The following is a 55,584-nucleotide window of genomic DNA, read 5'->3' on the forward strand; positions in this document are numbered from 1 at the left end:
CATTGTGCTCACGGGAAATGCCATGAAAACAACGGTCATATACAAAATCAGGAAGGTCAAGTGAAGCAGGAAGCCAAACTTCTTTTTCCCCATCAAAGCGCTCGCCCTTGATTTTCTTCGAATCAACGTCCATATTTTCCGGTACGAACTTACAAACATTCATGCCAAGGGTTTTAGCCGTCTTGGCTAGCTCGGTGAAATAATGATTTTCTTGTGTATCTTTCGTGGACATTAGCCCTATTAACACGTGCCAGCAACTCCTTTTATGGATGGTCTTCACTCATTTATCGCATACATAAACTCAATAATCGACTTTACAGATGGCCGGAATGTTTCATAGGTACCTTGGAATTTTTTTGAGGGCTTCGAATTCACTTCTATGATCCAAGGATGCTTGTTACTATCAAGGGCTAAATCGATACCCAGCTCCCCGAATAATTCCGGATGGTTGTCATCAAGCGCAACTGCCGTCTTCTTGGCTAAACGGATGAGGCTTTGATATAAACGTTTGGCTTCTTGGTGATCCACGATCTCTTTTAAAAAGTCGAAACCGTTCTTCATGACACCACCTTGTGCGAGGTTGGAAACGATATTTCCCGAATCCCCGATTCGTGCAACCATGGAGGTGACCTTCCATTGATGCTGTCCGTTTTTATGAAGCAGGATGCGGAAATCCACTAATTTCTGATCGATCTCGAATAAGGAAATCCCCTTTTGAAGGATGTAAGCTTGATTCCGGCAAAACTTTTTCAAGGCTGAGAATAATTTCTCCTTCGTTTCGATAGTATGGATATTGTTTTCTGTTCCGGCATGCTCGATTACCCATCTGCCCGATGATTCGGTCAGCTTGCAGATATTCCGCCCCTGACTGCCTGTCGAGGGCTTTAGATAGCTTACTGGATGCTTATCTAAAAATGTCATGAAGGGTTCCTGTTCATTAAACATCACCGTCTCGGGTAAATGTGGAAGCAGGATATAATCTGAGAGCAGAAGCTCATGCACATCATGCTTGGAAAGGAACCGCCCGTTGAACATGGGAATGGCAAGGGATTTCAATTCCGTTGAAAAGTTTTCGAATAGTGGTGTTCCTTCCACCTTCCGGGAGTGGATCCGATTGTAAAACACATCAGGAATGGGGAGCTCAAGGGTCTCCCACCCATTCGCCCCTGGCCAATATCCTGTAAGGATCCCGTCCGCAAGTGGCTGTGGTTTTGCCAAAAAGAAAGGAAAGCCTTTTTGATTACAATAGGCTATCATCTCCTGATAAAATGGTTCCATTTCACCGAATGTGCCGCTCTGCAAGGGCCCCTGGTTAATGAGGACGGCAAGGAAAGGCGCTATTTGCAACGTTCTCTCCTCTGCATGAAAGGAAACGGAGACCGGCCCCGAGAAGGGAGGCAGAGATAAGAATTGGTTCGTATCATGTGAGATCTTTATGGTGGATTCCGGTGAGGCGAATGTTTGGACAAGTACCGGGACAGAACGCCGTCCGGCAATGAGAGTAAGAGGTTCTCCATATTGAAGGTCCCATTCCTGAAATAGTTTTTCTTCGACAAACAACAGTGCCTTCTTTCTTGTAGCAGCTGAATTTACCGTAATAAAAACTTTTTGGTATTTCAAGGTCATAATAATTCCCCGTTTGCACTAAGTTTGATATCCTTTTATAATTAAATGATGGGCAAAAGTGGATATCACATTCTATGTTTTTCAAAGTAGAACGTGTCATATAGCCCCTATTTCAAGCAATAAAAGGAGAAAAACATCATGGATGAGTTGTGGGTAAAAATACTGTTTATGGTCGTTGTCGGTGCAGTCATAGGAGGGTTCACCAATTTATTGGCAATCCGCATGCTGTTCAGACCCTATAAGCCCATATTTATTTTTGGAAAGCAGGTGCCGTTGACACCGGGTTTAATTCCGAAGCGGCAGGATGAGTTAGCCAAGCAGTTAGGGAAATTGGTCGTCGAACATTTAATCACACCCGAGAGCATTCAAAGTAAGGTTATCAATGATGCCTCTATAAAGAATATGAAGATTTTCGTACAGTCAGAAGTGAAGAAGGCGTTGTCCACGGAAAAAAGTACGGCACAACTGTTGGACCAATTGGGGATGAAGAATTCTTCCCTGACAATGGAACAGCGTTTACAGACATTCGTCCTTGGTAAATACGAAACATGGGCAGCGGAAAACCGAGGAAAGAGTCTACAAGACATCATTCCTTTGAATATCCAGCAAAAAGCGGTGAAATCAATCCCGGACATTTCGAAATATATCGTAACGAAGGGGAAAGAATACTTCAACAGTGCCGATGGCAAGGGACGACTCGAAGAAATGCTTGATGATTTTTTCAAAGAGCGAGGAAAAATGATTAACTTGATTCAAATGTTTATCGGAAATGAAAAGTTAATCGATAAGATTCAGCCTGAGATCATTAAATTCTTTGATCAATCCCGGACGGTCGACTTATTATCGGTCATGATGGAAAAAGAGTTGAGAAACCTTGAAAAGTGGGATATGGAGAAAGTGGAAGGATTAATTGGAAAAGACACGATCCGCACGCTGATTACAGAAAAAACGGGAGAATGGATTCCGGTCGCTTCCATCATGGAAAAACCGGTTCGTGAACTGACGGCTAGTTTTGCGGATACCATCGTCAACAAAGGCGTTCCGATTTTTGTTGAAAAAGCCGCGGACTATTTAATTGTCCATTTCCAGCCACTCTTCCAACGACTGCATTTGGATGATATCGTGGAGGAACAGGTATCTTCCTTTTCCGTTTCACGATTGGAGCAAATGGTTGTCTCCATCACTAAGAAGGAATTATCGATGATCACATATCTAGGTGCCCTGCTTGGTGGGATCATCGGTCTATTCCAAGGATTTGTGACCGTTTTATTAGGATGACGTGTAATTAGTAAAGGGATTTGTTATAGTGGGAAAGGTGTAGGAATACAATGATTACCGGGAGGGGAAAATTTTATGAGTAACGTGTATGATGCAGCATATGAAATGGAAAAAGCGATTCGATCAAGCAATGAATATGCAGACTTGCAACGGTTATATGATTTAGTCAATTCAGACCCAGCTACGAAAGGGATGTTCGAAAACTTCCGTAACTTGCAGATGACATTGCAACAAAAGCAAATGATGGGGCAGGAAATTGATCCCGAAGAAGTGGCACAAGCTCAAAAAACTGTGCAACTTGTTCAACAGAACCCAACGATTTCTCAATTGATGGAAGCGGAACAACGGATGAGCATGGTCATTGCCGACCTTAACAAAATCATCATGAAGCCACTAGAAGATTTATACGGACCAGCTGAACAGCAATAATACCAAAAAAACTCCTTTGCCTTATGGCGAAGGAGTTTTTTTGAAAAAGAAAGACAAACTAATCCTGTTCTACTCTACAAATTTTAGTCATAAATTTGAAAGAGGATATTACAGATGGGGGAGATCTACATGGTATATCGTCTATTAGCGGTTAACATTGATGGAACATTGCTTCAGTCCAATGGCCGTTTAAATAAATCGACCAAAGAGGCCATTGAGTATGTTCACGATAAGGGTGTCCATGTTGCACTTGTAACGTCAAGAAACTACCATTCTGCCAAAAAAGTGGCCAAAGCCCTAAAAATAAATCCAATGATTGTTGCCCAACACGGAGCTTTTGTCGGTGCATCCATCGAGAAACCCATCATGGTAAAAAGAATGTCAGAAGAATTGACCGTGGAACTCGTGCAAATGCTGGAGAAGACCAATTCCCAAATAATGCTCCATCATGAAAAGTACTCCCTTGGCAATCGAGTTAATCTCCCGGAAAACTTACTCGGTAAAACGGTCATGTATACGAATGACCAAAACATTTATGCCCAAAACTATGTGGATGACATAAGCGAAGAGCTTATGGATCATCCTATGTCCCCGACAAAAGTTGATATCATATTTACTGAGCAGAAAGATCAAGTGGAAATGCACAAACTGGTAAAAGACATGTTTCCGGAAGTTGAAGTGACTACAAATCCTGGGCACAGGCTGACAATCGTTCCGAGAGGTGTTTCAAAATGGAGTGGCGTTTTGTATTTAGCGGATCATTTAGGCGTGAAGCGGACCGAAATCGTATCGATTGGGGACGGACTGGATGATATAGAGATGATCGCGGGATCAGGTTTGGGTGTTGCCATGGGAAATGCGGACCCTGAAGTCAAAAAAGCTGCCAAATGGGTCACCCGCTCGAACGATGATGACGGGATTGCCTATATGTTGAAAGAGTTCTTCCGCAAGCAGCACCCGATTGGATTCTTACAGAAGATGAATATGCTCAAGTGAAAGATGCTGCTCCCTTCCATCATGGAGGGTTCTTTTTTTGTATGATCAGGTTTATCTTTCCAATAAATAATTTCGTTCATTATCCATAAACTAAGTAAATCCCTAAGGAAAGGAAGAATGTAATGGACGTTATTAATGCAAAAGAAGTACAAGTTGGCGATGAGGTGTTTGTCATTTATAATAATCCGCACGTTCCCTCAGTTTCAAACGTAAGGGCTGCAGAAATTGTGCAGCATCCGAAAGATCCTAATGCAGTCGCTTTATTCCTGAACGATACCTTTCATACGATTGAAGATGATGATGCATTATTTTCATCAGAAGCGGCTGCGGAACAAGCCTATAGTAATTTCATTAATGATCAATTGACATGAGAAAAGTAAGAAGCCCCCGCTTAGGATAGCGGGGGCTTCTGTTTATGTCATTTTGCAGCGTGAATCACACGTAGCATCGCATGAATTTGGCCCATATGGTAAGTTTCATGGAAGAGGGCAAGGTTCACCATTTCCCCATATGTTTCGAACCCTTTGAATGGTTCTTCGAGTTTTTCGGCCAAACGCTCTTCAGGAATGGCAAGAAGACGATCAAGCTGTTCTTTAAATTGCTCAATTAATACTTCAACAGAAGGGACTTCATCCGTCCAATCAGCAGGACTGGTTCCTTGAGCAAAGAATTCAGCGTAATTGGCGGGCAAGTTACCTGCTGCCGGATGGTCAAGCAAGAACTTTTCCGTTACAAATAATGTATGGCCAAGATGCCAGTGAATATTATTATTAAATCCTTCGGGTTGAATATCTGTCAGTTCAGGGGTAATCCGGTCGATGACCCTCTCGAAGAACTTACCTCTAATTAGGGAAAAACGTTTTTGTAATGGGTTCATGTTAGTAGCTCCTTCTAGTTGTCGCAATAAAAACGTCCACCGCCAACGACAATGGTACGCTTGTCAGCTTGTAATGAGATTTCAGTCTTTCTAATGATAATCTATTTATGAATTAAATCAAGTGATGCATTAGCGTGCTTTTCTTATTTCTGATAAAAGGTGGGGCGTATCGTGCATCAATATAAATGAAAATATCCCTATCAAGGCTCGGACGAAGCCTTGATAGGGATAGGTTGAATAGCTATGAATGAACGATTAAGTAAGTACAACTTGTTTTTTGTTTTCTTGTTTCTCACCTAAATCGTTAAAATCATAAGCATATTCTATATAAATTTGATGCCAAATCATAAATACAATGATGGTCCATAACTTCCTGCTATTATCCTTTTTGCCAGCGACATGTTCCTGCATCAAGTCAAAAATCGCTTTTTTATTTAAAAGATAATCTGTGGGGCTAGTACGAATCAAATTGTTGGCCCAATCATACATTTCATCCTTTAACCAATGGCGGATAGGCACAGGGAATCCTAATTTCTTCCGATTTAATACATGGTCAGGGACGATCCCCTCGGCTGCTTTACGAAGTATATATTTAGTCGTATTGTTTTTGATCTTTTGCTCTGAATGAATCTTTGTCGCGACATTAAACACTTCTTTATCCAAGAAAGGAACGCGTAGTTCAAGAGAGTGAGCCATCGTCATTTTGTCGGCCTTCAACAGAATGTCTCCTTGCAGCCAAGTAAGAATATCTAAATGCTGCATTTTCGTAACGGCATCATATGATCTGGATTGATTGTAAATGGGATCAGTCACGGTCGTATAGCCCAAGTTTGGTTTATATTCCGAAAGCAATGATTTCTTTTCACGTTCTTCAAATATTTTTGCATTACCGATGTACCTCTCTTGCAAAGGGGTGACACCACGTTCAATGAAGTTTTTCCCCTTCACTCCATCCGGTAAAATCCTACTCATCACTTTTAACAGGTGTTTGATCGGATTCGGGATATGGTTGAACATTTTCAATGATTGAGGTTCCCTATAGATATTATAACCACCGAAAAGCTCGTCCGCCCCTTCACCGGATAATACCACTTTTACATGTTTTCTGGCTTCACGAGCCACGAAATATAAAGGGACGGCCGCTGGGTCTGCCAGTGGGTCATCCATGTGCCAAATGATTTTAGGGAGTTCAGCAAGATATTCCTCAGGCGAAATGATATAGCTGATATTCTCTAGATTAAGGGCGTGGGCTGTTTCTTTCGCCACGTCGACTTCACTGAATCCATCCCGTTCAAAACCGACAGAGAACGTTTTTAGTTTGGGGTTGACCTCCTTGGCAAGGGAAACGATGATCGAAGAATCAATGCCTCCGGATAGGAACGATCCCACCGGTACATCACTTCGCATATGCACATTCACCGAATCTATTAAAACATCACGAATTTCCTTGGAAAGTTGTGTTTCGGATAGGTCCATCGGTTTGAAAGTCGGTGCCCAATATCGGCTTATATTCATCTTGCCACCTTGCTTTTTCGTGAAGCAATGGCCTGGCGCTAGTTTTTTAATTTGGCTTGTCATCGTATCGGGTTCAGGTACATATTGAAAGCTAAGATAGTGCTGTAAGGAGTCGGAATCTATCTTTCCTTCCATCGCTAGAAGAATACTCTTCTTTTCTGAAGCAAAATAAGTTAGTTCCTCTTGTTCTGAGTAAAAGAAGGGCTTGATGCCAAACTGATCTCTGGCCCCGAATATCGATTGCTCCACTTTATCCCAGATGACAAAAGCAAACATGCCTCTTAATTTGCTCACCATACGTTCCTTTTGGTCACTGAACAGGGCAATGATGACTTCTGTGTCCGATTCGGTAGTAAATTCATAACCTTTTTGGATTAGTTCTTCGCGTAATTCTATATAGTTATAGATTTCACCATTGAAGATGATCCAATACCGATCATTTTCATAAGAAAGGGGCTGGTGTCCACTTTCGATTCCTATGATACTGAGTCGTCTGAAACCAAAATTGACATACGCATCATTATAATAACCTTCATCATCCGGACCTCTATGTGTAATAAGCGTATTCATTTTATTTATTTGATCTTTCATGTCTATATTCATTTGATTGGGTTTTTGATGCATACAACCAACAAATCCACACATTTTGGGGGTCACCTACCTACTTAATAGTATTAATCTCTGATTCTCGTTTTTTTTTAGGAATGATCCATGACTGACAGTAGTTCATCTACATTACATTCGAGGGAAGAGGAGATTGAAGAAAATTGAAAATCCATACATTTTTATCCTGATATTAAATATTATTACAAACAATCTCATCATTATAATGGAAGAAATTACATTTTTCAACCGTTTCACCATTTTTTATACATCACGTGCTGGATAAATTTCGTTTTGGTGTATACTTTTGGCTCTTTATGTCTGGAATATGAAGGAAACGTAACGAGGAGTAAGTGGATGGTCGGAGGGAGTGGATCCATCGATTTGCTTTGATGACCATAACATAAAAAAGCCAGGCACCCGGATTTTCTGGAAAATCGGTGTGCCTGGCTTTTGAGTTATCAGTTAGAAGCTTGAACGAGAAGCTTCATCGCATGAATTTGTCCGATATGATTCGTTTCGTGTAAGACGATAAAGCTAATGAAGTCCTCCACTGTTTCCATCCCCTTGAATGGATTTTCCACTTTATCAGCATATTTTTCTTCTGGAATCGCAAGAAGGCGATCGAGTTGCTCCTCTAACTGTAGCTTCAGTGTATCAGTGGATGGGACATCCTCTGGCCAGTCAGCTGGCTTTGAACCATATCCGAATAGTTGTCCATAGTTGTCAGGTAGGTTACTGCCATTTGGAGAGTCCAATAAGAATTTTTCCGCTGCACTCAATACATGACCAAGGTGCCAATGGATCGTATTGTTGAATCCTGAAGGCTGGACATCCATAAACTCTGGCGATAATCCCTTGATTTCACTTAGTAAACTGCTCCGGGTGACTTTTAACTGGTTTTTTATGTAATTCAATTTATATTCCTCCACATCTTGTTAGAAAATTTCTTCTAAATAAAAGTATAACAAGGTTATGGATATTCACCAAGTTTGAGTGAAAGGGTTTTTACGTTTTTGATTTTTCTTCTTGAAATTGTCAGAAAATTATTTATAATGAGAATATGTTATAAAATCTTACATTTCTGTGTTATATATGTGGGTTGACTCGTTTGTAAATCAGTTCTTTTAGAATGATAGAAGGAGAGAAGTCATGCGTTTAACGGCAAGGGAACAGGAGAAATTAATGGTCGTGGTTGCAGCGGATTTAGCTAGAAGAAGAAAAGAGAGAGGAGTGAAATTGAATTATCCGGAGTCCATTGCCTTGATCACGTATGAAATCATGGAAGGGGCACGGGATGGACGCTCTGTTGCGGAGCTTATGCAATTTGGCCGGATGATTCTATCCAGTGAGGATGTAATGGAGGGGATCCCGGAGATGATCCACGATATTCAAGTGGAAGCGACGTTTCCGGATGGAACAAAGCTTGTGACGGTCCATAATCCAATTCAGTAAGGAGGCTGGGGCATGATACCAGGTGAATATATCTTGAAAAGAGATTCGATTGTGTGCAATGAAGGGAAGCTTGCGACAGGCATTTCTGTCATCAATCGGGGAGATCGACCGATTCAGATTGGCTCCCATTTTCATTTTTATGAAGTGAACAGCGGGTTGGAATTTACTCGTGAAGAAGCCTATGGGAAACGGTTGAACATTCCTGCGGGAACGGCGGTCCGCTTTGAACCAGGCGATGAAAAGGAAGTGGAGCTGATTCCTTTTGGCGGCAAAAGGGAAGTGTACGGATTAAGCAATCGAACGAACGGACCGCTTGATGTGGAGGGTGAAGGATGAGTCATGAAATGTCACGGAGGCAATATGCCGACATGTTCGGTCCGACGACCGGGGATTTAGTCAGACTGGCAGATACAGAGCTTTTCATAGAAATAGAAAAAGATTTCACTAGATATGGAGATGAAGTGAAGTTCGGCGGGGGAAAGGTCATACGTGATGGGATGGGACAGCATCCAACAGCTGAAAGGGAAGGGGTCATGGACCTTGTCTTCACGAATGCAATCATCGTCGATTATACGGGCATCTATAAAGCGGATATCGGGGTGAAGGATGGGCAGATTGCGGCAATCGGTAAAGCAGGAAATCCCCTATTGATGGATGGGGTGACCATGACGATTGGTGCGGCGACTGAAATCATCGCCGCCGAAGGAAAGATCGTGACCGCGGGAGGCATTGACGCACATATTCATTTCATTGCACCCCAGCAAATTGAGACGGCGTTATCGAGTGGAATCACGACGATGATTGGCGGAGGAACAGGACCGGCAACCGGAACGAATGCCACGACGTGTACACCGGGAGCCTGGAATATCCATAAAATGCTTGAGGCGGCTGAACATTTCCCCATGAATTTCGGGTTTTTGGGAAAAGGCAATGCCTCGGCAAAAGAACCACTCATCGAGCAGGTCAAGGCTGGGGCCATCGGGCTGAAATTGCATGAAGATTGGGGGACCACGGCAGCTGCCATCGATACAAGCTTGTCCGTTGCGGATGAATATGATGTCCAGGTAGCCATCCATTCCGATACCCTTAATGAAGGCGGCTTTGTCGAGGATACGATTGAAGCCATCAAGGGCCGTGTGATTCATACCTATCATACCGAGGGAGCGGGTGGCGGACATGCCCCGGACATTATTAAGGTGGCTAGTTATCCGAATATTTTGCCTTCTTCGACGAACCCGACACGCCCGTATACCATCAATACGCTGGAAGAGCATTTAGACATGTTGATGGTATGCCATCATTTGGATCCCTCCGTACCGGAGGATATCGCCTTTGCCGATTCCCGGATAAGGAAGGAAACGATAGCTGCTGAAGACATTCTCCATGATTTAGGCGTCTTCAGCATGATCAGTTCGGATTCTCAGGCAATGGGCCGGGTGGGAGAAGTCATCCTGCGGACATGGCAGACGGCGGATAAAATGAAAAAACAACGGGGAAAGATGATGGAGGAGAAAGGGGATGGCGATAATTTCCGTGTGAAGCGATATGTCGCCAAGTATACGATTAATCCAGCCATCACCCATGGAATCTCCGATGTCGTCGGATCATTGGAAGAAGGGAAATTTGCAGATTTGGTCGTGTGGGACCCGGCCTTTTTTGGAGTGAAACCGGATATGATCGTAAAAGGGGGCATGATTGCACACAGCATCATGGGAGACCCCAATGCCTCCATTCCGACCCCACAACCGGTTTTGTATCGTCCGATGTTTGCGAGTTTTGGGCAAGCCGTTTCTGGTACATCCATCACCTTTCTATCTAAGGCTGCTTATGAAGCGGGAATCCATAAGGAAATCGGGTTGAAGAAAATTGTGAAAACCGTCTCGAATATCCGGAATCTTACAAAGAAAGACATGAAGTTAAACGGGGAAACACCCGTCATCGAAGTGGATCCACAAACATATGAAGTGACGGTCGACGGTGATTTAATTACGTGTGAGCCGGCAGAAGACCTGCCAATGGCGCAGCGATACTTTTTATTCTGAGGTGAATAGCATGATTGTCGAAAAGGTGATAGGAAACGTTGAGTCCATTCAAAATAAACCAAAACATACGGAACGGGTTTTTCTAGAAAGCGATGCTTTAAGAAAAAGAATTCAACGTGTGAAAACGGATCATGGCAATGAGATTGGAATAAGGCTCAAGGAAAACAAAGAGTTAATGGATGGCGATATTTTGTATATGGATGAAAAGAATATGATCGTGGTTCAGACGATTGATGACGATATCTTAACCATCGCGCCTACATCCGTCGGGCAGATGGGCAATATCGCACATCAATTGGGGAATCGCCATTTGCCGGCACAATTTGAGGGGGATGAAATGCTGGTTCAATATGATTATCTGGTTGAAGAGCTGCTTGCAGAGCAAGGCATTCCCTTTCGCCGTGAGAAAAGAAAGGTAAAGCAGGCATTCCGTCATATCGGACATTCTCATGAATGAACGGTTGTTTCCGCTCATCCAGCTTTGTGATTCGAATTTTCCGTCCGGTTCGTTTTCCCACTCCTTTGGGATGGAGACCTATATACAGGAAGAGAAGATTCATGATGCGCACTCTTTCAAAGAATTTTTAAAGGTCTATATCTTGAAGTCCTTATCTTATACCGATGGCCTGGGTTGCCGTATCGCCTATGAACTCATCCTGGATCAAGATGAGGAAGGGATTTGGGATTTGGATGAAAAGCTATTTGCGAGCTGTTCTGCCAAAGAATCAAGGGAAGCCTCAAGAAGGATTGGGCAGCAGATGGCAAAGCTTTGTATGACACTGTACCCATCCGATATGTTGTCGATCTATCTAATCAAAATCAAAGAAAAGAAATGTTACGGTCATCCTGCGATCGTCTTTGCACTTGTTTGTACGGAACTTGGCATTTCCGTAGACATGGCCATCACAGCTTGCCTGTATGCGGCCGTTTCTTCCCTTATTCAAAATGCAGTCAGAGGAATCCCGTTAGGACAGACCGCTGGACAATCACTGTTGTTATGGACACATGGCATCATACAAACAGCGGTGGTAGTAATCAAGGAAATGACAGAGGATGAGCTTGGGAGGACGTTACCGGGTTTGGAAATCTCCCAAATGAGGCATGAGCAATTGCATGTAAGGCTATTTATGAGTTGAATAGAAAAGAGGTGACAGGTTTGCTCTTAGAAGGGACAAACCGATTATGATGAAGCAGGTTGTGAAAATTGGTGTAGGTGGCCCGGTTGGTGCCGGGAAAACGATGCTCGTCGAAAAGTTGACGAGGGCAATGGCAAATGATTTCAGCATGGCCGTCGTCACGAATGATATTTATACGAAGGAAGATGCTCTTTTTCTCATGAAAAACGGTGTGTTGCCTGAAAATCGAATCATCGGGGTGGAAACGGGAGGCTGTCCGCATACGGCGATTCGGGAAGATGCTTCGATGAACTTCGCGGCGATTGATGAATTGGAGGACCTTCATCCTGATCTTGATTTAATTTTCGTTGAAAGCGGCGGTGATAATTTAGCAGCCACATTTAGTCCGGAGCTCGTGGATTTTTCGATTTATATCATAGATGTGGCCCAAGGGGAGAAAATCCCGCGAAAAGGCGGACAAGGGATGATCAAATCGGATTTGTTCATCATTAATAAAACGGATTTGGCCCCTTACGTTGGAGCTAGTCTTGAAGTGATGGAACGCGATACATTGGCAACACGCGGAAATAAGCCCTTCTTTTTTACGAATTTAAAAGATGAAAAAGGATTAGAGGATGTGGTGAACTGGATTAAATCCGAGGCCTTTTTCATAGGGTTAGAGCAATGAATTGGACCGGTAGCATCCGCTTGACGTCAGTACTGAAAAAGGGGCGGACGATTGTGAAGGACAGTTATCATGAGGGAGCTTTCAAACTGTCCCGTCCTGTTTTTCTGGATGAAACTTCACCCACCTACTTTCTCATTCATGTCGGGGGTGGTTATGTCGGAGGTGATTGCTACCAACAGTTTTTCTGTTTAGAAGAAGGAGCACATTTGACGTTGACGACCCAGTCTGCGACAAAGGTATATAAAACTACGGGAGAACCGGCAAGGCAGGAGACTGAAATGGTATTAAGAAAGGGAAGCTTCCTCACCTATGTTCAGGACCCGTTGATTGCATATGAAGGTGCACGGTATATACAAGATACGACCATACATATGGATAAAGGGTCAGGGCTACTGCTCACGGATATCTTCACCCCGGGATGGTCCAAGAGTGGCAAGGATTTTACATACGATTGGATTCGTTCGAAAATGAATGTGTTTTATGATGGGAAAAGGCTGATTATGGATCATGTATTATTGCAACCATCCGATCAGATGGAATCCATTTTGTTATTGGAAGGATACAGCCATTTTGGTTCATTATTGTTCATACATGATGGGCTAAGTGAGGACATGATTACGCAATTAGAAGAATCGCTATCTGATTTCGGGCAAAAGGCAAGAATCGGTTTTTCGAGATTGCCTATACGAGGACTGATGGTAAGGGTATTGGCGAATCAAACTCAGTTAATCGAGAAAATATTCGCCGTTTCCGAGAATCTTTTACGGAGCCTTGCATTGCAGAAAGATGTTGTGTTTTACCGTAAATACTAACTTATTAATAGACGGGATTGAGTGGTATGGAAATGAGTTTATTGCTAGTTTTAGGAATCGGATTTTTATTAGGCATCAAGCATGCTCTTGAACCGGATCACGTGATCGCTGTTTCGACCATTGCCAGCCGAAGCAAGAAAATCTGGAGGTCGTCGCTCGCCGGGGTGTTTTGGGGAATTGGTCATACACTGACACTCCTGGTTTTCGGTGTCGTCCTGATCCTGTTGAAAGATGAGATACCGGAAGCTTGGGCAATGTCACTCGAGTTTCTTGTGGGAATCATGTTGGTGTATCTAGGAATGACCACGATTTTTTCCTGGAAGAATGCTCATGAACATGACCATTTTGAAAGAAATACCTACCTGAAATCGATGTTCATTGGGGTCGTCCATGGACTTGCCGGAAGTGCCGCGATGGTCCTTCTTACGATGGGCACGATAGACTTTGCCTGGCAGGGAGCTTTATATATCATTGTTTTTGGGGTGGGGACCTGTTTAGGCATGCTCTTGTTTACGACCATATTGAGCATTCCGTTTGTGACTAGCGCTTCCTCAAAAAAAACGAATCGCTCTCTCGTTCGGTTGACGGGTGTCGTCAGTACGGTTTTCGGAATTTATTATATGTATAACCTTGGTGTGAATGAACAGCTATTTACGATTTGGTTTGGTTGATTTACTCAAATATTCGAGTCGGAAACTTTCAGGCAATCAGCTTGGGGGTTTTTTCCTCTTTTAGCTTAAACAATCCTATTATTTTCCATAAGTTAACGAGTATAATGACTATATGGGAAAGTAGTTTGCATAGGGGGTGGAGGTAATGAAGTGGAGATTAATTTTATTTGCACTATGCCTAGTATCATTAACGTTTGCTTCGGGTTGTTCTGATAGGGAAGAACGTATTTCAATCCAAAAACGAATAGGAAAAGATACATATAGATTTGAAGCCTATAAAGAAAACATAAATATGAAAAAGACTGTAAAAACAAAAGAAATTTTGGAAAATGTGACGTGGAAGGAAAATCCCATGGAGAAAGATGACCGGAAAGCAGACTTCATCTTCTACTTTAATGATCGCAACTTTGGGGATGAAATCCCTGTTTACTTTGTGTGGTTGGGTTCCGGTGAACATGCGCTGGAAGTTACGAAAGATGATCAAAACAAGTATGTGCAATTAAACGAAGAAGACTCTGCTGTCATCTTGGACTTACTACAATAACCGATTCTTACTATAAGAAATGGGGGAGGAAAACATGAAAAGTAAACATCCGGTTTTACATTTTCCCAAGACGGGCGTTGAGAAAATGATGGATATCGTTTCACTTCTCTTCATCGTAATCAACCTGGTTTATTTAATCAGTGTATGGAACACATTACCCGCCGAAGTCCCGATTCACTTTAATGGAAAAGGAGAAGTGGATGGATGGGGAGGAAGAGCGTTGATTTGGCTCCTTCCTACCATCAGCCTTTTTTTATGGGTTGGCTTGACGTTGTTGGAGAGGGTCCCGCACCTTTTTAATTACCCAATCGAAATAACCGAAAAAAATGCTGCATTTCAATATAGAAATGCTCGAATGATGAGTTTGTTTTTGAAGGTGGAGATCATCCTCTTTTTCCTGTATACGAGTTGGGAATCGGTTCATGTGGCGATGGGGAAGGAAGAAGGCCTCGGAACATTAGCTCTGTCCATTTTCCTGATCTTGCTTTTAGGTTCCGTCGCTTTCTTTGTAACCCAATCGGTCCGTAATGCAAAATAAACCGGGTCTGCCTTGATGAAGACCCGGTTTAAACACCCTGTTTTTAACGGAGTTCAGTGACCTTACTTTTTGAACGTAAAAGTGGCATCGTACAGCAGCGGAAAGAGCCACCGGATTTGATGATTTCACTTATATCGACTTCAATTACTTCATATCCCCGTTCTCGAAGCTGATTGTTGACCTTTTTATTGCAAGGAAGACTGAACAATTTCTTATTTCCGATGGAAAGAACATTCGTGCCCATTGTGAATTGTTCATCTCCGTTCACTTCGATCAGATCGTAACGTGAACCTAAAAAGTCTAGTTCCTTCTTGGTAAGGGCATCAGGGAAAACGAGAGCCTCGGTCGGTGAAAGAATATTGAATATGCAGTCCAAGTGGAGATACTTTTCAACGAAAGGAACCGGTATGACCTCGTATTCGGGTAATAGGCCTTGTAGTTCCTTAATGGCCTTCTCATTGGTTCTATCGCTAATTCCTATATATACCGTTTTTCCATCAAGAATAACATCACCACCCTCAATATTCCCTTTACTTACATTGAAATAACGGATTTCATTTAATTCAAGCCACAGTTTCAATAATAGTTCTTCTCCTGAACGTATCGCATTTGCCATTTCGGCAACATAAACGGTATTACCTATGGTAAAGCCGATATCCCTTGTGAAGACCTGTTCTGGATATGTAGATTGGGGTGGTAGTTTTATGACGTCTACTCCTTCATTCCTAAGTGCCGTCACAAAATTTGCATGCTGTTTCATCGCTAGTATCCTATCTATGTTTTCCTCTTTAAATTCTTTTTGAGTTTCATTGATGACTTCGCGTATTTCCATATACCTTGGTTCACAGACGATTACCTGAGAAAGGATAGAGTATTCACTTGTACAGGAAGCATCGAGTTCCTCATTAAGATTGTTAGCCATGGATTAACTCCTCTACATATCATTTATCTATACTTTACCTCTATTTTCTATAAAAAAAACAAAATAGAAGTCGATTTATAAAATAAAATGTAAAATCCTGATCAATTGAAAAAGGATTATTTTTGATGTGGTCGAATATATAAATGGAAGCGTTTTCTATATAAGGAGGAGATTGTTATGATGGACACTCCATTGATTATGACGCAAATCATTGAGAGAGCTGAAAAGTATTTTCCGAAAAAAGAAGTGGTCTCCCGTACGGACGGCGGAGTCCATACATTTACGTATGCAGAAACTGCCCAGCGGACAAGAAGGCTCACAAGCGTCTTCGAAAAAATGGGCATCAAGACCGGTGACAAAATTGGAACACTGGCATGGAATCATCACCGACACCTGGAAGCTTACTTTGCCATCCCTTGTCATGGAGCGGTCCTCCATACAATCAATATGCGTCTATCTCCTCAGCATATTTCTTATATCGTCAATAGTGCGGAAGATCGCCTTTTACTTATAGATCCAGATGTGATTCCATTACTGGAAATGATCAAGGATGAGCTGACTACGGTTGAGGGATACATCATCATGACCGATGAAGAGGTGCTTCCTGAGACTACTTTATCACCCGTCTATCATTATGAAACATTATTGGCTGAAGGAAATCCAGCACAGCCATTCATTAAGGATTTGGATGAAAACGCTCCAGCAGGTTTGTGTTACACATCGGCCACAACAGGGAACCCAAAAGGAGTCCTTTATTCACATAGAGGGATTTTATTGCACGCGATTGCATTGGGCCTGGCTGATTCGGCGGCAATAAGCGAGCGGGATGTAGCGCTTCCGGTCGTGCCGATGTTTCATGTAAATGCGTGGGGCATGCCATTTGCAAGTGTTTGGTTCGGAACGAAGATGGTCTTGCCGGGACCGAACTTCACACCGAAAATTTTGGCGGAGCTCATTGAAACCCAGAAGGTCACAATTGCGGCCGGCGTTCCGACAATCTGGCTTGGGCTGTTGAAGGAGCTTGAGACGGGAAATCATGACACAAGTAGTATGCGCACCATTTTATGCGGTGGGTCGGCTGCCCCGAAAAGCATGATCAGGACATTCGAGCAAAAATACAATATCCCATTCCTTCATGCCTATGGAATGACTGAAACAAGCCCGCTTGTATTCGTTGCGAAACCGAAGAGCTACCAGGATGACCTGCCTGAGGAAGAACTTTATGACCTGAAGGCCAAACAGGGACTTGTCGCGCCCATGATTGAAATTAAAGTCGTAGGCCAAGATGGTGAAGTGAAGCCCGATGGAAAAGAGATGGGTGAGTTACTTATAAGAGGACCTTGGATTGCCGATGAGTATTTTAAGGATGAACGATCAGAGGAAACCTTTAAAGATGGCTGGCTCTATACCGGTGATGTCGTCACAATCGATGACGAAGGGTTTGTCAAAATTGTCGATCGGACGAAGGACTTAATCAAAAGTGGAGGCGAATGGATTTCCTCGGTTGATATAGAAAACACCTTAATGGCCCATGAAGGGGTTTTCGAAGCAGCTGTCGTTGCCATGCCGCACGAAAAATGGCAGGAACGGCCAGTCGCCTGTGTCGTTTTAAAAGACGGGTACAAAGACCAAGTGACGCAGGAAGACATCCTTGAATTTTTAAAACCACAGTTTGCGAAATGGTGGCTACCGGATGAAATCATTTTTATGGATGAAATCCCAAAAACGGGTGTAGGAAAGTTCTTGAAAAGGGCGCTTCGTGAACAGCTTAAGGATACATACCTGCAAAGTTGAACGCTAAGAGAACCATGGATAGGAAAAAAATGAAGGAATGAAAAAGAGGAGGAAAATTAGTGAATATTGAATCGACTTCATCTACAGGTACTGTTTTAGTTACATGCACGGAGAGAACGGCGACGGTCACTTTGAATCGCCCGGAGTCCATGAATGCAATAAATCCAGCCATGCTAAACGACTTTATTTATGCCCTTAAGGAAGTGGGCGAGAATGAAGATATTGACGTCGTCATTTTAAAAGGGAATGGAAAGGCATTCTCTTCAGGTGGAGATATCAAGATGATGCTTGGATCCGATGAGGAAAATGGTTTTGATAGCCTCATGGATGGAATAAGTGAATTGGTTACAACCTTATATTTCATGCCTAAATTGACCATCAGTGAGATCCACGGTGCAGTGGCAGGTCTTGGCTTAAGCATTGCCCTTGCAACGGATTACCTCATTGCGGACTCACAAAGCAAGGTGGCCATGAACTTTATTGGTATCGGACTGATCCCAGATGGCGGAGGACACTTCTTCCTTGAACGCCGTCTTGGTGAAGTGGGGGCGAAGGAATTGATTTGGGAAGGAAAAGTCCTTACCGCCCATGAGGCAAAAGAAAAAGGCCTCATTCATGAAGTGGTGGAAGGGTCCTTGGAACAGGCGGTCGAGAAAAAAGTGCAGATCTGGCTGAAAAGTCCGGTACAGGCGATGATTAAAACGAAAAAGATCCTCAGTGAAAAAAATCGTCCCTTGTTAATAAAAATGCTTGAAATTGAAAAAGCGGCCCAAATGAAAATGCGTCAAACAGAAGATCATAAAGAGGGAATCCGTGCTTTTGTCGAGAAAAGGAAACCCGTTTTTATCGGGAAATGAAATCAGAGAGACCGTCAGGATGACGGTCTCTCTATTTTTATCCCATTCTTAGATTATCCAAAATATAAAAAAGCGCTTCCATTCTTCAACCGTTTAACGATGAAAGAGTAATAGTGCCCCTGCAGGTGATGTGCAGCGGTGCGTTTGATCTTGATAATTTTTTTCATTTAGAATTTTTTGACCGATTTCTTTTGCCTGTTGATCAGTTTCAGCGGTGAATGCTTCGTCTAAAAGCTTTTCCCCTGTCGGTTCAAAAACGGTTAATTTATATACTTTACTCATGTTAAAACTCCCCTTTTCTCATCAATGACCGTTCAATCATTTTTCTGTATAGCATATAACCTGTTAATGAAAATTTTATCATTTTATGTCATTTTTGACTATTATTATATAAGGACGTGGAATCTTTCCCGAGAAGGCAAGTAAATGTACCAATTTATGTGAATATCTTGGGTAACTAAATTAATCCTATAGAATATGAAGTATTTCCTTTACTAAACAAAAATTTATAAATGATATAATAATGAAGAAGTAAGTAAATGATGAATGTGAATGAGTTGAAAGGGGATTTTTAAGAAATGACTGTAAGAATCGTAAATAATGTTACTGAATTGATTGGGGATACACCAGTCGTAAAACTTAATCGTTTAACCGCGGAAGGCGATGCGGATGTATATGTCAAACTGGAATATTTCAATCCAAGCCGAAGTGTAAAAGACCGGGCAGCCTTTAATTTGATCCGTCAGGCTGAGCTGGACGGGCTAATCCAACCTGGGGCAACGATCATCGAGCCGACTTCAGGGAATACGGGGATTGGTCTTGCCATGAATGCTGCTGCCAAAGGCTACCGCGCGATCATGGTCATGCCGGATAATATGTCAAAAGAGAGAATCAATATACTGAAAGCCTATGGAGCGGAAGTGGTCCTTACTCCAGCGGCAGACCGGATGCCAGGTGCGATTCGAAAAGCGGAGGAGCTAGCCGCAGAGATTCCTAATAGCTTTATCCCACAGCAATTTGAAAACAAGGCTAATCCAGATATTCACCGGGTTACGACTGCAGTCGAGATATTGGGCCAAATGGATCGGAATCTCGATGTGTTTATCGCAACTGCTGGTACAGGTGGAACAATTACAGGAACAGGTGAAGCTTTGAAAGAAGCGCTGCCTGAGCTAAAGGTTGTTGTCGTCGAGCCTCAAGGCTCACCTGTTCTTTCAGGAGGGAAGCCAGGTCCTCATAAGCTTGTCGGAACAAGCCCAGGTTTTGTTCCAAGCATTTTAAATACGGATGTCTTCGATGAAATCCTTCAAGCAACGGATGAAAATGCCATATCGACAATGAAGGACATGGCTGCGAAGGAAGGTATTTTAATTGGGCCTTCAGGTGGGGCCGCTGTCTGGGGTGCCCTTCAGGAAGCACGCCGCCTTGGAAAAGGAAAACGCGTACTGTGTATTGCACCGGATAATGGCGAGCGATATTTAAGCATGGATATCTTCAAATAAAAACAAAGACCGAATGCAGTGCATCTAAAAAGTGCCTGCGATTCGGTCTTTTTATTTATAAAATGGTCTATACTGTTTTCACCTAAACTAACTGGAATCATTCCTGTTATTAATATGGGAAAGTATGTTCTGGATATGATAAAATAAAAGTAAATAAATGTTAGGGGACGAGGTGGTTATGGTGAGTGCCGTTACGTTCATTCATGCGGCAGATCTTCATTTGGACAGCCCTTTTTCAGGATTGAGGGATTTGCCGGCATCCATATTAAAAGACATCAGGGAAAGTCCATTTAAGTCTTTTCAAAGAATTGTGAAGAATGCGATCTGTCGTCATGTCGACTTCATGGTGATATCAGGTGATTTGTTTGATGGGGAAAATCGGAATCTTCGGACACAGGTCCGTTTTCGGAGTGAAATGGAAAGACTTCAGCAACATGGGATTCCGGTTTTCATCGTTCATGGGAACCATGATCACCTTAGTGGCTCTTGGATTAAAGTGGACTTTCCTGAAAATGTGCATATTTTTTCAGACGAAATGGAAGTCAAGCGGTTTGAAAAGATGGACGGAACAACAGTCCATTTATATGGCTTCAGTTATCCACGGCGGCATGTAACGGAACGAATGATAGAATCGTATGTAAAATCAGAAGCTGCCGATTATCATATCGGCCTTCTTCACGGGAATTTAGAAGGAAATTCGGATCATGGAAACTATGCTCCCTTTTCATTGAATGAGCTTACTGAAAAGGACTTTGATTATTGGGCATTAGGTCATATACATAAGCGCCAGGTCGTTTCAGAATATCCACTTGTCATCTATCCGGGAAATATACAAGGGAGGAATCGGAAGGAGTTGGGTGTAAAGGGCTGTGTGTTGGTCGAAATGGACGGAGAAGAAAAAAGGCACTCCTTTATCGAAACATCCGAACTGATATGGGAAAGTGTACTCTTTAAAGTCCCGGCAACCGCTGGCTTTGATGATCTTTATAAGCAGTGCAAGGAGATGATCGGGCAAATACGTTCGGATGATAAGGGTTATCTCATAGACATCCAGCTGGATGTCGAGGATCCTTTTGTCTTCTCACGTGAATTACTAGAAGATTTAACCCGGCTTTTACAGGAAGAGGAAGAGCAGGAGCAATCATTCGTGTGGGTACATAAGATCACCCTTCAGCCATCTTCCTTACGTAAAGCGGGAAAAAGGCTGACACCTTTTACAAATGAAATAGCCAAATTGACTGCTGATTTTGCCGATATAGAAAAGGTCCTAGCGCCACTTTACAAACAGGCTGCATCAAGGAGATTTCTCGATGCCTTGAGTCAGGAAGAGGAGCAAGAGCTCATGAATGAGGCTGAAAGATGGCTGTTGCAGGTATTTGAATCATAATGGTCAATTGAAGGAGGAAACCGATTTGAAAATTAAAGACCTCCATGTTTATGGCTATGGGAAACTGGAAAACCAGAGGTTCTTAGAAATGGGGCAGCTGCAGGTCTTCTTTGGGGAGAATGAGTCAGGTAAATCCACAATCATGTCATTCATACACAGTCTTTTATTTGGTTTTCCGACAAAGGTTCAAAATGTTCGGCGATATGAGCCTAAACTTCATGCCAAGTATGGCGGGAGACTCACGCTTATTACAAAAAAAGATGGTGAAGTCATCATTGAACGGGTGAAGGGGAAGGCAACGGGAGATGTGAAAATCACATTCCAGGATGGGAGAACCGGAGGCGAAGAAGAGCTCAATGAAATTCTTCATGGCATGGATAAAAACTATTATCAGTCCATCTTTTCTTTTGACCTTCAGGGGTTACAAGGCTTGTCAGCCCTTAGTGAAGGGGACATGAGTAAATATTTACTTTCGGCAGGCCTGATAGGGAATGATCGGTTGCTGGAGGCGGAAACGAAGCTACAGAAGGAGATGGATCTCCGGTTCAAACCTTCCGGGCAGAAACCACTATTAAACGTGAAAATAAAAGAGCTTAAAGAATTGGAGAAACAAGTCAAAGCTGCCGAAGTGGAACAACAGTCTTATACTGTTTTGTGCCAAGATGAAATCGAGCTGAAAAGCCAACTGGCCAGCTGTCTGGAACAAATCCAAGAGATGGAGAGAAAACTTGTTGAATCGAGTTCTTTTTTACGAATTAAGCCATTATTCGAGGAACGCCGGGAAATTGAAGCAAGATTGAATGACATTGGGGACATGAAACTTCCTTCGGATGGTTTGAGGCGGTTAGAGCAGCTGCAAGCCGTTGAAGTTCCATTAAATGCTCAACTGGCGGCCTTGAATGAGAAGGTGCTTAAAATCGAAAGGGACCTTATGCAAAATGAAAGTGGTTCGTTCCTTAGAAAGCATAAAGAAAAGGTCGAATTTGCCATCGAACAAGGGGCGATGCTGGATAAGCTAGAGCTGGAAATAAGGAAAGTAGAACATGAAATTCAGGCTGAAGCAAAAAAAATCGAAAGGATTAAGCAGGATTTATTTTGGGATGCTGCTGATCAACATATCAGTAAGCTTGATACCAGTACGTTCATGAAAGAAAAAATAAAGAGAGCGGAAAGGGAAAAGCATCATTTGCACCAAAGTGAAAATCTGCTTGATGAAAAATATAGTCGGCAAAAAGTGGGTCTGGACACGACGGAAGCACGGATGAAGGAGTTAAAGTCAAAGCTTATGCCTTCGGAAAAAAGAAACGAGTTGGAAGCCATCGTCAACAAACGACAGGATTCCAACTTTGACGAAGTGAAAAGGCAATTTCTTGATGAGCAAATTTCAGAGCTGGAGGGCCAACTAGACTCCCGGAAGAAGCGACAGGATCATCATAAGCGCTTCCACTTACTAACTGGCGGATTGATTGTCCTCATATGTGTGATTGCGATAGGAAGCTTCGTCAAAGGCCAGAGCCTAGGCGGATTTATTTTACTGAGTGCAGCCATTGTATTGGCTGTTTCTCGGTTCCTTTCCAAAGGTGACGATAGTTTGGTTGGACAGTCTGCGCAACTTGAGCAAGCGAAAAGGAAACGAGCAGCGTTGGATCGGGTCGATAAATCTCAAAGGGACATGAGTTCAGGGGCTATGAAGCAGCTCATCAACCAAGATGATGACTTTCAAAAACAGCTGGACCATGAAAGGTTTAAATATAAAGAACGGGAGGATGCCTTCGAATCCACCATCCAGGAATATGCCGCATGGGAGGAGAGAAAGGTACAGCTACTAGAAACCGTGAATGCCATCATGACTTCTTGGGGCTTCCCGCATCCAGGTTCGGACGTCAATCTAGAGTCTACCTTTGACGAGTTGGTGAAGTGGAAGGCAGCAGTTGAAAGAAAGAATGAATATATCGAGACCCATCGCTTATTAAAAGCCGATTTCCATAGTATATCGGATGCGTTATTTGATTATGCCTTACAGATTGGCAAAGAGCCATCCACATGGAAGGATGCCATCCTAACGTTGAAAAAGGAAGTTCACCTCATGGCGGATCAAACAGCCAAGTTGATGCAATGTCAGCAGGTACTCAGAGATTTAATGAGTGAAAAAGAAAGCCTGATGCTGGAAAAAGACTATCTTGAAAAGGAGAAGGCTAAGCTATTTACGAAAGCTAAGGTGGATAGTGAAGAAGCATATCGTGAAAAAGCCATTTTGGCCGATGAAAGAATCATGCTGCAAAAGCAATGGGAGTTACTCAACATTCAATTGGAGCAAGCGGATATGCAACCGGAGCGAATCCAAAGATTTTCCGAACAAGGAATCAACGTGTATTCGGTTGAAAACTTGGAACAAAGACGGAAGGATCTAGTAAAGGAAAAAACAGTTTTACTGGAGAACCAAGCTGATACTCGATATAAGATCAAACAGTTGGAGGCAAATGGCGTTTATGAGGAGTTGCTGCATCGTTTCCATGAAGCAAAAGCCGCTTTTAACGAGGAAGCAAAGGAATGGGCAAAATTGGCATTGGCTAAAGGCTTATTAAATAAAACCCTGGACCGATATAAAAGGGAACGGCTTCCAAAGGTCATCGCGGAAGCGGAGCGACATTTAGTTTTTCTAACGAATGGTCGCTACCAAAGAATCATCCTGGAGCCAAAAGGTGAAGGGTTACGTGTAGAGCGGAGCGATGGGTTGAATTTCGAGGCCGAGGAAGTCAGCCGGGGAACGGCTGAGCAGATTTATGTGTCCTTAAGGCTAGCACTTGCCGATCATACTTTTGCGGAAGATCCTTTTCCCCTTATCATCGATGACAGTTTTGTTAATTTTGATGGGAAGAGGACAAAACGGATGCTTGAGCTGTTGAATAAGGTATCCCAAAGGCGTCAAGTTTTATTTTTTACGTGTCATGATCATAATTTGCACCATTTCGAGGGAAATGACGTGATTCATCTGTCCAAGCAAGTTTTGACTCCAAAATGATCATATTTTATCCTCCCCGACATAAAATGAAAAAAACTATAATAAAGAGAGTGAACGAATTTGGACATGCATGATTTTTTGAATCGATATGATGCTTCGCTACAGTTACTCATCGAGGAAGAATTTCCTGACAGACGGTGTGTTGGAGGGAAGTATTCGGTTTCGAATCATACCATCACGTTATATAAAAAAGATATCGAAATCCAGTTGAAACGTTTACTCGGTTCCCTCGAAAGGCTTGAGGAATATGTATGGATCATCTTTGCCCATGAGATGGGCCATGCATTGGACCCGGACCTTTCCATGTTGAGCATGGAATTGGTTGGTCCAAGTAAACGGGAAACGCTCTATCAAATAGAACTCAATGCCTGGAACATTGCAGGTGAATTGATTCCGTTCATCGATCAAGGCTTATTTAGTAGAGTTAGGGATGAGTCGCTGAGCTATTGTACAAAAGACGTACTTGTTGGTTGAAAACCCTCCGGAATTGGAGGGTTTTTTGTTTTCACATCGACTCATGACTTCGAATGGAGATAGTTGAAGGGTCTTCGGGACTCCTATGGACGCGTATGTCGGTTTCCAGTATATAAGCTGAAGGATCTGAGCGTAAATGAAGCCATCGTTCTTTTTTTAAATTGACATTGAGAATCATTTTCATTAAACTAGGATTAATAGACTAAAAGGGGAGTAGTATAATGAGTCCAGCTCTTAAAACCCAGTCTTTATCATGTGGTAATGCTGAAAAATCAATTATAAATGGAATGAATATAGAAATGCCTCAACCTCATAAGGTGTCACCTTCAATCGAAGAAGAGCTGCAAACGTATCGGATTTCCTTTAAAGAGGAGATAAACAATCCAAGAAACGTGGAGGATATCGAAGAACTGATCGGTTATGCAATAATCCGCTCTGGAGCAGATACTCCTAGGGTTGCCGCTTCCATGTGGTTCAGGCGTTATGCATTTTTTATTACGGCACAACTGTACATGATCAGTAAGCATCGGCTTGTTTGGAATGGTTCGCTTTCTGATTTGGCCATTCTGGATGATCCTGCAGATGCGCAATGGTTTCCAAAATTCTGGCTGAAAGAAAATAGTTGGAGCGATGTTCCGGAGAAGGAAAGCCAACAAGCATTACATACTGTATTAAATAAATTTGGCGCTGATGTCATTGTCCCACTTTCCAAATCTACTAAAGTATCAAGACTTATACTTTGGGAAAATATATGGGGGTATACGGTCTGGATGTATTCAGAGTTGTTGAAGCAATGTGATATCAAAGAAAGAGTGGAAGCCGATATCGAAAATCTGCTGGATGATGAAATCTGGCTGGGGATGGAAAAGCGGTCACCATTCAAACGCTTCATCGGGGAAAAGACGGTACCTGAATCCATGAATTCTTATAAGCGTGTGACATGCTGTTTATATTATCAAATCGAAGGTCAAATGAAATGCCCTTATTGTCCCAATAGTAACTGTTGAATGATTTGTCTAGGAACCAGGCTGTAAGTAAAGCCTGGTTTTCTTATGTGCACTTTAATAGAAACTAAACGCACTAACCAAATTGGTATGTTATAATGTTGATATTTAATTGAACGGAGGCAGTCGCATGAACAATGGGATCATTCATTATGGAATTGGTGAAGTAGTAGATATATATATGTACATCAAAACGAGTACAAAGGCGGTTGCGAGTAATGGCAAGCCATTTTTGACGCTGATTTTGTCTGATAAAACGGGTGAAATCGAGGCTAAACTCTGGGATGTATCAGAGGCTGATGAAAAAACGTACAGTGCCGAGGCTACGGTGAAGGTACAAGGAGAGGTTCAGAATTATCGCGGTCGGAGTCAATTGAAGATTCGTCATCTTAGACTGACTACGGATGCTGATGGCGTCACAAAAGGCGATTTGATTCAAACGGCACCTCTAAGTCAGGAAGAAATGATGGAGACCATCACCCAATTCATCTTTGAAATGAGAAATCCGAATATCCAAAGAGTGACTAGGCATCTGGTCAAGAAGTATCAGGAAGAACTCTTAACATTCCCTGCTGCCACTAAGAACCATCATGAGTACATGTCGGGCCTAGCTTACCATGTCGTGTCCATGCTGGGGCTTGCAAAGGCCATTTCAGGCTTATATCCATCCCTTGATAAGGACCTTCTATATGCCGGGGTCATTTTACATGATTTAGGTAAAGTCCATGAGTTATCGGGTCCTGTGTCAACTGTTTATACGGTTGAAGGGAACCTGCTTGGCCATATCACGATCATGGTGAATGAAGTGGGCAAAGCTGCAGAAGAACTTGGGATTGATACCGAAGAAATAATGATTTTGAAACATTTAGTTTTGAGTCATCATGGAAAAGCGGAATGGGGAAGTCCGAAACCGCCTATGGTGAGGGAAGCGGAAGTCCTTCATTATATAGATAACATGGATGCCAAAATCAATATGATGGATCGGGCCCTTGAAAAAGTGAAACCAGGGGAATTCACCGAAAGAGTCTTTGCACTGGATAATCGTTCATTCTATAAACCAACCTTTAAATAATGAATATGCTTCTTTCCTAACCGGGAAAGAAGCATATTTTTTTATCTCCTGCATATGCTCTAGTAAAACGATGGGGGATCTTGAAAGGAGAATGGACATGCCAATATGGATCTGGTTCGTGTTTATTGGAATCATTGTCAGTGCCGTTATGTCAATATGGACAGCGAGGAAAGAACGCATGATAGACGAAGCGTGGATTGAAAAGGAAGGGCAGAAATATATAGACCGTATGATAGAGGAAAGAGAGAAACGAAAAGAGGCCTAAGATAATAGTAAAAAGCGACAGGGGGTGGTCCCTGTCGCTTTTTAGTGGTGTCTATTATTTTTCTGTAGCAGTTTCGGATGTGATGGAATCTTTCAATTCTTTATCCTTGACCTTCACGTCTGCTTTTTTAATTTCGGAATCTAAAATATTTTGAACTTTAGTTTGGTCAATTTTAGCCACTTTTAGTTTATATTCAAGATCCTTTTTCATATCTTTATACGATTCTTTTTCTTTCTTATCCTGCAATTGGATGATATGGTAGCCAAATTCAGATTTTACTGGCTTGGAGATTTCGTCTTTTTTCAGCTTAGCTGCAGCTGTTTCGAATTCCGGAACCATTTCACCTGTACTGAACCAACCAAGATCTCCACCCTTTGCAGCCGTTCCTGTATCAGTGGAATATTCTTTCGCAAGTGCGGCGAAGTCTCCACCCTTGTCCAATTTAGCTTTGACTTCTTCAGCCGTTTTCTTGTCTTTCACAAGAATATGTCTGGCTTTAAGGTCTGGTTTGTAGTTTTCGTAAGCTTCTTTCACTTCCGCTTCCTTCACGTTAATGTCCGCGATGGCCGCTTTTTCTTGAAGCATGCCGATTCTAAGTGCACGCTTAAGATCTGCTTCACTATTATATCCAGATGAAGCTAAAGCCGAGTCGAAGTTTTCGCCCATTTGATCTTTAAGCTCTTTTACTTTAGCTTTAACTTCTTTATCCGTTACCGTGTATTTATCTGAAAGAACCTTTTCGTATACCATTTCCTGAAGGACTTGGTCACCGTATCTGTCTTTCATCACATTGTAAAACTCTTCTTTTGATATATCTCCAGCTTTTGATTCCACTACTGCTTCTTTGTCGCTGTTGCATGCTGTAAGTCCGATCAGTCCAGCAGCTACGGCAACCGATAATGCCCACTTCTTCATTTAGTAACAACTCCTAATTTTTAAGTTTCTTTTTTTTGTAATTATTCGATTATCCACAAAACTAACTATAACATATTTTGGCTGTTTTACAAAAAATAATATATTGATGTACCTTTAAGAATTTCAAAAAAACTGGGTGTATGCCCACCCATATCCTGAATCCCTACATATGATAAATCGAAGACAACAATGGAGGTAGTTTTATGGGTAATCGATATGGCAGTGGGTTTGCTTTATTGGTTGTTTTATTCGTCTTATTAATGATTGCTGCGGTCGCATATTGTTAGCCGAACACAACATTAATATGAAAAGTGCCCACTCCTTTTGGAATGGAGATGAATAGGATAGGGTAGCCGCTCATGAAATTTACACATGGTGAATAAACCTGATGAAATGTATTTTTTTTACGGGTTATAAGAGTGTGCATGAAAGTAATCTTAATCTGGAATGGGAAGGAGGAAGATCAATGTCTGGAGGAGTTGGTGGGGGCTTTGCCCTAATAGTCGTTCTTTTCATCCTATTAGTAATCATTGGCGCATCCTGGTTATAAGAAAAGACAAAAAAGACGAAGCCGTGTGCTTCGCCTTTTTCTTTATGTGGATAGAAGCGTTGGAATACCACATTAATGCAGGTATGTAATGATTATTATCAGTATATACGCAAGGGCTTCCCTTTACACATATAAAACTTCAATATAGGAGGATAATAACAAAATAGTGATCAACACATTAATGGTCCTGAATACTTTAGGTTGCTTTTCTTCAGAGATTTCCTTTTGAATACATAAAGAGTTTGTCATTCTATTAATATTATAAAGAATCACAATAGCAAAAATAATAAACCAGAACGAGATCAAAAAATCCCTCCTTGCATAACATCATGTATAAATACGATACCAAATATTAATGAAAAAAGATACCTAAAAATCTTGGTAGCGTCGGAAGGAGGCAATATTCATTTTTGGACTAGGATATCGTATCCTTCTCCGTGCTCCTCAATGAAGGATCGCCCGGGTGATCCTATCAGGTTCTTGACATAAATGAAATCCGACACGCACAAACCTGTATGCAAAGATAGTAAAATGGTGAAATAATGGGTGTAGTGTGGGAAAGCCACGGCGCAACCGATAAAAATAAAGGACATGATGAAAAAGGGTAGAACCAAGGTGATAAGATAGAGATTTTTCCGAATCGGATGATGCACGTATACTTTGCATGTAAGTACGAGATGCCACCTGAGGGACCATGATGTTTTTACCTTTTTACATATTAATCTCATAGGTAAGTAGTGTAATAATTTGTGAACAGGATATAATAAGAGCAATAAGCTAAAAAATCCCATCGTTTGATCGTCATACAAAATGACATGGGGTGAAAATACGCTTAATAATGTATATATTAAAACAAATGACATCATTATAGTGAAAACTGTAAATAGGAGTAGACGGCAACTCCCATACTGTTTTGAAAGGTCAATTGTTTTCCATGAATTCATGTTGAAATCAGCCTCCATAGACCCTTAAATTTACTTACATACATTACGATGAATGAATGGAAAAAGCAATAGGTTTTATGGATTTTGTTTTTAGATAAAAAAGGATGGAGTTTCCAGGCTCAGGATTGGTGGGGCATTTCGTGGAGTAACGAAAATTAACTGAAAAAATAATAATGGATTTTGTATGCATATGCTAAATAATGATTGATTGGGGACTATAGAATGAGAAGTGTAAATGAGGAAATCGAAATACTCCGTTTTCACCAGCGACTGCTACTAAAGTTAATTCATAATCCACAGGCAAAATTGGATTATCTTTTCGTGGAAAAAAATTTCACGAAGAGGGAAGCCGAAGAATTACATGCCTTATGTGATGTATTGAGCAAACGCTTTGAAATAGAAAAAGCGGAAGGGTACATGAATTTTCGACCGCTTTTTAGTCAACTGGAGAAAAATTTGAATCCCAAAACAACTATAAAAGAATGCATTGAGGCTTGCCTCTCACAAGGTATATATGTATCGTTCATGAAGGAAATGGCTAAAATGTGAGATTAAACGGCCTCAGTTTCTTTCTCTATCTTTTTTTTTGTAATTTTGCCCTCCACGTCAGTAAAGTCCCGATCGATGTTAGCAAAGGATTTTTCGAATATTTCCATGAAATCTTCCCCATAGATATTACGGATGACAGCCATCATCTCAATCATTTCGGGGAACTTACCGTAAAGTTCACGAAGGGGCATCGCTCCGGAGAAAGCGGAGTTATTACTTGGTTCATAAGTCTCCATTAAATCAAGTATGACTTTTTCTCCCTCATCGGTGATTTCGATATACGTGTTTCTTTTATCATTCTCTTTTTTTGAGAACGTCAAGAATCCACGTTCTTCCAATTTCTTAGAAAAGTTAAAGGCAGTAGAAACATGCATGACCCCAAACTTGGCCACATCGGAAATGGAAGAGCCATTAAGATGATAGGCAATCCATAGAATGTGGTGCTCATTAATGTTTAAATCATGAGGCTTAATCCATTGTTGCCAGTCTTTTTCAATTGATTTCCATAAAGCTTTACTTAATTGAGCGATTCGCTGACTGAATATCATTGCTTCTTTCATAGAATAATTTTTATTCTGCATCTTATGGGCTCACCTACTTATCAGATTCTGTATATATTATTATGACAATAAAATAAAAATTAATAAAGAGAATATTAGCAAAATTTTTAGAAAATTTAATAATCGCCAATGAATTCTCCATTTTTCCCTAAAATACGATGTATTTTTATGGTAAAAATGGAGATTCGACAATGTGCTTCCTTTTGCCTTCAGTTTTTAGAAGAGGGTATGGTTGTTTCCAATTCTCTTAAAGATTCCTCTATTTCTTGAACATTCCTCAATAACTCCGTTTTATTCGGTTCGATGTCCTGCTTCCAGTTCTCTATGACGACTTGTACATCCGAAATGAAAGTTTTCACCGTTTCTTTGCTAATTTGAGTCGCTTCCATCGTGTCCTCTTTAATATTCAGCAATTTAACCTTCAACTCTTCAATCGTTGTTTTAATTTCATCGGAATTTGTTTTAATGCGACTCCGTAGGTCTTTCCCTGAAGTTGGTGTAGAAAGTAATGTGGCTGCACCCGCTACAACTGTTCCGGTAATAAAGCCGATCAATAATGATTTTGCCTTCATTTAGAATCACCTCATTTTATAATTATTCATTTCGCTTAACATGGCCTAAATCCCTGCTAGGAAAAACATCAATTGGAAATTATGTTATATAGGGATATAAATGCTATTGATAACAAAATACCATAATTTTCTTACTTATGGAAGAGGATCTACCATTTTATCTTTATATCACAAAAATATTTTTTTAAACTTCTTTCTTTCAATAATGATAGGGAAACCAAGTGTGAAGACTCTGGAAGTTTACATATAAAGGGAAGTTCAGCATATAGATAATAAAAAAACATGCTGTCGGCTCTGTTGATGGCATTGGTGGGTTTACAATGAAAATGATATTTTTATTAGGTCTACTATGCCTGTGCGGGATGGGGTATTTTTTAGCAAGAGCAAAACATCCAGGGAGTTATCCCCCTAAGAGGGTGCTTCAGTCCAATGCAGTCATGCTGGGGGTCCCAGGTGCCTTTCTGCTTTTGGTCTGGTTATTATGGGTGCTTGTTCATTAAGCGCCCGAGTGGTTTTAGGATGAGTTGGCGAGATCTAGTGGGTGTTGGTTCGAATCCATATAGGAGTGTAAAAAAAAGCACCGGGCATCCGGTGCTTTTTAAAGTATGTTAATCCTGCTGATTAAGCATGAACGGGTATCTTTGTTTTTTTTACAATGCCATTCACAATTGGATAAATAACGATGATTGCCACTGTGTTAAGCAGTACGGCAGGAAGTACGACAGCTCCGAATAGTGCAACGAAAGGTCCTGGCAAGGAAACGATGTAATAAGCCGAACCAAGGAAGACAGCACCAGATATGATGGTTCCTAAGGCAGTCAGGATACTCACGCTGATAACGGAAGTTGAAAACTTCCTAATCCCGATGAATAAAAGGTAAAACAAAAAGGCTGTGACCAACTTATCGATGATATTGGGGATTTGTCCTCCAGGGAATGTCGTTGTCATGGCAGAAATGGCTCCAGCAGCCAGGGCGACGATGAATACATTCTTTTTCTCGGGAAACAGTACAATCGCCAAAAACATCATCAGCAACATCATGTCAGGCTTCATTCCTAAGAAGAATCCAGGAATGATAAAATGGAGGGCTGCTCCAATCCCAATTAATAGGGACATCGACACAAGGGTTTTCGTTTTCATTTACTCATCTCTCCTATTCTCATCTCAACTAAATTTCTTCAACAATGCACTATTGCTTGTTGCAAGAAGTTTAAAATATTATATCATAGGACCTAGCCTTTTAGAAGTCACAATTACCTACATATCAAAGGGCTTGAGTTTCTTTTGCGCTGTAAGATTCTTGGAACTTTTTCATGAACGCAGCAAGTTCCAGACAATGGGAAAGTGGAACGGCATTATAAATGGATGCCCTGCAACCTCCGATGGAGCGATGTCCGTTAAGGCCTACGAATCCAGCTTCTTTTACTTCCTTTAGGAACTGCTTTTCAGCTTCTTCTGTTGGAAGCGTGAACGTAACATTCATATGTGAACGGCTATCAGATAGGGCGTGTCCTTTATAGAAGCCATTGCTGTTATCAATGGTATCGTAGATGGCTTTAGCCTTTTCTTCATTGATTTGTGCGAGTTTTTCTACACCGCCTTGTTCTTTTGCCCAATCCAATACAAGGGATAATAAGTAAATGGCCAATGTTGGCGGTGTATTGTATAAAGAGTTACTTTTTGAATGAATAGAATAATTAAGCATGGAAGGAATCTTGTCATTATCAGTTATTAAGTCTTTACGGATAATTACGACCGTGATTCCTGATGGTCCCAAGTTTTTTTGTGCTCCCGCATAAATGATGCCGAACTTACTAACATCAATTTTTCTGCTAAGGATATCGCTCGACATATCTGCCACGAGTGGGACGCTTCCTGTTTCAGGGAATTCCTTCCATTGAGTGCCGTAGATGGTATTGTTGCTTGTAATGTGCAAATAGGCAGCATCTTCATTCATTTCGATATCAGTAACTTTGGGAATGAACGTATATGTATCATCTTTAGAAGAGGCAACGACCGCTGTTTCCCCAACTTTCTTGGCTTCCTTTAAAGCCTTTTCCGACCAAGAACCAGTCAGGACGTAATCTGCACGTTTCCCATCTTTCAATATATTCATCGGAACCATGGAAAATTGGAGGCTGGCTCCACCTTGTAAAAGCAAGACTTCGTAATTGTCCGGAATTTCCATGATTTCTTTCAGCGTTTGGATCGCGTGATTGTGGATTTTTTCGAATTCTGCGCTTCTATGACTTAATTCCATGACAGACATGCCAGAATCCTCGATATTCAACCATTCATTTTGAGCTCTTTGTAAAACTTCCAATGGAAGGGCAGCAGGCCCCGCGTTAAAATTACGTGCACGTTTCAATGTGTGTTCCTCCTATACAGTAATGTGTGAAAGTATGTAAGACTATATATATCCTAACAGAAAACGAATTTAAATAGGAGGAAAATTTAGAATTTTTAGTGTAGGAAATCGTTATGTAAAAACCTGTAAAAAACAGGCCCCTGAAGGAATCAGGGACCTACTTGGTCTTGGTTTTCCCTAATATGAACATAAAAGGGAAATGTTATTTGATGTGTTGCGAAATGGAATCGGCAATTCCTTTTAAAGCTTCAGGAGTATACTCGCTTGTATGGGTTTTCCAAACGGCACCGAATCCATCATGCTCACCATGGCGTGGAATCAAGTGCATATGGAAATGGAAGACGGATTGTCCGGCGGCCTCTCCGTTGTTGTTTAGGATATTCAATCCTACAGGCTCGAATTCCTGTTTCATGGCACGGGCAATTTCCGGTACGACTTCAAACAGATTCTTGGCGATCTCAGGTGTTAACTCATAAATGTTTTCCTTATGTACTTTCGGAATCACCAGTGTATGTCCTTTTGTTACTTGGCTGATATCAAGAAAGGCAAGTACATGTTCATTTTCATATACTTTCGTACTTGGAATCTCTCCATTGATGATTTTGCAGAAAATGCAATCGCTCATATAAAACACTCCATTCACTATTTTGGTTAATCGTACCATAGCATGATTCCCCAGGAAAAGAAAAAACATAAAAACAGGATGCAACGAAAACGTTGCACCCTGCCGGTTTGAAAAAGGGGAAGTGGGCTTCGATTATATATTCGCATTAGCATCTAAATTCTCTGCGACAAACACCTCATCTACAATAGAGTAAAATTTTGGTCATCTGATTAGAGATTCTGCATTCAAACCAACCATCTCCTATATCTTTAAAGTTTTTTCAACTTCCAAAGTATATTCGATAATGAATGAATGATTTTTCAGCTTTTACGTGCAAGAGAACCATCTCCTTGCTCGAAACGATTTTAATAATGAAGCTTCTGGTATCGTTCAGTTATACGTCTTTGACTGACACCTCATTTACAATTTTGAATGTGAATAAATTGTAATGGAACTTCTGGGTATTTCAGTGTTATACGTCTTTAACTGACACCTCATTTACAATATGACGTGAATCACTTGCAATGACTAGCCCCTTCTTCCTTAATTATGATGGCCCAGAAGTAAGAAAAATATAATTGGTTATTTTAGGAAATTTTAAATTGGGTGCACTCGACTATATAAAAACAGGAGAATTTGGTAAAATGGTAAAAAGAACGTTTATATAGAAAGGATCGTTTATATGTCCTTATTGGAAATTAAGCAACTAGTTGGGGGATACACGAAAATACCCGTACTGAAAGGAATAAGTTTCGATATTCAGCCTAATGAGCTTGTTGGGTTAATCGGACTCAACGGTGCTGGGAAAAGTACGACGATAAAACACATTATTGGACTCATGGAGCCTAAAGGTGGAAGTGTCTCGATTCATGGAAAAACACTCGCCCAAGATCCTGATACATATCGGAAGCAATTCACATATATTCCGGAAACACCTATTTTATATGATGAACTGACGCTTGAGGAACATTTGAAGCTAACGGCCATGGCTCATGGTCTGGAAGAATCCGAGTATAAAGAGAGAATGACCGGTCTCTTGAAGGAATTCCGCATGGAGAAAAGGCTTAAATGGTTTCCGGCCCATTTTTCTAAGGGCATGAAACAGAAAGTCATGATTATGTGCGCCTTTTTAATACAACCATCATTATATATCATAGATGAGCCATTTGTAGGCCTGGATCCACTAGGCATTCAATCTTTGCTTGATTTGATGAGGAAAATGAAGGAGAGTGGGGCAGGTATATTAATGTCGACGCATATCCTGGCTACTGCGGAACGTTATTGCGATTCTTTCATCATCCTGCACAACGGAGAAATACGGGCAAAAGGTAACTTGGAGCAGCTTCGCGAACAATTCTCCATGCCTGGAGCCACGCTAGATGATTTATACATCCAGTTAACGAAGGAAGAGAACGGTCATGAATAGTCAAGGTCTCTGGAAGGAAAGGTATATTCTCTACATCCAGGAAATGCAAAAATACCTTCGTTACATTTTTAACGGCCATCTCGTTTTCGTGATGGTATTGGTATTAGGCGGTTTGGCTTATTATTACAGTGACTGGGTGAAAACACTGGATAGTGATTTTCCGGCTGAACTGATCATGGCCTTTGTGTTGGGCATGCTTGTAACTAGAAGTCCCATCAACACATTCTTAAAAGAACCGGATACCGTGTTTTTACTGCCGCTTGAAACGAAGATGAAAAGCTACTTCAAAAATTCTCTGATGGTCAGTTGGGTCATGCAAGGATTTTTGCTATTAATCATGTTACTCGTATTCGTACCAATGTATGCAAAAGTTACGGGTGCAAGCGGTAAGCAGTTAGGGTTCATACTCGTTGTGTTACTCGTATTGAAGTATCTGAATTTATCCATGCGCTGGCATGTGCTGAAGTACCAGGATGTATCAGTGAGCCACTGGGATTCGATTCTCCGCCTGGTACTTAATGGCGTCATACTTTACTTTGTATGTTCAAAAGCCCATATCCTATATGTACTGGTCACCTTCGTATTGCTGATTGGCTTATATCTGTATTACCGCAGTGCCACTAAAAGCCTTGTTTTGAAGTGGGAACGTTTGGTGGAACTCGAAAACAAGCGGATGACATCTTTTTACAGAATCGCGAATATGTTCACGGATGTTCCTCACTTGAAAGGGAAGGTAGCACGCAGGAAATGGATGGACTGGCTTTTAGCCTTCATCCCATACGGTGAAAAATCCACCTATAATTACCTGTATGCCCGCACATTGCTTAGATCGAATGATTATGTAGGTCTATGCTTACGGTTAACGGTAATAGGCGGCATCATACTTATGGTGTTTACTAACATCTGGGCGCATTTAATCGTCACTTTCTTATTCCTATTCATGACAGCCCTTCAGCTTTTACCAGTTTGGAAGGTGCATGAATGGAAAGTCTGGGTCTCCTTATATCCATTGCCCGCAAAAATGAGGGAAACCGCAGTCATTAAACTTATATCCTATTTCCTTTTATTTGAGGCTGTACTGTTTTCCCTCATCCTTTTAATAAAGGGAGAATGGGTTTCCACTTTAGCCGTATTGGTTCTAGGGATCATCTTCATTCTGGGATTCAAAAAGTACGCCACCAAAAAAATCAAGAACTTTTAAACGCGAAGCTGATTTTTCTTTTGAAAAATCAGCTTCATTTTTTAGAAATTAAAGCTAAAACTTGTATGGACGGTATATACATGAAATATGGAGGTGGGAAAAATGGATGCATACGAGCAAAAGGCGCTATCTGAACTCGCCTCATGGACAAAGAAAGTCAATAAGAAGTCAGGCAAGTTTGAGCGGGTTTCCAAAAAGGTTCAACTCAAAGTGAATAGTTATATCCCGACAAAGGTTCATAAAATGATTTCCGAGAGCATTAGAAGCATGGTGGGGGCTGTGTTGTCAGGATCTAAGTATATATCCAAAGAAAAAAACGTCATGCTGTTATCTTTGCAACAAAAAGAAGAGTGGGTAAAAGAAAAGGTAACGAGCCATCGTAGAACGGCGGTCATTGAAGGGGTGGGGACGGGTGCGGCAGGCCTATTGGTTGGGATGGTCGATTTCCCCCTGCTATTAAGCATAAAAATGAAGCTATTATTTGAGATTTCCCGCCTATATGGATTTGACCCAAACGAATATGAAGAACGATTGTTCATCCTTCACGTCTTCCAAATGGCTTTTTCAAGCGAGAAAAAGAAAATGGAGACTTTAAGGGTCATACAGGACTGGAATAGGGGCAATCACCCGGAAATCAATTGGCAGGATTTTCAGCAAGAATATCGCGATTATATTGATGTGGTCAAAATGTTCCAGCTTGTTCCGGGGTTTGGCGCGGCCGTCGGTGCCTATGCCAACCACCATTTACTTGAACAGCTTGGGGAGACGGCGATCAATTGTTATCGGATTCGTCTTTTATCCAGTAAAGAATGATTAGAGTACCCGTCGGTTTCTATTTAAAACTTCGTTTCACTTTTATGAACAGACATGAATATAGTTATTTTTCATACTATATATTGAGGTGAAAACATGCCAAGAGTAACTTACCGAAGTTCGGATGTAGATTTAATGGCAAGGATGATGAGGGCAGAGGCCGAAGGTGAAGGGCTCCAGGGAATGTTATATGTCGGGAATGTCATTGTGAATCGTGCTGTAGCAGATTGCTTAGACTTTAAAAATGTTAGAACAATCCCTGAAGTCGTCTATCAGGTTCAAGGAGGAAATTATTCTTTCGAAGCGGTTCAAAAAGGAAATGTATTTTATCAAAGATCGAGAGAGGCTGAAAGAAGATTAGCAAAAAGGAATTTGGAAAGTTGGAGAGAACACCCAGCGAAATATGCTCTTTGGTACTTCAACCCATATGCTGCGTGCCCTCCAACATGGTATGACCAGCCTTTCACCGGCCAATTTAAAAATCACTGTTTTTATGAACCAAAACCTGGAACATGTGAAAGTGTTTATATGGGATAGTTTTTGGATGTTCCGTCCATGTTACAGTTTTTTAAAGAACACGCTTGTAGGTGCTTCATTTCGTGCAAAAGGGAACCCCTGGAATTAATGGGGTTCCCTTTTGCTGTTCGGATAAGTCAATGCCTATCCTTTATTCGCAATAGTGTCTTGTTCTTTTCGTGGTTGTTTTTTCTTTTGATAAGTGACTGCCGCGGTACCTAATGTCTTGGCAGCTATAAGCATGGCCCGTTCATCAAAGTCGAATAGGGGATGATGGTGTGGATAAGTAGGGTCTTTTCGTGGTTGGGCACCAGTAAAGAAGAATGTTCCTTTGACATTCTGTAAATAATAAGAAAAGTCTTCACCTGTCATGTTTGGCTCAACTTCCTCTAGGAATTGGACTTCTTTGATTGAGCTGGTGCAATCGATAAGGAACCTGGTCTCCTCTTCATGGGTGACGACTGCTGGATAGCCTTGATGGAATTGGTAGTCATAGGTGCAATCGGCAGAAAGGCAAATCCCTTTAACGACCCTTTCTATTTCTTCACGAATGAAAGAACGGACATCTTCTTTGAAAGTTCGGACTGTCCCAACTATCTTTGCTTTGTCTGCAATGACGTTAAAGGCATTATCCGCGACAAAGGAACCGATGGTGATGACGGCTGAATCCAATGGGTTAATGCGACGACTGATGATTTGCTGTAAAGCAACCACGAGTTGGGAGGCAGTCACGATGGCATCCCGTGTATTATGAGGTTGTGCACCATGTCCCCCTTGACCTTGTATCAGGATTTCAAAACGGTCGGCTGCCGCCATTAGCGGACCATATGCGTATTGAATGGTTCCTGTCGGGGCCGTTGCCCATAAATGGGTGCCAAAAATCACGTCCACCCCATTTAAACAGCCTGCTTCGATCATTGGTTTAGCCCCGCCTGGAGCATATTCCTCTGCATGCTGATGGATAAACACATATTCACCTTCCAATTCATCCCTCAGTTCATAAAGGGTCTTTGCAAGAACCAGAAGAGTCGCGGTATGGCCATCATGTCCACAAGCATGCATGATGCCGGGAACGGTGGACTTATAAGGGACTTCCTTTTCATCCTGAATGGGAAGTCCGTCAAAATCGGCTCGCAATGCAACCGTCTTACCGGGGTTACTACCATAGATCTTTGCCACTACTCCGTTTCCCCCGACGTTGGTTTGAACATCTATCCCTAGTTTCCGATAAAACTCGGCGATAAAGGCAGCTGTTTTGGTTTCATGAAAGGAGAGCTCAGGATATTGGTGAAGGTACCGTCGGATCGATACCATCTCCCCGTAGGACTCTTCAAGAAGAACATCTAATCGTTCAATCATCACAAACCTCCTAATCATTGGATTATTTGTAAATAGTATATCATAATTGGAGGGGGTAAAAGGGGAAATCGGTCATGCATAAAGGAGCATTTATCATGATTAAATATCCGAAGCTTGCTTCCATACTAATATGCTTGTTCATCTTCATTATGATCATGAACGAAATAGAAAAAGGAGTCATATTACCCTTTGACAGTACTATTTCGAGAATCTTTACAGGGGTGGATACTACACATTGGTTTCCTTTTTTTAAAACGATCACATATCTCGGTTCATCCATTTTTATAGGGTGTGGCAGTCTAGTTCTCGTTCTATATGTATGGTTTGGAAAGAAGGATTACACGGCGATGGCAGTCGTCTCGATAGGAGTGGCTGGAGGCGACCTCTTAAAGAGATTGATAAAGAAATGGATCCAAAGAGATCGTCCTGAATATAGCTTGGTGGAAGCTCCGGGTTTCAGTTTTCCAAGCGGGCATTCCATGGTAGGAATGATCTTTTATTGTATGGTTGCTTATTTCACCATTAAAGCAATAAAGTCCAAATCACTGAAATGGGTAGCCGGCATTGGATTTCTTTTACTAATCCTGCTCATCGGAATGAGCAGGATCGCCCTTAGAGTCCATTTTCCTACCGATGTCTTGGCTGGCTTTGCCCTCGGGGTGGCGTATAGCGTAGGTTGTCTATCCATATATCAATGGTTTAAGAGGAAAGAGGTTAGGGGAAATGAGGGGCCTTGAAACCAGGGGCAAGGATGATTCGTCCGTTTTTTGCCAGTTTTAAAAAAGAAAAGGCCGATATCCAAAAATGGGTGGCCTTTTCATGTATGGTTGATGCCTATTCATCGGTATCCTTCACTAAAGTGTATTGGGTCAGATAGGCTTCGCCTGAGAACATTTTCTGGCTTGAATTGGTTACCGGGGAATTGGATCCATTATTATGGAAGGCTTGCTCGAAGGAGCTTGAGTTCTTCCAACTTAAAAAATTCGTTTGTTTTTCCCAAATGGTCAAGATGACGTATGTTTCGGAATGGATTGGCCTTAGGATACGAAGGGCGACAAGGCCAGGTTCCTTTTCAATGAAACCAGAAATATTTTTAAAGCGATGCTCGAATACAGGACGGCCCTCTTCGCTGACAGGGATATTGTTCATGACGACATACCCGTTTTCAGGAAGTTCGCCCGTGCCACCCACGACTTCGTATTTACGTGGCGAAGCAAAAATGGTTTTACTTGTTGTCTCATGTAAGAGAACGGTAGTTTCCGCATTTTGCATGAGCAATATTTTTTCAGCTGGATGCTTATCTTTTTTTATTTTCATGAAATTGAATGTGCCTGATGTAATGTATATATTCATATTTTCCCCTCCGATAGTTAATAGTAGTCTCTATACCCATTTTACCCAACAGGTAATGTTTTTACCATGATCCTTCAACTAGTTTTGTCACTTCGTTTGCTCAGGTTTTTTTCGAAAAAGGTCGAATTTCTGACAAATACTTAGGTTGGCTATACTTCTATATTAGAAAAAGCTATAGTTTAAGGAGATTCAATTTGAAATTCAACTACCATCTGATATTCTATGTAAGTGATACATAAAAAAAGGAACGTTGAGTGTGTGAAAGGTGGATATTAATGAGTATGGATATTAAGAATGATACATTTTTAAAAGCTGCTAGAGGAGAGAAAACGGATCATGTGCCAGTTTGGTATATGCGTCAGGCAGGTCGTTCACAGCCGGAATACCGTAAATTGAAGGAAAAGTATTCTCTTTTTGAAATTACACATCAGCCGGAATTATGCGCTTTTGTAACAAGATTGCCTGTTGAACAATATGATGTGGACGCAGCGATTTTATATAAAGATATTATGACACCGCTACCAGCATTGGGCGTGGATGTTGAAATCAAGTCAGGAATTGGTCCAGTCATTTCCAATCCGATACGATCATTGAAAGATGTTGAAAAATTAGGGGAATTGACTCCGGAAGAAGATATTCCTTATGTATTGGATACGATTAAATTATTAACGAACGAACAATTGACTGTCCCATTGATAGGGTTTTCTGGTGCACCGTTTACGATCGCTTCCTATATGATTGAGGGTGGTCCATCGAAAAACTATAATAAGACGAAAGCATTCATGTATTCCGAGCCAAAAGCATGGTTTGCGTTAATGGACAAGTTAGCGGAAATGATCATTGTCTATGTGAAGGCACAGATTAAAGCTGGCGTTAAAGCCGTGCAAATCTTCGACTCATGGGTAGGTGCTTTAAATGTCGAGGATTATAGGGTGTTCATCAAACCTATCATGAATCGTATTTTCACTTCGTTACGTGAGGAAAGTGTACCGCTAATCATGTTCGGTGTCGGGGCAAGCCACTTGGCATTGGAATGGAATGACCTTCCTATCGATGTAGTAGGACTGGATTGGAGATTACCTATTTCACAAGCAAGGGAAATGGGCATTCAGAAAACGGTTCAGGGGAACCTGGATCCTGCCATCTTATTATCATCATGGGATATCATAGAGGAACGTGCTAAACAAATCCTTGATCAAGGCATGCAACAGGATGGCTATATCTTCAATTTGGGACATGGAGTATTTCCTGATGTGAACCCGGAAACATTAAAGAAGTTGACCGCTTTTATACATGAATATTCATCAAGCATGAAAAAAGGCTGAGCGAATCATTTGAAACGCACTGGCTAAAAGATGCAAAATAGATTGATCGAAATTTTCTAAAGAGGTGTAATTTCATGACAACGAAAAAAATGGGCCTTTTAGTCATGGCTTATGGAACTCCGTACACAGAAGAAGATATTGAAAGATACTATACGCATATCCGTCACGGAAGAAGACCGAGTGATGAATTAATGGATGACCTTAAAGGAAGATATAAAGCAATTGGAGGTTTGTCCCCCCTTGCAAAGATTACAGCAGGACAAGCTGAAGCGCTTGAAAAACAATTGAACTCCATCCAGGACGACATTGAATTCAAGGCTTATTTGGGCCTTAAGCATATCGAGCCATTCGTCGAGGACGCGGTTAAACAAATGCATGATGACGGCATCACGGAGGCTGTCAGTATCGTATTGGCACCCCATTTTTCAACTTTCAGTGTGAAGTCCTACAATGGACGGGCGCAGGATGAAGCGGCCAAATATGGCATGAGCATTCAATCCGTTGAAAGCTGGTACGATGAGCCGAAATTCATCCAGTATTGGGTCGATCAATTAAAAGGCGTAATCGGGAAAATGACGTCAGAAGAACGTGATAATTATGCGTTGATCGTTTCGGCACACAGTCTTCCGGAAAAGATTCTACAATTGGGGGACCCATATCCGAAGCAGCTTGAAGAAACGGCAAAATTGATTGCCGAGGGTGCAAGTGTCTCCAATTATGCGGTAGGTTGGCAAAGTGCTGGACAGACGCCAGAACCTTGGCTTGGCCCTGACGTTCAAGATCTTACAAGAGACCTTTATCATGAAAAAGGATTTAAGGCTTTCATTTACATTCCTGTAGGATTTGTAGCGGAGCATCTTGAAGTCCTATACGATAATGATTATGAGTGTAAAGTGGTTACTGAGGAAATCGGGGCTGGATATTACCGTCCGGATATGCCAAATGTAAAACCGGCATTTATCGATGCCTTGGCTACCATTGTTTTAAATAAGCTGGATGAGAAATAATTATTTTTAAAAAGAGGGCGATGAATGGTGGATCAGCCTATAAAAACGATTGCCATAATCGGCGGAGGGATAACCGGACTTGCTTCAGCTTATTATCTTCAAAAAAGGTTGAAGCAGGAAGGTCTTCCTCATGAAGTGCTTTTAATAGAAGCTGACCCTCGCTTGGGCGGGAAAATAAAGACCACCGTAAAGGATGGCTTTATCATCGAAAGAGGACCAGAATCATTTCCAGCCCAGAATTCACATGTAGTCCGCCTAGCGAGAGAAGTAGGTATGGAGGAACAGCTTGTAAGCATGAAGGATGGCAGTCTTTCCGTGTTAGTACGGGAAACGCTCTATCCTTTACCAAAGGGTACTTTAATAGGAATTCCGATGAAACTTGCTCCCTTTTTAAGGACCCAATCCATCAGTCTTTTCGGAAAGTTGAGAGCTGTGGCTGATTTAATCCTGCCTCGTTCTAAAGAAAAGAAGGATCAGTCGTTTGGCGGTTTCATCAGAAGGCGACTGGGTGATGAGGTATTTGAGAACCTAACAGAACCGGTGTTATCGAACATTGTTGCGGGGGATCTGGACGGAATCAGTCTAATTTCCACGTTTCCTGATTTCTACGAAACCCAGCAAAAACATCGTAGTCTCATCATGGGCTTGAAGAAAAATACAGCTTCCAAGGAATATTCCACGACAAGAAGAGACCAGCAAACGTTTAAGGCAGGGATGGAGTCGTTCATTCAGGCAATAGAAGGAAAACTTGCCCCTGAAACTTTCCTTAAGGGCGTAAGGGTAAGGGAAATTGACAAAGTGAACGATGAATATGTCATTCAATTGAATAATAATTCTGCGGTTCATGCCTCCTCAGTCATTGTGGCAACGCCCCATCAGGCTAGCTATAACATGTTTGCGAATTACCCCTACTTTGATATGCTAAGGGAAATGTCAGCCATCAGTGTGGCTACAATCTCTTTGGCATTCGATGAAGACGCATTTAATATGGAATTAAGGGGTAGCGGTTTTGTGGTGTCCCGAAACAGTGATTATACAGTTACTTGCTGTTCATACACTCATAAGAAGTGGCCACATATGACACCGGCCGGAAAAATTCTACTTCGCTGTTACATCGGACGCTCCGGTGACGAAACGGTGGTAGACTTATCAGATGAAGAAATCATAAGGATTGTATTGGATGATCTGAACAAAACGATGTCGATAACCAAGGAACCTGACTTTGCATTGATCAGTCGATGGAAAAAGACCATGCCGCAGTATACGGTCGGTCATAAAGAAAAGGTTGAACAGTTAAAGAAAAGCATCAGAACTGAACTACCCGGTGTCTTTCTTGCCGGCAGTTCTTATGATGGTTTCAGTTTGCCAGACTGCATCGGTCAATCCGAGAAAGTGGTGAAGGAGGTCTTTGACTTCATTCAACAAGTCGATGCCACTCCCATAAAAACAGTGTCTGTCCATTGATGGGTAGTCACTGTTTTATTGATAAACGGGAAGGCCAGTGAATCATATATTGGTAAATCGATTGAATTACAAGAGATGTTTTGGTAAGATATAATAGAACTTATTGACCGTTTCTTTATTTTGGTCAGATTTGGGGTGAGGAATGTCTGTTGATCGTAAAAAATTGATTTTAGAAGCTGCTACTAAATCCTTTTCTCTCTTTGGATACAAGGCAACGACGATGGATCAAGTAGCTAAAATTGCCAATGTTGGTAAAGGTACGATCTATACCTTTTATAAGAATAAAGAAGAGCTGTTCAAAGAAATTGTCCAACGGATGATAGAGGAAATGAAGTATGAAGCTGAACAATCCTTCGATCAAGAATTACCCTTCTTCGAGAATCTGCATAGAGCTGTGTATCGTATTCTGGAATTCAGGCAGGAACATCAATTATCCTTGAAACTTCTTCAGGAAGAAAGGGAAATTGGGACGCCGGCTGTTCAGGATATGGTGAATGAAATGGAAGAAGCCATAGTGTCGTATATTAAAGAAAAACTAATAGCGGCGATTGAAAAGGGTTACATTCAGGACTGTGACCCGGAGATAACCGCTTTCCTCATGTTAAAAATGTATCTTGCCCTCATTTTTGATTGGGAACGGTATCATGAACCATTAGGGAAAGAAGAAATTGCCGAGTTATTCAAAGTATATTTATTCAAAGGGTTATCAGTTACTTGATAATTCTTTTTTTTGTCTTTTGACCTTCATACCTGTGTTCATCTGTTGTAAAAGAACAGATAAAAAGACGATTCCAAAAAAGGAATCGTCTTTTTATCTGGGGATAGGTCAGTTGGTGTAACCCTATATGGATCATCCTACTGGATGGTAAAACACTTAAACTCTCATTCTCCAGTAAGGCAATGATCACATTGGTTTCCGTAACATTCGTGCTGTTCTTCAATTTTCTTTCCACAATCCACACACTGCTTTGGAGGTAAGTTTCTAAAGAACTCTACGCTACTTTGAATCATGAACATCATCTCCTGAATTTTTTTATTAATCTGATTTCTATAGATTTATTGTATTATAACAGAGTGATAATGTCAACTAATGTTTTATAACATATATGAAAAAGATGAAATGAGGGGGAGAATAGTTTATATTTATGGGGAAGTCATGAGAGAATAAAGGAGTGCCAAAGATGAAAATCACCGTAATTGGCTGCTGGGGCGGCTACCCAGCTAAAAATGAGGCAAGTTCCGGCTATTTGCTTGAATATGAAGATTTTCGCATTCTACTCGATTGTGGAAGCGGTGTTTTATCGCAGCTACAAAATCACATGAAACCTGAAGAACTTGATGCGGTCGTGCTATCACATTATCACCCAGATCATGTAGCGGATATTGGTGTCTTACAGCATGCGGCACTAATACAGCAAATCTTGGGCAGTGAGAAAAGGACCATTCCTATATATGGCCATGATTTGGATACTACGGAATTCGAAAAGTTAACATATAAGGATATTACAAATGGAGTGGCCTATTCCACTGATGAACCTTTAACGATTGGACCGTGCACTTTTACTTTTATGAAGACGAAACATCCTGTGCCATGCTTTGCCATGAGAATCGAAGCTGAAGATCATGCCCTTGTTTATACGGGGGATAGTGCCTATATGGATGAATTGGCTGAATTTGCGAAGGACGCCAATGTTTTATTGTGTGAAAGTAATTTTTACAGCAACATGGACGGCACAAAGGCTGGTCATATGACGGCAAGGGAAGCGGGAATGCTCGCCGATAAGGCCGACGCCCAACTTTTGTTGTTGACCCACCTCCCACATTATGGAGACCTCAACCAACTCAAAAAAGAGGCTTCCGAGGTTTTTAAACGGGAAATTGCTATAGCCAAAAGCAATCTTGAATTTCAATTATAAAATATTTGAACGAACAAATGGATGAAGAACGCCGACAAGGGGGAGCTACGTTGCTTTTTATTGATAATAAAGGTATGACAGATCCACAGATTAATTTAGCTATTGAAGAATATGCGCTCAAACACTTGAATATTGATGAAACTTTTCTTTTATTCTACATAAACCGTCCGTCCATCATTATCGGGAGGAACCAAAATACGATAGAGGAAATCAATTCGGATTATGTTGAAGAAAACGGGATTACCGTTGTCCGCCGACTTTCAGGGGGAGGGGCTGTTTATCATGATTTGGGGAATCTTAATTTCAGCTTCATCACGAAAGATGATGGGGACAGCTTTCATAATTTCAAAAAATTCACTGAGCCGGTCGTTCAGACGCTCGAAAAATTGGGAATACATGCTGAACTAAGCGGACGTAATGATATCCTCGCCGAAGGAAAGAAAATTTCCGGTAATGCGATGTTTTCAACGAAAGGCAGGATGTTCAGTCACGGTACCTTGCTGTTTAATTCGGAAATGGACCACATCGTTTCGGCCTTGAAGGTGAAGAAAGATAAAATTGAGTCAAAGGGCATTAAATCGATTAGGAGCCGGGTTGGAAATATTGCCGACTTTCTTAAAGAACCGATGTCAGTGGAAGAATTCCGTTCTTTCCTTTTGAAGAATATTTTTGAAGATAGTGAAGTCATTCCGGAGTACGTTCTAACAGAGGACGACTGGAAAAGAATCCACGAGATCTCAAAAGAAAGATATCAAAACTGGGAATGGAACTACGGGAAGTCCCCTAAATTCAATGTGCAGAATTCTCATAGATTCCCCGTTGGATCGGTGGATATCCGTCTAGAAGTGAGCAAGGGAATCATTAGGAACTGCAAAATTTATGGTGACTTTTTCGGAGTGGGGGAAGTTACGGATATCGAGCAAAAACTGATCGGAGTCCGGTATGAAAAGGAATCGATTAATCGTATTTTAGATGAAATTGATGTCCACCATTATTTTGGCAATGTAACAAAAGAAGAAATTTTAGCACTCATCTTTTAATGATTACAAAAGCTGTCCTCGTAAATGGGGACGGCTTTTGTGTCTAATTATGACAATAATTGCTTAAAAATGGATATAATTGTTGATGTTGGTTCTTTCTTTTACTATAATAAAAGTGTATTTAGTTTGCGTTAAAAATGAATGACTGCTCATTCATGCTATGTACACAGGGGGAGGGAGAACGATGAATTTATCTGAACAGCTTCATCAAACAGCTTTAATAAAGGCTGATAAGCCAGCTTATTACTTTATGGATCAATCCACTTCATATAGAGAACTGGATGCGGCCGTATCAAAGTTTGCAGACGAACTACATAAGCTTGGTGTCTCAAAAGGTGATAATATTGCCTTGCTTCTCGGCAATTCTCCACATTTTATTATTTCGATGTATGGCGCACTACGAACAGGGGCCACTGTCATACCTGTTAATCCAATCTATTCGCCAGATGAAATCGGGTATATATTGAATAACGGTGATGTCAAGGTAGTGGTGGCTTTAGACAAGCTTTCACCATTATTGGAGAAGTTGAATCCGATTCTTTCAAGTGTTGAGAATTACGTCATTTGTGAAACGCAACCAGATAATGGGGAGATGAGTAAACTTAGCATTTACCCTAAAATGAAATCGTTTACACAGATGATAGCATCAGGGGATGTCCAGTTCAAAGGACCCGATTTAGATCCGGAAGACACAGCCATTATTCTATACACATCGGGTACTACTGGAAAACCAAAAGGAGCCATGCTTTCCCATAAGAATATCTACTCGAATGCACACGATACGGGTGAGTACTTAAACATTACGGAAGATGACCGTGTGGTGACAACGTTGCCCATGTTTCATGTATTCAGCCTGACTGTCGTCGTGAATGCCCCATTACTAAGCGGGGGCACACTGTTGATCGTTCCACAATTCAGTCCAAAGGAAATTTTCAGGCTAATCAAAAAATATGAGGCGACGGTCTTTGCTGGTGTTCCTACCATGTATAATTTCCTGCTTCAATATCCTGATGGTACGGCTGAAGAACTTGAATCATTACGTTTTTGCATTTCGGGAGGCTCGGCTTTGCCTGTATCCCTTCTTGAATCCTTCGAGAAAAAATTCAATGTGAATATCTCAGAAGGGTATGGTTTATCCGAAGCTTCTCCCGTAACCTGCTTCAACCCCTTGGATCGCCCAAGGAAAGCAGGCTCGATTGGAACCAATATAGTCAATGTCGAAAATAAAGTCGTGAATGAATTAGGAGAAGAAGTAGGGGTCAATGAAGTTGGCGAGTTAATTGTCAGAGGGCCGAACGTAATGAAGGGGTATTATAAAATGCCAGAGGAATCGGCTGCCGTTTTAAAAGATGGCTGGCTTTATACCGGAGACTTAGCCCGTATGGATGAAGAAGGCTACTTTTTCATTGTGGACCGTAAAAAGGAACTCATTATTGTCGGTGGATATAATGTTTACCCGCGTGAAGTAGAAGAGGTTCTGTATGCCCATCCCGAAGTCGTGGAAGCGGCAGCGATAGGTGTTCCAGATCCGAATCAGGGCGAAGTCGTCCAATGCTTTGTAGTGAAGAAAAATGACGCGTTGACCGAGGAAGAATTACTTGCTTATTGTTTAGAGCATTTAGCCAAGTATAAAGTTCCGGCCAAAATCGAGTTTATAGACGAGCTCCCGAAAAATACGACAGGCAAGATTTTGCGTCGTAGCTTAAAAGCCCATGTAACCCAAGTATGAATGATACCTAATTAGATAGGAGACAATGGCCTTATGTGCTATTGTCTTCTTTTTTGTACAGCCGATTTGACTAGTAAAAGCATAAATTATATGAAATGAGCCTTTATCTTGCTTATTTTTTTCAAAAGAGATATTATGGTTATTAAAAATTTCCCTAGATGAAAGGAGAAGAGGAAGAATGAGAGATGTAAAACTTTTAGATATTTTCACCCACCCCATTGCTCAAAAATACCTGAACCGTTCAGGAATGGCCCATGCGATAGCCGTATCCTATCATGCATTTCATATGGCAAAAGAATACAATGTAGATCCTGATATCGCCGCAAAGGCCGGACTTCTGCATGATATGGGCCACTTCACATGGTACAGCAATGGAAAATGGGACTATGACCTGTATAAACAGAACGACATCCATCCAATCAAAGGGGCTGAGAGAGCCCATAAGTTGTTAATCCGGCTTGGAGAAAACCCGATTAAAGCCAAGACCATTTCCCTCGCGATCCTATTTCACACCGATTCATTTTTACCTTCAAATGATATAACTCGAACGCCACTTCAGCAGGTCGTCAAATGGGCCGATGAGAAAGATGAAGAAGAAGGCGGAAAACACCATTACCGAAAAATTGATTTCCTGCGTGCAAAAGAAAGCATCATTAAATTAGACACACTCATTGATGAAGAGGAAAGGAAAAAGCTATCATCCTAAGTATCGACGGATGATAGCTTTTTCTATTACAGAATGTAAGTTTATGATGAATTCAAGTGTTCGAAGTCATGGGCATTTTCATCTTCGGTTCTTATTCGACTTCCTTCATAATGGCTTGATATACCTCATCTTTACCAAAATCATATTCCCCCATGCCGAAAACTTCAACAACACGATTATCAGTATCTAGTAAATAAGTAGCCGTACTATGAACGAATTCCCCGGTCCCCGAATCCCGAAATAGAAAATCGAATTGATCCGTGAGTTTTTTCGTATCCTCGGGTGTACCCCGTAAGAACTCCCACCCTTCCGTTTTGTTCATTTCAAACGCTTGGGCATATGATTTCATTTTATCTATGGTATCCATTTCTGGATTAAACGTAACGGTCAAAAACTCCACTTCCTTCCCAAAAATATCCTGCTTCACAAGTTCATCCCGAATTTTTTGCATTTGATAGGTGGTGTTTGGACATAAATCTGGACAATCAAGGTATATGAATTCTAATAGGCGAACTTTGGGCTTTAAATTGGAGAAGCTGTATGTACCCCCGTCATGGGTATTCATCGTAATTTCTTCGGGAAACGCCATTTTTGCCTGGCGGTACTCTGTAAAATAGTAGATGCCCGATCCAATTCGAATGACCAATAATGTAGTGAAAATAATATAAATCTTTTTCATCGTATCTTCCACCTCAAGTCTGATATTCTATCTTCACTATACAGGATGAAATTCCTATAGAAGGAATGAAATTGGGTGTAATCATGAACATTTATGGACAATTATTTATCAAAGGGATTGGAAATACGGTTCTAACCTGTCCATTTTGGATTAAACTATAAAAAAGGCACGATTGTTTTAAAGGAGGGGCTTCATGGTAAGGAAATGGGCTGGAAGAGCAATTCTTATATATATACTTTTTGTGGCCGTTATGTTTTGGTATATATTCTATGGTGCAGATACGGCAATCCCTCAGGCATTGCGCGGTACGGCGGCCGATCCTGCAGAATTTCTAAGCGCCAGGGAGCTTCAACTTAGTGAGGAGTATTCCGGGCTGCGAAACTTCATCTTTTTTGTTGCGACTCCCTATGAATGGCTAATGTATTTTTTCATACTTTTATTTGGACTTTCAAGGGGTTTTGAAAAATCGGCTACCACGATTTCTAAACGAAAAGGAATTCAAACGACCATATATCTATTTTGGCTCTCATTGATTTCCTATGTAGCGTTGTTTCCAATCAGCTTCATGGGCTATCAGATGAGTAGACGGTATCATATAAGCACTCAGAGTTTTTCTTCATGGATGAAAGACGATATCATCGATTTTTGGGTAAATTTCGGTACGATGTTCATCATCGTTTCCGTGCTATATTGGCTGATGAAAAAAAGTGCAAAGAAATGGTGGCTTTATGCCTGGTTACTATCCATTCCCTTTACCTTATTTCTCATGTTTGTCCAACCGGTATTAATCGACCCTTTGTATAATGATTTTTATCCACTGAAAAATAAAGAGTTGGAAACTGAAATCTTAGCACTTGCAAAGAGAGCAGATATTCCCGCAGAACATGTATACGAAGTGAATATGGCAGAAAAAACAAATGCTCTCAACGCCTATGTAACGGGAATAGGTTCGAACTCCAGGATCGTTCTTTGGGATACCACATTAAACAGGCTGGACGAAGATGAAATCTTGTTCATTATGGCACATGAAATGGCTCATTATGTGGAGAAGCATATTTATATCGGGATAGCAGGATATATCGGCATGACATTGGTTGGTCTATGGCTGACAGCAAAAATCATGAACTACGTCATAAGGCGATGGGGCCATTTACTTAAGGTACGATCCGTTGATCGAATCGCTTCATTGCCTCTTTTTCTCTTGATTATCTCTGTACTGCTGTTTGTTTCCAGCCCGCTATCGAACTATGTATCCCGTTACCAGGAAACGAGAGCGGACCGGTATGCGATTGAAATGACAGAAGACCATGAGGCTGCCATCACTTCATTCCAGGAACTTACGAGGTCAGGGCTTAGCCAGGTGAACCCTCCGCTCCTGGTAAAATGGCTTCGTTATTCACATCCCACGATGCTTGAAAGAATATCTACGATAGAAAATGAGGAAACAACGGGTGATTGAAAGCTAGCTTAACAGGCTGGCTTTTTTTCTTGCCTAACTTCAGGAAAAAGGAAAATTCTGAGTTTATTTTCAGAAAAAACTATCATTTTATAAATTTACCGTTCTCTACTATAATAAATGAAAATTCCCAGTGCGTTTTTAAGGAGACCAGCTATGTATAATATAATTTTAATCACGTTAGGATCAGTGCTTGTTGCCTTAGCCTATAATTTATTCTTGATTCCCCATTTAATTTTGAGCAGCGGACTCAGTGGAATTGCGATCATGTTAGGAATCATCACCCCAATCAATACAGGGGTATTGAATTTTATATTGAACCTTCCGCTACTCATTGTGGGCTATTTAAAGTTGGGGAGACGTTTTATCACTTATACGATATTATCAGTTGTCGTGATATCGGTGAGTTTGTATGTTATACCGATTCATGGCGTTTCGACGGAGCCGATATTATCTTCTTTGTTCGGGGGAGTCATTTCGGGCGTTGGCATCGGCATTATCTTTCGTGCTTCAGGGTCATCGGGAGGATTTGATATCATTGCCATGCTCCTGGCTAAGAAGAGGGACTTCCCGCTTGGGACATTGCTATCAGGGATGAATGCGGTTGTGGTGATTGCTTCTGGATTCAAGTTTGGATGGGATGCGGCATTATACACATTGATTTCGATTTACGCGGCAGGCAAAGTGATCGATACGATCCATTCCAATCATATTAAATTGACGTTAATGATCGTCACAAAAAAAGGTGATGAGATGAAGGATCGGCTACTTACTAATTTATACCGTGGCATTACGGTCATGGACGGGCAAGGTGCCTATTCGGGTGAGCAGAGCAAAGTGATGATGACGGTCATTACACGCTATCAGTTAACCGATGTGAAGGCGATGATCAAAGAAGTGGATCCGGATGCCTTCGTTAATATCACGGAAACGACTGAAGTCATGGGAATGTTTCATAAAGAATGATAAACGGATAAAAGCCCCCCATATAAGGGAGGCTTTTTTGACTTTATATTTCACATGGCTGCTTAATTTCCAAATTGTTTCAATAGAGTATTCATTTCATTACTCAGTTTTAGGAATAGAGGTTTGTCTTTAGTATCTAGAGCATGATCGATTTCTTTTGCCAGGATATTTTTTTTAGTAGTGAGAATGGATTCCATTATAATCATATCGATTAACATTTCCTGAACGGCAGCATCATTTTTAACTTCACTCATGGATAAAGACTTCACTGACTCTGAATATGATTTATCATTTTTCAAAGTAACCACCCCTGACCCTTTTTATTAGTATATGGATTTGAGGATGTAAAATCAACAGAAAATTTAAAATAATTAGAAAAAATATAAATGTGTCGTTAAAATGACGAGGTAACATGGCCGCTTAAAGAATTCTTAATTTTTTGTGAACTTAAATGTAACCTGTATTATTTATGCTATTATAGTGGAGAATTTAACGCGTTTTCGGATAAATCTTTCATGTGGAAGTCATCATGCTAAGTTGATATTCCATAAAAATAAATGAGGTAGAGGTGGATGTAATTTGAAGGAAAGCACTCAGGGATTAATTGAGGAATATGAGATCACCCCGTATACACTTATGGTCATGCCCATTAATTATGGAAGTAAAATTTACTCCCGGATCATTGAATTGGAAGATGAGTTCATTTCCCCATTCAAGCCTTTGGATATAATTAAGAAAAGCTGTGAGTACTTTGGCTCTAGCTATGGTGGAAGGAAAGATGGTACAAAACAACTCATAAATATCACCCATAAGGCACCAATAGCAATCGATCCAACCAGTTCCATTTTCTTCTTTCCGACTACATCTCCCTTGCGCCCCCAATGCACCTGGTTAGCACATGAACATGTAGTCTCCTTTGTCCGACTCAATTCCAAGCAGACCACCGTCACATTCAGGAACAGGAAAACATTCGACATAGATGTATCAAGCAGTTCATTTGAAAATCAGCTGCACCGGACCTCCTTTTTGAAATCCAAATTGATTCAAAGGATCGAGGAAACGAAAAGGAAATCCTTTTACTTATTTACCGAAACGGATGGTCTTAAAGCTTCCGAAATGACATCGAAATATCCATTGCTAAAATAATCAGTGTGTTCAGGAAAAGGCGTTGTTTCTCTAGTGGAGGCAATGTCTTTATTTAGGTTATTTTCAAAGGGGAGGAGGACCTCCTTCGATTCATGATAAAGAATAGGGGGTGAAAAAATATTTACTAAAGGGGGAATCTTTGGTAATATTTAGCCTTAGAATAAGGATGGAGTGTTACAGCAATGTATAACAGAATGTACGGAAAAGTCGAATCGCTAGAAAGTTTAGTAAATATGGTACCTATAATTAAAGCTGCTGTGCCTTCTGATTTGTCGATTGCCATATGTGATTTAGAGAAATTCATTGCTTATTTTCCAGGTGAAAGTATAAATATGCATATCCAAAAAGGGCAGCCGTTAAATCCAGAAGAACCCCTCGCCGTGGCATTGAGTGAGGATAAACCATTAAGGGCTGATGTACCAGCTGATTTTTATGGGTTCGAGTTTACTGGAACGGCCGTGCCCCTACATGATAAAAATAATCAAGTCATCGGTGGCATAGCTATCCAGTTACGCAGGCAAAGTGAATTAAGAACGATTGCGGATCAAATTTCTGTATCGCTGAGCCAGGCCAATGAGCGGATTACGGATATTGCAAAGGGATCCTATACCTTAGCGGATGTTTCCAACCAACTTCTTACATCTTCCGAAAAAGCCGAAGAGGACGTTAAAAATACGGATGAGATCTTGTCAATGATTAAAAGGGTGGCGACCCAAACCAATTTATTGGGATTAAATGCCGCCATAGAGGCCGCGCGAGCTGGTGAAAAAGGCAAAGGGTTTGAAGTGGTGGCTAAGGAAATCAGGAAGTTTTCTAAAGAAACTGTCGCATCCACGGAATTGATTCGTGAAAAACTTGTGCAAATCCAAGAAGTGACCAAACTGATGGGGACCTCGATTAATCGAATCGCTTCCGTGGGTCAAGAGCAGGCT

The 55,584-nt window shown here is 41.3% G+C and carries 64 protein-coding genes (2 of these 64 cut by a window edge); 44 read left to right on the forward strand and 20 right to left on the reverse strand.

Annotation, left to right across the window (positions count from 1 at the left end):
- A protein-coding gene (locus tag ACIQXH_RS11225; RefSeq protein WP_402867678.1) for a YheC/YheD family endospore coat-associated protein crosses the window boundary here: on the reverse strand, nucleotides 1-247 show its beginning. The gene continues 824 nt to the left of window position 1, outside the view; only the first 247 of its 1,071 coding nucleotides appear in the window; the start codon lies at nucleotides 245-247; its stop codon lies off the left edge, out of view.
- A gap of 29 nt (nucleotides 248-276) precedes the next feature.
- Nucleotides 277-1,626, reverse strand: a complete 1,350-nt coding sequence (locus ACIQXH_RS11230; RefSeq protein WP_402867679.1) for a YheC/YheD family endospore coat-associated protein — start codon at nucleotides 1,624-1,626, stop codon at nucleotides 277-279.
- Between the two features lie 138 nt (nucleotides 1,627-1,764).
- On the opposite strand from ACIQXH_RS11230, the gene ACIQXH_RS11235 reads away from it, so the two are divergent.
- From ACIQXH_RS11235 to ACIQXH_RS11250, 4 genes are all read left to right on the forward strand, one after another.
- Nucleotides 1,765-2,904 (forward strand): DUF445 domain-containing protein, encoded by a 1,140-nt coding sequence (locus ACIQXH_RS11235; RefSeq protein WP_402867680.1) that lies wholly within the window; start codon nucleotides 1,765-1,767, stop codon nucleotides 2,902-2,904.
- A gap of 75 nt (nucleotides 2,905-2,979) precedes the next feature.
- Nucleotides 2,980-3,333, forward strand: coding sequence for a YlbF/YmcA family competence regulator (locus tag ACIQXH_RS11240; protein WP_402867681.1), 354 nt, complete (start codon nucleotides 2,980-2,982; stop codon nucleotides 3,331-3,333).
- A gap of 129 nt (nucleotides 3,334-3,462) precedes the next feature.
- The gene (locus ACIQXH_RS11245) at nucleotides 3,463-4,329 is read left to right on the forward strand and encodes a Cof-type HAD-IIB family hydrolase (protein ID WP_402867682.1); all 867 of its coding nucleotides are present in this window, start codon (nucleotides 3,463-3,465) and stop codon (nucleotides 4,327-4,329) included.
- Between the two features lie 122 nt (nucleotides 4,330-4,451).
- Entirely contained in the window at nucleotides 4,452-4,700 is a 249-nt protein-coding gene (locus ACIQXH_RS11250; RefSeq protein ID WP_402867683.1) for a transcriptional regulator SplA domain-containing protein, read from the forward strand.
- A gap of 47 nt (nucleotides 4,701-4,747) precedes the next feature.
- Here the strand turns inward: ACIQXH_RS11250 and ACIQXH_RS11255 are convergent, their stop codons facing one another.
- From ACIQXH_RS11255 to ACIQXH_RS11265, 3 genes are all read right to left on the reverse strand, one after another.
- The gene (locus ACIQXH_RS11255; protein ID WP_402955670.1) at nucleotides 4,748-5,206 is read right to left on the reverse strand and encodes a DinB family protein; all 459 of its coding nucleotides are present in this window, start codon (nucleotides 5,204-5,206) and stop codon (nucleotides 4,748-4,750) included.
- Between the two features lie 255 nt (nucleotides 5,207-5,461).
- On the reverse strand, nucleotides 5,462-7,366 hold the full coding sequence (gene asnB, locus ACIQXH_RS11260; protein ID WP_403123529.1) for an asparagine synthase (glutamine-hydrolyzing): 1,905 nt from the start codon (nucleotides 7,364-7,366) through the stop codon (nucleotides 5,462-5,464).
- Between the two features lie 419 nt (nucleotides 7,367-7,785).
- The gene (locus ACIQXH_RS11265) at nucleotides 7,786-8,241 is read right to left on the reverse strand and encodes a DinB family protein (protein ID WP_403123532.1); all 456 of its coding nucleotides are present in this window, start codon (nucleotides 8,239-8,241) and stop codon (nucleotides 7,786-7,788) included.
- Nucleotides 8,242-8,476: 235 nt separating this feature from the next.
- Between ACIQXH_RS11265 and ACIQXH_RS11270 the strand changes: the two genes are divergently transcribed.
- The 10 genes from ACIQXH_RS11270 (at nucleotide 8,477) to ACIQXH_RS11315 (ending at nucleotide 15,189) form a co-directional block, all read left to right on the forward strand.
- Nucleotides 8,477-8,779 (forward strand): urease subunit gamma, encoded by a 303-nt coding sequence (locus ACIQXH_RS11270; protein WP_402867687.1) that lies wholly within the window; start codon nucleotides 8,477-8,479, stop codon nucleotides 8,777-8,779.
- Between the two features lie 12 nt (nucleotides 8,780-8,791).
- Nucleotides 8,792-9,115, forward strand: a complete 324-nt coding sequence (locus tag ACIQXH_RS11275) for an urease subunit beta (RefSeq protein ID WP_403123535.1) — start codon at nucleotides 8,792-8,794, stop codon at nucleotides 9,113-9,115.
- The gene (gene ureC / locus ACIQXH_RS11280; protein ID WP_402867689.1) at nucleotides 9,112-10,821 is read left to right on the forward strand and encodes an urease subunit alpha; all 1,710 of its coding nucleotides are present in this window, start codon (nucleotides 9,112-9,114) and stop codon (nucleotides 10,819-10,821) included. Before ACIQXH_RS11275 ends, ureC begins: the two co-directional genes overlap by 4 nt.
- Nucleotides 10,822-10,831: 10 nt before the next feature.
- The gene (ureE, locus tag ACIQXH_RS11285) at nucleotides 10,832-11,278 is read left to right on the forward strand and encodes an urease accessory protein UreE (protein ID WP_402867690.1); all 447 of its coding nucleotides are present in this window, start codon (nucleotides 10,832-10,834) and stop codon (nucleotides 11,276-11,278) included.
- Nucleotides 11,271-11,957, forward strand: coding sequence for an urease accessory protein UreF (locus ACIQXH_RS11290; protein WP_403123537.1), 687 nt, complete (start codon nucleotides 11,271-11,273; stop codon nucleotides 11,955-11,957). Before ureE ends, ACIQXH_RS11290 begins: the two co-directional genes overlap by 8 nt.
- Nucleotides 11,958-12,006: 49 nt before the next feature.
- On the forward strand, nucleotides 12,007-12,624 hold the full coding sequence (gene ureG, locus ACIQXH_RS11295) for an urease accessory protein UreG (RefSeq protein ID WP_402867692.1): 618 nt from the start codon (nucleotides 12,007-12,009) through the stop codon (nucleotides 12,622-12,624).
- Nucleotides 12,621-13,436, forward strand: a complete 816-nt coding sequence (locus ACIQXH_RS11300; RefSeq protein WP_402867693.1) for an urease accessory protein UreD — start codon at nucleotides 12,621-12,623, stop codon at nucleotides 13,434-13,436. Before ureG ends, ACIQXH_RS11300 begins: the two co-directional genes overlap by 4 nt.
- A 26-nt stretch (nucleotides 13,437-13,462) precedes the next feature.
- Nucleotides 13,463-14,107 (forward strand): HoxN/HupN/NixA family nickel/cobalt transporter, encoded by a 645-nt coding sequence (locus tag ACIQXH_RS11305; protein WP_402867694.1) that lies wholly within the window; start codon nucleotides 13,463-13,465, stop codon nucleotides 14,105-14,107.
- Between the two features lie 145 nt (nucleotides 14,108-14,252).
- Nucleotides 14,253-14,651 carry a hypothetical protein gene (locus ACIQXH_RS11310; protein WP_403123539.1) on the forward strand — a complete coding sequence of 133 codons (399 nt, stop codon included), beginning with the start codon at nucleotides 14,253-14,255 and terminating at the stop codon, nucleotides 14,649-14,651.
- A 34-nt stretch (nucleotides 14,652-14,685) separates the two neighbouring features.
- Entirely contained in the window at nucleotides 14,686-15,189 is a 504-nt protein-coding gene (locus ACIQXH_RS11315; RefSeq protein ID WP_402867696.1) for a DUF1648 domain-containing protein, read from the forward strand.
- Nucleotides 15,190-15,232: 43 nt separating this feature from the next.
- Here the strand turns inward: ACIQXH_RS11315 and ACIQXH_RS11320 are convergent, their stop codons facing one another.
- The gene (locus ACIQXH_RS11320) at nucleotides 15,233-16,111 is read right to left on the reverse strand and encodes a dimethylarginine dimethylaminohydrolase family protein (RefSeq protein WP_402867697.1); all 879 of its coding nucleotides are present in this window, start codon (nucleotides 16,109-16,111) and stop codon (nucleotides 15,233-15,235) included.
- Between the two features lie 177 nt (nucleotides 16,112-16,288).
- Here ACIQXH_RS11320 and ACIQXH_RS11325 point away from each other — a divergent pair, with 177 nt between their 5' ends.
- Together ACIQXH_RS11325 and ACIQXH_RS11330 are read left to right on the forward strand one after the other, a co-directional pair.
- Nucleotides 16,289-17,905, forward strand: coding sequence for a long-chain fatty acid--CoA ligase (locus ACIQXH_RS11325; protein ID WP_402867698.1), 1,617 nt, complete (start codon nucleotides 16,289-16,291; stop codon nucleotides 17,903-17,905).
- A gap of 65 nt (nucleotides 17,906-17,970) precedes the next feature.
- A complete protein-coding gene (locus tag ACIQXH_RS11330) occupies nucleotides 17,971-18,762 on the forward strand; it encodes an enoyl-CoA hydratase (RefSeq protein WP_402868522.1) in 792 nt (263 codons plus the stop codon).
- Between the two features lie 93 nt (nucleotides 18,763-18,855).
- Here the strand turns inward: ACIQXH_RS11330 and ACIQXH_RS11335 are convergent, their stop codons facing one another.
- On the reverse strand, nucleotides 18,856-19,044 hold the full coding sequence (locus tag ACIQXH_RS11335; RefSeq protein ID WP_402867699.1) for a YhzD family protein: 189 nt from the start codon (nucleotides 19,042-19,044) through the stop codon (nucleotides 18,856-18,858).
- A 296-nt stretch (nucleotides 19,045-19,340) separates the two neighbouring features.
- Here ACIQXH_RS11335 and cysK point away from each other — a divergent pair, with 296 nt between their 5' ends.
- The 7 genes from cysK to ACIQXH_RS11370 all read left to right on the forward strand — a co-directional run bounded on the left by cysK (nucleotide 19,341) and on the right by ACIQXH_RS11370 (nucleotide 27,488).
- Nucleotides 19,341-20,264 (forward strand): cysteine synthase A, encoded by a 924-nt coding sequence (cysK, locus tag ACIQXH_RS11340; protein ID WP_402867700.1) that lies wholly within the window; start codon nucleotides 19,341-19,343, stop codon nucleotides 20,262-20,264.
- A 178-nt stretch (nucleotides 20,265-20,442) separates the two neighbouring features.
- A complete protein-coding gene (locus ACIQXH_RS11345) occupies nucleotides 20,443-21,651 on the forward strand; it encodes a metallophosphoesterase family protein (RefSeq protein WP_403123807.1) in 1,209 nt (402 codons plus the stop codon).
- Between the two features lie 25 nt (nucleotides 21,652-21,676).
- Nucleotides 21,677-24,673: an ATP-binding protein gene (locus tag ACIQXH_RS11350; RefSeq protein WP_403123542.1), complete on the forward strand. Its 2,997-nt coding sequence runs from the start codon at nucleotides 21,677-21,679 to the stop codon at nucleotides 24,671-24,673.
- Between the two features lie 66 nt (nucleotides 24,674-24,739).
- On the forward strand, nucleotides 24,740-25,147 hold the full coding sequence (locus ACIQXH_RS11355; protein ID WP_403123810.1) for a hypothetical protein: 408 nt from the start codon (nucleotides 24,740-24,742) through the stop codon (nucleotides 25,145-25,147).
- 221 nt (nucleotides 25,148-25,368) lie between these two features.
- Complete coding sequence (locus tag ACIQXH_RS11360) at nucleotides 25,369-26,154, forward strand: (2Fe-2S)-binding protein (RefSeq protein WP_403123544.1); 786 nt, start codon at nucleotides 25,369-25,371, stop codon at nucleotides 26,152-26,154.
- A gap of 127 nt (nucleotides 26,155-26,281) precedes the next feature.
- Nucleotides 26,282-27,223 carry a 3'-5' exoribonuclease YhaM gene (gene yhaM / locus ACIQXH_RS11365; RefSeq protein ID WP_402867705.1) on the forward strand — a complete coding sequence of 314 codons (942 nt, stop codon included), beginning with the start codon at nucleotides 26,282-26,284 and terminating at the stop codon, nucleotides 27,221-27,223.
- Nucleotides 27,224-27,320: 97 nt separating this feature from the next.
- A complete protein-coding gene (locus ACIQXH_RS11370; RefSeq protein ID WP_402867706.1) occupies nucleotides 27,321-27,488 on the forward strand; it encodes a sporulation YhaL family protein in 168 nt (55 codons plus the stop codon).
- Nucleotides 27,489-27,542: 54 nt separating this feature from the next.
- Here ACIQXH_RS11370 and ACIQXH_RS11375 read toward each other — a convergent pair whose 3' ends face one another.
- Entirely contained in the window at nucleotides 27,543-28,403 is an 861-nt protein-coding gene (locus ACIQXH_RS11375) for a peptidylprolyl isomerase (protein WP_402867707.1), read from the reverse strand.
- Nucleotides 28,404-28,606: 203 nt separating this feature from the next.
- On the opposite strand from ACIQXH_RS11375, the gene ACIQXH_RS11380 reads away from it, so the two are divergent.
- Together ACIQXH_RS11380 and ACIQXH_RS11385 are read left to right on the forward strand one after the other, a co-directional pair.
- Nucleotides 28,607-28,690 (forward strand): YjcZ family sporulation protein, encoded by an 84-nt coding sequence (locus tag ACIQXH_RS11380; protein ID WP_402868524.1) that lies wholly within the window; start codon nucleotides 28,607-28,609, stop codon nucleotides 28,688-28,690.
- A gap of 179 nt (nucleotides 28,691-28,869) precedes the next feature.
- A complete protein-coding gene (locus ACIQXH_RS11385) occupies nucleotides 28,870-28,953 on the forward strand; it encodes a YjcZ family sporulation protein (RefSeq protein WP_402868526.1) in 84 nt (27 codons plus the stop codon).
- Between the two features lie 123 nt (nucleotides 28,954-29,076).
- On the opposite strand, the gene ACIQXH_RS11390 is transcribed toward ACIQXH_RS11385, so the two are convergent.
- A complete protein-coding gene (locus ACIQXH_RS11390; protein ID WP_402867708.1) occupies nucleotides 29,077-29,259 on the reverse strand; it encodes a hypothetical protein in 183 nt (60 codons plus the stop codon).
- Nucleotides 29,260-29,357: 98 nt separating this feature from the next.
- Nucleotides 29,358-29,915, reverse strand: coding sequence for a DUF3267 domain-containing protein (locus ACIQXH_RS11395; protein ID WP_402867709.1), 558 nt, complete (start codon nucleotides 29,913-29,915; stop codon nucleotides 29,358-29,360).
- Nucleotides 29,916-30,119: 204 nt separating this feature from the next.
- Between ACIQXH_RS11395 and ACIQXH_RS11400 the strand changes: the two genes are divergently transcribed.
- Nucleotides 30,120-30,446: a DUF1878 family protein gene (locus ACIQXH_RS11400; RefSeq protein ID WP_402867710.1), complete on the forward strand. Its 327-nt coding sequence runs from the start codon at nucleotides 30,120-30,122 to the stop codon at nucleotides 30,444-30,446.
- 2 nt (nucleotides 30,447-30,448) lie between these two features.
- Here ACIQXH_RS11400 and ACIQXH_RS11405 read toward each other — a convergent pair whose 3' ends face one another.
- Nucleotides 30,449-31,027 (reverse strand): HTH-type transcriptional regulator Hpr, encoded by a 579-nt coding sequence (locus ACIQXH_RS11405; RefSeq protein WP_402867711.1) that lies wholly within the window; start codon nucleotides 31,025-31,027, stop codon nucleotides 30,449-30,451.
- Nucleotides 31,028-31,215: 188 nt separating this feature from the next.
- Nucleotides 31,216-31,578 (reverse strand): YtxH domain-containing protein, encoded by a 363-nt coding sequence (locus ACIQXH_RS11410; protein WP_402867712.1) that lies wholly within the window; start codon nucleotides 31,576-31,578, stop codon nucleotides 31,216-31,218.
- A 320-nt stretch (nucleotides 31,579-31,898) separates the two neighbouring features.
- On the opposite strand from ACIQXH_RS11410, the gene yhzF reads away from it, so the two are divergent.
- Nucleotides 31,899-32,078 carry a membrane protein YhzF gene (gene yhzF / locus ACIQXH_RS11415; RefSeq protein WP_402955735.1) on the forward strand — a complete coding sequence of 60 codons (180 nt, stop codon included), beginning with the start codon at nucleotides 31,899-31,901 and terminating at the stop codon, nucleotides 32,076-32,078.
- Between the two features lie 121 nt (nucleotides 32,079-32,199).
- Here yhzF and ACIQXH_RS11420 read toward each other — a convergent pair whose 3' ends face one another.
- The 3 genes from ACIQXH_RS11420 to ACIQXH_RS11430 all read right to left on the reverse strand — a co-directional run bounded on the left by ACIQXH_RS11420 (nucleotide 32,200) and on the right by ACIQXH_RS11430 (nucleotide 34,571).
- Nucleotides 32,200-32,718 (reverse strand): tryptophan transporter, encoded by a 519-nt coding sequence (locus ACIQXH_RS11420; RefSeq protein ID WP_402867713.1) that lies wholly within the window; start codon nucleotides 32,716-32,718, stop codon nucleotides 32,200-32,202.
- Nucleotides 32,719-32,842: 124 nt separating this feature from the next.
- Nucleotides 32,843-33,946 carry a 3-phosphoserine/phosphohydroxythreonine transaminase gene (gene serC / locus ACIQXH_RS11425; RefSeq protein WP_403123547.1) on the reverse strand — a complete coding sequence of 368 codons (1,104 nt, stop codon included), beginning with the start codon at nucleotides 33,944-33,946 and terminating at the stop codon, nucleotides 32,843-32,845.
- Between the two features lie 202 nt (nucleotides 33,947-34,148).
- Complete coding sequence (locus ACIQXH_RS11430) at nucleotides 34,149-34,571, reverse strand: HIT family protein (RefSeq protein ID WP_402955763.1); 423 nt, start codon at nucleotides 34,569-34,571, stop codon at nucleotides 34,149-34,151.
- A 661-nt stretch (nucleotides 34,572-35,232) separates the two neighbouring features.
- Between ACIQXH_RS11430 and ACIQXH_RS11435 the strand changes: the two genes are divergently transcribed.
- From ACIQXH_RS11435 to ACIQXH_RS11450, 4 genes are all read left to right on the forward strand, one after another.
- Entirely contained in the window at nucleotides 35,233-35,976 is a 744-nt protein-coding gene (locus ACIQXH_RS11435; RefSeq protein WP_402867716.1) for an ABC transporter ATP-binding protein, read from the forward strand.
- Nucleotides 35,969-37,177, forward strand: coding sequence for an ABC transporter permease (locus ACIQXH_RS11440; protein ID WP_403123549.1), 1,209 nt, complete (start codon nucleotides 35,969-35,971; stop codon nucleotides 37,175-37,177). Before ACIQXH_RS11435 ends, ACIQXH_RS11440 begins: the two co-directional genes overlap by 8 nt.
- A 102-nt stretch (nucleotides 37,178-37,279) precedes the next feature.
- Nucleotides 37,280-37,990 (forward strand): EcsC family protein, encoded by a 711-nt coding sequence (locus tag ACIQXH_RS11445; protein ID WP_402867718.1) that lies wholly within the window; start codon nucleotides 37,280-37,282, stop codon nucleotides 37,988-37,990.
- 96 nt (nucleotides 37,991-38,086) lie between these two features.
- Nucleotides 38,087-38,527 (forward strand): cell wall hydrolase, encoded by a 441-nt coding sequence (locus ACIQXH_RS11450; protein ID WP_402867719.1) that lies wholly within the window; start codon nucleotides 38,087-38,089, stop codon nucleotides 38,525-38,527.
- Between the two features lie 123 nt (nucleotides 38,528-38,650).
- On the opposite strand, the gene ACIQXH_RS11455 is transcribed toward ACIQXH_RS11450, so the two are convergent.
- Nucleotides 38,651-39,865, reverse strand: coding sequence for a M20 family metallopeptidase (locus ACIQXH_RS11455; protein WP_403123552.1), 1,215 nt, complete (start codon nucleotides 39,863-39,865; stop codon nucleotides 38,651-38,653).
- 74 nt (nucleotides 39,866-39,939) lie between these two features.
- On the opposite strand from ACIQXH_RS11455, the gene ACIQXH_RS11460 reads away from it, so the two are divergent.
- A complete protein-coding gene (locus ACIQXH_RS11460) occupies nucleotides 39,940-40,602 on the forward strand; it encodes a phosphatase PAP2 family protein (protein ID WP_403123555.1) in 663 nt (220 codons plus the stop codon).
- Nucleotides 40,603-40,699: 97 nt separating this feature from the next.
- On the opposite strand, the gene ACIQXH_RS11465 is transcribed toward ACIQXH_RS11460, so the two are convergent.
- Nucleotides 40,700-41,218, reverse strand: a complete 519-nt coding sequence (locus ACIQXH_RS11465) for an antibiotic biosynthesis monooxygenase family protein (RefSeq protein WP_402867722.1) — start codon at nucleotides 41,216-41,218, stop codon at nucleotides 40,700-40,702.
- 281 nt (nucleotides 41,219-41,499) lie between these two features.
- Between ACIQXH_RS11465 and hemE the strand changes: the two genes are divergently transcribed.
- The 4 genes from hemE to ACIQXH_RS11485 all read left to right on the forward strand — a co-directional run bounded on the left by hemE (nucleotide 41,500) and on the right by ACIQXH_RS11485 (nucleotide 45,732).
- Complete coding sequence (gene hemE, locus ACIQXH_RS11470; protein ID WP_402868528.1) at nucleotides 41,500-42,543, forward strand: uroporphyrinogen decarboxylase; 1,044 nt, start codon at nucleotides 41,500-41,502, stop codon at nucleotides 42,541-42,543.
- A gap of 74 nt (nucleotides 42,544-42,617) precedes the next feature.
- Nucleotides 42,618-43,550 carry a ferrochelatase gene (gene hemH / locus ACIQXH_RS11475; RefSeq protein WP_402867723.1) on the forward strand — a complete coding sequence of 311 codons (933 nt, stop codon included), beginning with the start codon at nucleotides 42,618-42,620 and terminating at the stop codon, nucleotides 43,548-43,550.
- Nucleotides 43,551-43,574: 24 nt separating this feature from the next.
- Nucleotides 43,575-45,014, forward strand: a complete 1,440-nt coding sequence (gene hemY / locus ACIQXH_RS11480) for a protoporphyrinogen oxidase (RefSeq protein ID WP_402867724.1) — start codon at nucleotides 43,575-43,577, stop codon at nucleotides 45,012-45,014.
- A 142-nt stretch (nucleotides 45,015-45,156) separates the two neighbouring features.
- Entirely contained in the window at nucleotides 45,157-45,732 is a 576-nt protein-coding gene (locus tag ACIQXH_RS11485; protein ID WP_402867725.1) for a TetR/AcrR family transcriptional regulator, read from the forward strand.
- Nucleotides 45,733-45,896: 164 nt separating this feature from the next.
- On the opposite strand, the gene yhfH is transcribed toward ACIQXH_RS11485, so the two are convergent.
- On the reverse strand, nucleotides 45,897-46,025 hold the full coding sequence (gene yhfH / locus ACIQXH_RS11490) for a protein YhfH (RefSeq protein ID WP_402867726.1): 129 nt from the start codon (nucleotides 46,023-46,025) through the stop codon (nucleotides 45,897-45,899).
- Nucleotides 46,026-46,195: 170 nt separating this feature from the next.
- Here yhfH and ACIQXH_RS11495 point away from each other — a divergent pair, with 170 nt between their 5' ends.
- The 4 genes from ACIQXH_RS11495 to ACIQXH_RS11510 all read left to right on the forward strand — a co-directional run bounded on the left by ACIQXH_RS11495 (nucleotide 46,196) and on the right by ACIQXH_RS11510 (nucleotide 50,405).
- A complete protein-coding gene (locus ACIQXH_RS11495; protein WP_402867727.1) occupies nucleotides 46,196-46,930 on the forward strand; it encodes an MBL fold metallo-hydrolase in 735 nt (244 codons plus the stop codon).
- 50 nt (nucleotides 46,931-46,980) lie between these two features.
- Complete coding sequence (gene lplA / locus ACIQXH_RS11500; protein WP_402955790.1) at nucleotides 46,981-47,970, forward strand: lipoate--protein ligase; 990 nt, start codon at nucleotides 46,981-46,983, stop codon at nucleotides 47,968-47,970.
- Between the two features lie 184 nt (nucleotides 47,971-48,154).
- Nucleotides 48,155-49,699: a fatty acid--CoA ligase family protein gene (locus ACIQXH_RS11505; RefSeq protein ID WP_403123557.1), complete on the forward strand. Its 1,545-nt coding sequence runs from the start codon at nucleotides 48,155-48,157 to the stop codon at nucleotides 49,697-49,699.
- Between the two features lie 178 nt (nucleotides 49,700-49,877).
- Complete coding sequence (locus tag ACIQXH_RS11510) at nucleotides 49,878-50,405, forward strand: HD domain-containing protein (RefSeq protein ID WP_402867729.1); 528 nt, start codon at nucleotides 49,878-49,880, stop codon at nucleotides 50,403-50,405.
- Between the two features lie 91 nt (nucleotides 50,406-50,496).
- Here ACIQXH_RS11510 and ACIQXH_RS11515 read toward each other — a convergent pair whose 3' ends face one another.
- Entirely contained in the window at nucleotides 50,497-51,084 is a 588-nt protein-coding gene (locus ACIQXH_RS11515) for an SCO family protein (RefSeq protein WP_403123560.1), read from the reverse strand.
- Nucleotides 51,085-51,277: 193 nt separating this feature from the next.
- Here ACIQXH_RS11515 and ACIQXH_RS11520 point away from each other — a divergent pair, with 193 nt between their 5' ends.
- Nucleotides 51,278-52,543 (forward strand): M48 family metallopeptidase, encoded by a 1,266-nt coding sequence (locus ACIQXH_RS11520; RefSeq protein WP_402990111.1) that lies wholly within the window; start codon nucleotides 51,278-51,280, stop codon nucleotides 52,541-52,543.
- Between the two features lie 153 nt (nucleotides 52,544-52,696).
- Entirely contained in the window at nucleotides 52,697-53,506 is an 810-nt protein-coding gene (locus ACIQXH_RS11525) for a YitT family protein (RefSeq protein ID WP_402867732.1), read from the forward strand.
- 62 nt (nucleotides 53,507-53,568) lie between these two features.
- On the opposite strand, the gene ACIQXH_RS11530 is transcribed toward ACIQXH_RS11525, so the two are convergent.
- Nucleotides 53,569-53,805, reverse strand: a complete 237-nt coding sequence (locus ACIQXH_RS11530) for an IDEAL domain-containing protein (protein ID WP_402990109.1) — start codon at nucleotides 53,803-53,805, stop codon at nucleotides 53,569-53,571.
- A gap of 280 nt (nucleotides 53,806-54,085) precedes the next feature.
- On the opposite strand from ACIQXH_RS11530, the gene ACIQXH_RS11535 reads away from it, so the two are divergent.
- Together ACIQXH_RS11535 and ACIQXH_RS11540 are read left to right on the forward strand one after the other, a co-directional pair.
- Nucleotides 54,086-54,652: a competence protein ComK gene (locus ACIQXH_RS11535; RefSeq protein WP_402990106.1), complete on the forward strand. Its 567-nt coding sequence runs from the start codon at nucleotides 54,086-54,088 to the stop codon at nucleotides 54,650-54,652.
- Nucleotides 54,653-54,834: 182 nt separating this feature from the next.
- On the forward strand, nucleotides 54,835-55,584 hold the 5' portion of the coding sequence (locus ACIQXH_RS11540) for a methyl-accepting chemotaxis protein (protein ID WP_403123564.1). 84 nt of this gene lie beyond the right edge of the window; 750 of the gene's 834 nt are visible here — the first part of the coding sequence; its start codon is at nucleotides 54,835-54,837; its stop codon lies beyond the right edge, outside the window.

The sequence above is a fragment of the Peribacillus sp. NPDC097225 genome (assembly GCF_044761955.1).
Taxonomy (GTDB): domain Bacteria; phylum Bacillota; class Bacilli; order Bacillales; family DSM-1321; genus Peribacillus.

Excerpts from the sequence above, each read along its gene's own strand:
- ACIQXH_RS11450 (WP_402867719.1), top strand. The coding sequence starts at position 38,087 with ATGCCAAGAGTAACTTACCGAAGTTCGGATGTAGATTTAATGGCAAGG.
- ACIQXH_RS11385 (WP_402868526.1), top strand. The coding sequence starts at position 28,870 with ATGTCTGGAGGAGTTGGTGGGGGCTTTGCCCTAATAGTCGTTCTTTTC.
- ACIQXH_RS11240 (WP_402867681.1), top strand. The coding sequence starts at position 2,980 with ATGAGTAACGTGTATGATGCAGCATATGAAATGGAAAAAGCGATTCGA.
- yhfH (WP_402867726.1), bottom strand. The coding sequence starts at position 46,025 with ATGATTCAAAGTAGCGTAGAGTTCTTTAGAAACTTACCTCCAAAGCAG.
- ACIQXH_RS11520 (WP_402990111.1), top strand. The coding sequence starts at position 51,278 with ATGGTAAGGAAATGGGCTGGAAGAGCAATTCTTATATATATACTTTTT.
- ureC (WP_402867689.1), top strand. The coding sequence starts at position 9,112 with ATGAGTCATGAAATGTCACGGAGGCAATATGCCGACATGTTCGGTCCG.
- ACIQXH_RS11495 (WP_402867727.1), top strand. The coding sequence starts at position 46,196 with ATGAAAATCACCGTAATTGGCTGCTGGGGCGGCTACCCAGCTAAAAAT.
- ACIQXH_RS11485 (WP_402867725.1), top strand. The coding sequence starts at position 45,157 with ATGTCTGTTGATCGTAAAAAATTGATTTTAGAAGCTGCTACTAAATCC.
- yhaM (WP_402867705.1), top strand. The coding sequence starts at position 26,282 with ATGAACAATGGGATCATTCATTATGGAATTGGTGAAGTAGTAGATATA.
- ACIQXH_RS11400 (WP_402867710.1), top strand. The coding sequence starts at position 30,120 with ATGAGAAGTGTAAATGAGGAAATCGAAATACTCCGTTTTCACCAGCGA.
- ACIQXH_RS11305 (WP_402867694.1), top strand. The coding sequence starts at position 13,463 with ATGGAAATGAGTTTATTGCTAGTTTTAGGAATCGGATTTTTATTAGGC.
- ACIQXH_RS11510 (WP_402867729.1), top strand. The coding sequence starts at position 49,878 with ATGAGAGATGTAAAACTTTTAGATATTTTCACCCACCCCATTGCTCAA.
- ACIQXH_RS11420 (WP_402867713.1), bottom strand. The coding sequence starts at position 32,718 with ATGAAAACGAAAACCCTTGTGTCGATGTCCCTATTAATTGGGATTGGA.
- ACIQXH_RS11380 (WP_402868524.1), top strand. The coding sequence starts at position 28,607 with ATGGGTAATCGATATGGCAGTGGGTTTGCTTTATTGGTTGTTTTATTC.
- ACIQXH_RS11435 (WP_402867716.1), top strand. The coding sequence starts at position 35,233 with ATGTCCTTATTGGAAATTAAGCAACTAGTTGGGGGATACACGAAAATA.
- ACIQXH_RS11515 (WP_403123560.1), bottom strand. The coding sequence starts at position 51,084 with ATGAAAAAGATTTATATTATTTTCACTACATTATTGGTCATTCGAATT.
- ureG (WP_402867692.1), top strand. The coding sequence starts at position 12,007 with ATGAAGCAGGTTGTGAAAATTGGTGTAGGTGGCCCGGTTGGTGCCGGG.
- ACIQXH_RS11370 (WP_402867706.1), top strand. The coding sequence starts at position 27,321 with ATGCCAATATGGATCTGGTTCGTGTTTATTGGAATCATTGTCAGTGCC.
- ACIQXH_RS11355 (WP_403123810.1), top strand. The coding sequence starts at position 24,740 with ATGCATGATTTTTTGAATCGATATGATGCTTCGCTACAGTTACTCATC.
- ACIQXH_RS11440 (WP_403123549.1), top strand. The coding sequence starts at position 35,969 with ATGAATAGTCAAGGTCTCTGGAAGGAAAGGTATATTCTCTACATCCAG.
- ACIQXH_RS11345 (WP_403123807.1), top strand. The coding sequence starts at position 20,443 with ATGGTGAGTGCCGTTACGTTCATTCATGCGGCAGATCTTCATTTGGAC.
- ACIQXH_RS11375 (WP_402867707.1), bottom strand. The coding sequence starts at position 28,403 with ATGAAGAAGTGGGCATTATCGGTTGCCGTAGCTGCTGGACTGATCGGA.
- ACIQXH_RS11405 (WP_402867711.1), bottom strand. The coding sequence starts at position 31,027 with ATGCAGAATAAAAATTATTCTATGAAAGAAGCAATGATATTCAGTCAG.
- ACIQXH_RS11320 (WP_402867697.1), bottom strand. The coding sequence starts at position 16,111 with ATGGCTAACAATCTTAATGAGGAACTCGATGCTTCCTGTACAAGTGAA.
- ACIQXH_RS11455 (WP_403123552.1), bottom strand. The coding sequence starts at position 39,865 with ATGATTGAACGATTAGATGTTCTTCTTGAAGAGTCCTACGGGGAGATG.
- ACIQXH_RS11460 (WP_403123555.1), top strand. The coding sequence starts at position 39,940 with ATGCATAAAGGAGCATTTATCATGATTAAATATCCGAAGCTTGCTTCC.
- ACIQXH_RS11250 (WP_402867683.1), top strand. The coding sequence starts at position 4,452 with ATGGACGTTATTAATGCAAAAGAAGTACAAGTTGGCGATGAGGTGTTT.
- ACIQXH_RS11290 (WP_403123537.1), top strand. The coding sequence starts at position 11,271 with ATGAATGAACGGTTGTTTCCGCTCATCCAGCTTTGTGATTCGAATTTT.
- asnB (WP_403123529.1), bottom strand. The coding sequence starts at position 7,366 with ATGTGTGGATTTGTTGGTTGTATGCATCAAAAACCCAATCAAATGAAT.
- ACIQXH_RS11445 (WP_402867718.1), top strand. The coding sequence starts at position 37,280 with ATGGATGCATACGAGCAAAAGGCGCTATCTGAACTCGCCTCATGGACA.
- ACIQXH_RS11465 (WP_402867722.1), bottom strand. The coding sequence starts at position 41,218 with ATGAATATATACATTACATCAGGCACATTCAATTTCATGAAAATAAAA.
- ACIQXH_RS11300 (WP_402867693.1), top strand. The coding sequence starts at position 12,621 with ATGAATTGGACCGGTAGCATCCGCTTGACGTCAGTACTGAAAAAGGGG.
- ACIQXH_RS11505 (WP_403123557.1), top strand. The coding sequence starts at position 48,155 with ATGAATTTATCTGAACAGCTTCATCAAACAGCTTTAATAAAGGCTGAT.
- ACIQXH_RS11335 (WP_402867699.1), bottom strand. The coding sequence starts at position 19,044 with ATGAGTAAAGTATATAAATTAACCGTTTTTGAACCGACAGGGGAAAAG.
- ACIQXH_RS11395 (WP_402867709.1), bottom strand. The coding sequence starts at position 29,915 with ATGGAGGCTGATTTCAACATGAATTCATGGAAAACAATTGACCTTTCA.
- hemE (WP_402868528.1), top strand. The coding sequence starts at position 41,500 with ATGGATATTAAGAATGATACATTTTTAAAAGCTGCTAGAGGAGAGAAA.
- ACIQXH_RS11255 (WP_402955670.1), bottom strand. The coding sequence starts at position 5,206 with ATGAACCCATTACAAAAACGTTTTTCCCTAATTAGAGGTAAGTTCTTC.
- ACIQXH_RS11430 (WP_402955763.1), bottom strand. The coding sequence starts at position 34,571 with ATGAGCGATTGCATTTTCTGCAAAATCATCAATGGAGAGATTCCAAGT.
- ACIQXH_RS11235 (WP_402867680.1), top strand. The coding sequence starts at position 1,765 with ATGGATGAGTTGTGGGTAAAAATACTGTTTATGGTCGTTGTCGGTGCA.
- cysK (WP_402867700.1), top strand. The coding sequence starts at position 19,341 with ATGACTGTAAGAATCGTAAATAATGTTACTGAATTGATTGGGGATACA.
- ACIQXH_RS11325 (WP_402867698.1), top strand. The coding sequence starts at position 16,289 with ATGATGGACACTCCATTGATTATGACGCAAATCATTGAGAGAGCTGAA.
- hemH (WP_402867723.1), top strand. The coding sequence starts at position 42,618 with ATGACAACGAAAAAAATGGGCCTTTTAGTCATGGCTTATGGAACTCCG.
- ACIQXH_RS11270 (WP_402867687.1), top strand. The coding sequence starts at position 8,477 with ATGCGTTTAACGGCAAGGGAACAGGAGAAATTAATGGTCGTGGTTGCA.
- ACIQXH_RS11245 (WP_402867682.1), top strand. The coding sequence starts at position 3,463 with ATGGTATATCGTCTATTAGCGGTTAACATTGATGGAACATTGCTTCAG.
- ACIQXH_RS11275 (WP_403123535.1), top strand. The coding sequence starts at position 8,792 with ATGATACCAGGTGAATATATCTTGAAAAGAGATTCGATTGTGTGCAAT.
- ACIQXH_RS11360 (WP_403123544.1), top strand. The coding sequence starts at position 25,369 with ATGAGTCCAGCTCTTAAAACCCAGTCTTTATCATGTGGTAATGCTGAA.
- ACIQXH_RS11315 (WP_402867696.1), top strand. The coding sequence starts at position 14,686 with ATGAAAAGTAAACATCCGGTTTTACATTTTCCCAAGACGGGCGTTGAG.
- ACIQXH_RS11310 (WP_403123539.1), top strand. The coding sequence starts at position 14,253 with ATGAAGTGGAGATTAATTTTATTTGCACTATGCCTAGTATCATTAACG.
- ACIQXH_RS11410 (WP_402867712.1), bottom strand. The coding sequence starts at position 31,578 with ATGAAGGCAAAATCATTATTGATCGGCTTTATTACCGGAACAGTTGTA.
- hemY (WP_402867724.1), top strand. The coding sequence starts at position 43,575 with ATGGTGGATCAGCCTATAAAAACGATTGCCATAATCGGCGGAGGGATA.
- yhzF (WP_402955735.1), top strand. The coding sequence starts at position 31,899 with ATGAAAATGATATTTTTATTAGGTCTACTATGCCTGTGCGGGATGGGG.
- ureE (WP_402867690.1), top strand. The coding sequence starts at position 10,832 with ATGATTGTCGAAAAGGTGATAGGAAACGTTGAGTCCATTCAAAATAAA.
- ACIQXH_RS11525 (WP_402867732.1), top strand. The coding sequence starts at position 52,697 with ATGTATAATATAATTTTAATCACGTTAGGATCAGTGCTTGTTGCCTTA.
- ACIQXH_RS11230 (WP_402867679.1), bottom strand. The coding sequence starts at position 1,626 with ATGACCTTGAAATACCAAAAAGTTTTTATTACGGTAAATTCAGCTGCT.